Annotated in this window: 46 protein-coding genes and 1 riboswitch (1 of these 47 running past the window's edge); of the genes, 22 read left to right on the top strand and 24 right to left on the bottom strand. The window is 70.9% G+C overall.

From position 1 onward, the window contains the following. Positions 1–2 carry a 2-nt sliver of a helix-turn-helix domain-containing protein gene (locus P696_RS0112045; RefSeq protein ID WP_026412538.1) on the top strand. It extends 985 nt beyond the left edge of the window, so just 2 of its 987 coding nucleotides fall inside the window; its start codon lies beyond the left edge, outside the window; its stop codon straddles the left edge of the window (only 2 of its three bases are visible, at positions 1–2). Between the two features lie 1,047 nt (positions 3–1,049). On the opposite strand, the gene P696_RS52320 is transcribed toward P696_RS0112045, so the two are convergent. Beyond that, the gene (locus P696_RS52320) at positions 1,050–2,186 is read right to left on the bottom strand and encodes a DUF7927 domain-containing protein (RefSeq protein ID WP_051467412.1); all 1,137 of its coding nucleotides are present in this window, start codon (positions 2,184–2,186) and stop codon (positions 1,050–1,052) included. 186 nt (positions 2,187–2,372) lie between these two features. Here P696_RS52320 and P696_RS0112035 point away from each other — a divergent pair, with 186 nt between their 5' ends. The 3 genes from P696_RS0112035 (at position 2,373) to P696_RS0112020 (ending at position 5,413) form a co-directional block, all read left to right on the top strand. Continuing rightward, positions 2,373–3,521, top strand: a complete 1,149-nt coding sequence (locus tag P696_RS0112035) for an NAD(P)/FAD-dependent oxidoreductase (RefSeq protein WP_211245711.1) — start codon at positions 2,373–2,375, stop codon at positions 3,519–3,521. A 19-nt stretch (positions 3,522–3,540) separates the two neighbouring features. Next, a complete protein-coding gene (locus tag P696_RS0112030; RefSeq protein ID WP_026412536.1) occupies positions 3,541–4,437 on the top strand; it encodes an RNA polymerase sigma-70 factor in 897 nt (298 codons plus the stop codon). Positions 4,438–4,876: 439 nt separating this feature from the next. Continuing rightward, entirely contained in the window at positions 4,877–5,413 is a 537-nt protein-coding gene (locus P696_RS0112020; protein WP_034484520.1) for an AAA family ATPase, read from the top strand. Here the strand turns inward: P696_RS0112020 and P696_RS0112015 are convergent. Continuing rightward, complete coding sequence (locus tag P696_RS0112015; RefSeq protein WP_026412534.1) at positions 5,397–6,401, bottom strand: NAD-dependent epimerase/dehydratase family protein; 1,005 nt, start codon at positions 6,399–6,401, stop codon at positions 5,397–5,399. The two genes, P696_RS0112020 and P696_RS0112015, sit on opposite strands and share 17 nt — an antisense overlap. A gap of 233 nt (positions 6,402–6,634) precedes the next feature. Here P696_RS0112015 and P696_RS0112010 point away from each other — a divergent pair, with 233 nt between their 5' ends. After that, the gene (locus tag P696_RS0112010; RefSeq protein ID WP_026412533.1) at positions 6,635–7,441 is read left to right on the top strand and encodes an SAM-dependent methyltransferase; all 807 of its coding nucleotides are present in this window, start codon (positions 6,635–6,637) and stop codon (positions 7,439–7,441) included. Positions 7,442–7,509: 68 nt separating this feature from the next. Here the strand turns inward: P696_RS0112010 and P696_RS0112005 are convergent, their stop codons facing one another. From P696_RS0112005 to P696_RS44930, 3 genes are all read right to left on the bottom strand, one after another. Beyond that, positions 7,510–9,609, bottom strand: coding sequence for a nuclease-related domain-containing DEAD/DEAH box helicase (locus P696_RS0112005; protein ID WP_245627627.1), 2,100 nt, complete (start codon positions 9,607–9,609; stop codon positions 7,510–7,512). A gap of 70 nt (positions 9,610–9,679) precedes the next feature. Beyond that, positions 9,680–11,320, bottom strand: a complete 1,641-nt coding sequence (locus P696_RS54265) for a caspase, EACC1-associated type (RefSeq protein ID WP_051467410.1) — start codon at positions 11,318–11,320, stop codon at positions 9,680–9,682. Next, complete coding sequence (locus tag P696_RS44930; protein WP_157429648.1) at positions 11,317–11,685, bottom strand: effector-associated constant component EACC1; 369 nt, start codon at positions 11,683–11,685, stop codon at positions 11,317–11,319. The genes P696_RS54265 and P696_RS44930 overlap by 4 nt, the downstream gene beginning before the upstream one ends. A 798-nt stretch (positions 11,686–12,483) precedes the next feature. On the opposite strand from P696_RS44930, the gene P696_RS0111990 reads away from it, so the two are divergent. The 4 genes from P696_RS0111990 to P696_RS0111975 are packed head-to-tail and all read left to right on the top strand — an operon-like array spanning position 12,484 to position 19,870. Further along, positions 12,484–14,145: a DUF4407 domain-containing protein gene (locus tag P696_RS0111990; protein WP_026412530.1), complete on the top strand. Its 1,662-nt coding sequence runs from the start codon at positions 12,484–12,486 to the stop codon at positions 14,143–14,145. A gap of 30 nt (positions 14,146–14,175) precedes the next feature. After that, a complete protein-coding gene (locus P696_RS0111985) occupies positions 14,176–16,122 on the top strand; it encodes a hypothetical protein (RefSeq protein ID WP_157429647.1) in 1,947 nt (648 codons plus the stop codon). Further along, positions 16,119–17,360: a hypothetical protein gene (locus tag P696_RS0111980; protein ID WP_026412528.1), complete on the top strand. Its 1,242-nt coding sequence runs from the start codon at positions 16,119–16,121 to the stop codon at positions 17,358–17,360. The genes P696_RS0111985 and P696_RS0111980 overlap by 4 nt, the downstream gene beginning before the upstream one ends. Then, positions 17,357–19,870 carry a hypothetical protein gene (locus tag P696_RS0111975; RefSeq protein ID WP_026412527.1) on the top strand — a complete coding sequence of 838 codons (2,514 nt, stop codon included), beginning with the start codon at positions 17,357–17,359 and terminating at the stop codon, positions 19,868–19,870. Before P696_RS0111980 ends, P696_RS0111975 begins: the two co-directional genes overlap by 4 nt. Positions 19,871–19,873: 3 nt before the next feature. Here the strand turns inward: P696_RS0111975 and P696_RS0111970 are convergent, their stop codons facing one another. Further along, positions 19,874–20,530, bottom strand: a complete 657-nt coding sequence (locus tag P696_RS0111970) for a pyridoxamine 5'-phosphate oxidase family protein (protein ID WP_211245710.1) — start codon at positions 20,528–20,530, stop codon at positions 19,874–19,876. 164 nt (positions 20,531–20,694) lie between these two features. Between P696_RS0111970 and P696_RS0111965 the strand changes: the two genes are divergently transcribed. Both P696_RS0111965 and P696_RS0111960 read left to right on the top strand, forming a co-directional pair. Further along, on the top strand, positions 20,695–21,294 hold the full coding sequence (locus tag P696_RS0111965; RefSeq protein WP_026412525.1) for a class I SAM-dependent methyltransferase: 600 nt from the start codon (positions 20,695–20,697) through the stop codon (positions 21,292–21,294). A gap of 330 nt (positions 21,295–21,624) precedes the next feature. Next, positions 21,625–22,233 (top strand): TenA family protein, encoded by a 609-nt coding sequence (locus P696_RS0111960; RefSeq protein WP_026412524.1) that lies wholly within the window; start codon positions 21,625–21,627, stop codon positions 22,231–22,233. Between the two features lie 8 nt (positions 22,234–22,241). Here P696_RS0111960 and P696_RS44925 read toward each other — a convergent pair whose 3' ends face one another. Beyond that, entirely contained in the window at positions 22,242–23,687 is a 1,446-nt protein-coding gene (locus P696_RS44925) for a sugar transferase (RefSeq protein ID WP_245627626.1), read from the bottom strand. A gap of 233 nt (positions 23,688–23,920) precedes the next feature. Here P696_RS44925 and P696_RS0111950 point away from each other — a divergent pair, with 233 nt between their 5' ends. The 5 genes from P696_RS0111950 (at position 23,921) to P696_RS0111930 (ending at position 28,805) form a co-directional block, all read left to right on the top strand. Beyond that, positions 23,921–24,706, top strand: a complete 786-nt coding sequence (locus tag P696_RS0111950; protein ID WP_245627625.1) for a polysaccharide deacetylase family protein — start codon at positions 23,921–23,923, stop codon at positions 24,704–24,706. A 5-nt stretch (positions 24,707–24,711) separates the two neighbouring features. After that, on the top strand, positions 24,712–25,653 hold the full coding sequence (locus P696_RS0111945) for a glycosyltransferase family 2 protein (RefSeq protein ID WP_026412522.1): 942 nt from the start codon (positions 24,712–24,714) through the stop codon (positions 25,651–25,653). Next, a complete protein-coding gene (locus P696_RS44920; protein WP_245627624.1) occupies positions 25,653–26,762 on the top strand; it encodes a GNAT family N-acetyltransferase in 1,110 nt (369 codons plus the stop codon). The genes P696_RS0111945 and P696_RS44920 overlap by 1 nt, the downstream gene beginning before the upstream one ends. Before the next feature lie 82 nt (positions 26,763–26,844). Further along, on the top strand, positions 26,845–28,152 hold the full coding sequence (locus P696_RS44915; RefSeq protein ID WP_051467401.1) for a glycosyltransferase family 4 protein: 1,308 nt from the start codon (positions 26,845–26,847) through the stop codon (positions 28,150–28,152). After that, the gene (locus P696_RS0111930; RefSeq protein WP_034484518.1) at positions 28,149–28,805 is read left to right on the top strand and encodes a class I SAM-dependent methyltransferase; all 657 of its coding nucleotides are present in this window, start codon (positions 28,149–28,151) and stop codon (positions 28,803–28,805) included. Before P696_RS44915 ends, P696_RS0111930 begins: the two co-directional genes overlap by 4 nt. Here the strand turns inward: P696_RS0111930 and P696_RS0111925 are convergent. Beyond that, entirely contained in the window at positions 28,802–29,674 is an 873-nt protein-coding gene (locus P696_RS0111925; protein ID WP_084337326.1) for a glycosyltransferase family 2 protein, read from the bottom strand. The two genes, P696_RS0111930 and P696_RS0111925, sit on opposite strands and share 4 nt — an antisense overlap. Positions 29,675–29,679: 5 nt before the next feature. Between P696_RS0111925 and P696_RS0111920 the strand changes: the two genes are divergently transcribed. Further along, on the top strand, positions 29,680–30,237 hold the full coding sequence (locus tag P696_RS0111920; RefSeq protein WP_026412519.1) for a dTDP-4-dehydrorhamnose 3,5-epimerase family protein: 558 nt from the start codon (positions 29,680–29,682) through the stop codon (positions 30,235–30,237). Here the strand turns inward: P696_RS0111920 and P696_RS52310 are convergent. Then, positions 30,205–31,140, bottom strand: a complete 936-nt coding sequence (locus P696_RS52310) for a phosphatase PAP2 family protein (protein ID WP_084337324.1) — start codon at positions 31,138–31,140, stop codon at positions 30,205–30,207. The two genes, P696_RS0111920 and P696_RS52310, sit on opposite strands and share 33 nt — an antisense overlap. Before the next feature lie 113 nt (positions 31,141–31,253). On the opposite strand from P696_RS52310, the gene P696_RS0111910 reads away from it, so the two are divergent. Next, on the top strand, positions 31,254–32,288 hold the full coding sequence (locus tag P696_RS0111910; protein WP_026412518.1) for a right-handed parallel beta-helix repeat-containing protein: 1,035 nt from the start codon (positions 31,254–31,256) through the stop codon (positions 32,286–32,288). A 371-nt stretch (positions 32,289–32,659) separates the two neighbouring features. On the opposite strand, the gene P696_RS44905 is transcribed toward P696_RS0111910, so the two are convergent. From P696_RS44905 to P696_RS0111830, 14 genes are all read right to left on the bottom strand, one after another. Further along, positions 32,660–33,982, bottom strand: coding sequence for an O-antigen ligase family protein (locus tag P696_RS44905; protein ID WP_170026424.1), 1,323 nt, complete (start codon positions 33,980–33,982; stop codon positions 32,660–32,662). Positions 33,983–34,940: 958 nt separating this feature from the next. After that, positions 34,941–35,669 (bottom strand): hypothetical protein, encoded by a 729-nt coding sequence (locus P696_RS0111895; RefSeq protein WP_026412516.1) that lies wholly within the window; start codon positions 35,667–35,669, stop codon positions 34,941–34,943. A 10-nt stretch (positions 35,670–35,679) separates the two neighbouring features. Next, a complete protein-coding gene (locus P696_RS0111890; RefSeq protein WP_026412515.1) occupies positions 35,680–36,930 on the bottom strand; it encodes a hypothetical protein in 1,251 nt (416 codons plus the stop codon). Positions 36,931–37,067: 137 nt separating this feature from the next. Then, entirely contained in the window at positions 37,068–37,979 is a 912-nt protein-coding gene (locus P696_RS0111885) for a glycosyltransferase family 2 protein (protein WP_026412514.1), read from the bottom strand. A 5-nt stretch (positions 37,980–37,984) separates the two neighbouring features. After that, positions 37,985–39,496 (bottom strand): lipopolysaccharide biosynthesis protein, encoded by a 1,512-nt coding sequence (locus P696_RS44900; RefSeq protein ID WP_051467395.1) that lies wholly within the window; start codon positions 39,494–39,496, stop codon positions 37,985–37,987. Then, positions 39,493–40,533: a hypothetical protein gene (locus P696_RS0111875; protein ID WP_051467393.1), complete on the bottom strand. Its 1,041-nt coding sequence runs from the start codon at positions 40,531–40,533 to the stop codon at positions 39,493–39,495. Before P696_RS0111875 ends, P696_RS44900 begins: the two co-directional genes overlap by 4 nt. Continuing rightward, positions 40,530–41,801 (bottom strand): DUF4910 domain-containing protein, encoded by a 1,272-nt coding sequence (locus tag P696_RS0111870; RefSeq protein ID WP_026412512.1) that lies wholly within the window; start codon positions 41,799–41,801, stop codon positions 40,530–40,532. Before P696_RS0111870 ends, P696_RS0111875 begins: the two co-directional genes overlap by 4 nt. Continuing rightward, positions 41,798–42,814 (bottom strand): NAD-dependent epimerase/dehydratase family protein, encoded by a 1,017-nt coding sequence (locus tag P696_RS0111865; protein ID WP_026412511.1) that lies wholly within the window; start codon positions 42,812–42,814, stop codon positions 41,798–41,800. Before P696_RS0111865 ends, P696_RS0111870 begins: the two co-directional genes overlap by 4 nt. Positions 42,815–42,823: 9 nt before the next feature. Continuing rightward, positions 42,824–43,465 (bottom strand): PIG-L deacetylase family protein, encoded by a 642-nt coding sequence (locus P696_RS0111860; protein WP_026412510.1) that lies wholly within the window; start codon positions 43,463–43,465, stop codon positions 42,824–42,826. A gap of 384 nt (positions 43,466–43,849) precedes the next feature. Next, a complete protein-coding gene (locus tag P696_RS0111855) occupies positions 43,850–44,623 on the bottom strand; it encodes a glycosyltransferase family protein (RefSeq protein ID WP_026412509.1) in 774 nt (257 codons plus the stop codon). After that, positions 44,620–45,867, bottom strand: coding sequence for a class I SAM-dependent methyltransferase (locus tag P696_RS0111850; protein ID WP_026412508.1), 1,248 nt, complete (start codon positions 45,865–45,867; stop codon positions 44,620–44,622). The genes P696_RS0111855 and P696_RS0111850 overlap by 4 nt, the downstream gene beginning before the upstream one ends. Before the next feature lie 321 nt (positions 45,868–46,188). Beyond that, entirely contained in the window at positions 46,189–48,456 is a 2,268-nt protein-coding gene (locus tag P696_RS0111840) for a heavy metal translocating P-type ATPase (RefSeq protein WP_026412507.1), read from the bottom strand. A 92-nt stretch (positions 48,457–48,548) separates the two neighbouring features. Beyond that, complete coding sequence (locus tag P696_RS0111835) at positions 48,549–49,475, bottom strand: hypothetical protein (RefSeq protein WP_026412506.1); 927 nt, start codon at positions 49,473–49,475, stop codon at positions 48,549–48,551. 89 nt (positions 49,476–49,564) lie between these two features. Beyond that, positions 49,565–49,768: a heavy-metal-associated domain-containing protein gene (locus P696_RS0111830; protein ID WP_026412505.1), complete on the bottom strand. Its 204-nt coding sequence runs from the start codon at positions 49,766–49,768 to the stop codon at positions 49,565–49,567. 409 nt (positions 49,769–50,177) lie between these two features. On the opposite strand from P696_RS0111830, the gene P696_RS0111825 reads away from it, so the two are divergent. Beyond that, positions 50,178–51,041, top strand: coding sequence for an Fpg/Nei family DNA glycosylase (locus P696_RS0111825; RefSeq protein ID WP_026412504.1), 864 nt, complete (start codon positions 50,178–50,180; stop codon positions 51,039–51,041). Positions 51,042–51,499: 458 nt separating this feature from the next. On the opposite strand, the gene P696_RS0111820 is transcribed toward P696_RS0111825, so the two are convergent. Further along, positions 51,500–51,946 carry an SSI family serine proteinase inhibitor gene (locus P696_RS0111820; RefSeq protein WP_245627623.1) on the bottom strand — a complete coding sequence of 149 codons (447 nt, stop codon included), beginning with the start codon at positions 51,944–51,946 and terminating at the stop codon, positions 51,500–51,502. A gap of 218 nt (positions 51,947–52,164) precedes the next feature. On the opposite strand from P696_RS0111820, the gene P696_RS0111815 reads away from it, so the two are divergent. The 3 genes from P696_RS0111815 (at position 52,165) to P696_RS0111800 (ending at position 57,483) form a co-directional block, all read left to right on the top strand. Continuing rightward, on the top strand, positions 52,165–52,500 hold the full coding sequence (locus P696_RS0111815) for a rhodanese-like domain-containing protein (RefSeq protein WP_034484508.1): 336 nt from the start codon (positions 52,165–52,167) through the stop codon (positions 52,498–52,500). Positions 52,501–52,779: 279 nt separating this feature from the next. Then, a riboswitch (TPP riboswitch) is annotated at positions 52,780–52,896 on the top strand. Then, the gene (locus tag P696_RS0111810; protein ID WP_245627622.1) at positions 52,886–54,241 is read left to right on the top strand and encodes a purine-cytosine permease family protein; all 1,356 of its coding nucleotides are present in this window, start codon (positions 52,886–52,888) and stop codon (positions 54,239–54,241) included. (Overlaps the previous riboswitch by 11 nt.) A gap of 1,376 nt (positions 54,242–55,617) precedes the next feature. Then, positions 55,618–57,483 carry a sensor histidine kinase gene (locus tag P696_RS0111800; RefSeq protein WP_026412499.1) on the top strand — a complete coding sequence of 622 codons (1,866 nt, stop codon included), beginning with the start codon at positions 55,618–55,620 and terminating at the stop codon, positions 57,481–57,483. Positions 57,484–57,671 lie beyond the last annotated feature (188 nt).

The raw sequence follows: 57,671 nt of genomic DNA, 5'->3' as shown, positions 1-57,671 counted from the left end.
GATACCCCGCGCGTCTCCCTGAGGATCGCTCGACCAGCGCTCGACCAAGCGCTCGCCGGACGACGGTCAATGCTGGTCACATCAAGCCAGCCCCCAGAACAGGCCGCCTACCAGCGCCGTCAACGGCCCGCAGCCGCGCAGGGCCGAGCCAGCGCCATAGCGGTCCGTGGCCGCGCAGGGCTGGATATACACAGCCCAACGCCACCCAAAACAGCTTCCGCGACCAAGTCGCCCTCGGAGCCCCGCTCACCAGCGCCACCAAGCCGCCCTCAGAAACGCCGCCTACCAGCGCCGGCAACCGCCTGCGGCCGCGAAGGGCTGAGGGCTCACAGTCCCGCGCCTCCCGGACCGGCTTCCGCGACCAAGCCGCCCCTCAAAGCGCCACTCACCAGCACCATTAGCGGACCGCGACCGCAGCCGGGGGGCACAGCCCCGCGCCCCCAGACCGGCTTCCGCGACCAAATCGCGCCTCAAAGCGCCACTCACCAGCACCATTAGCGGACTGCGGCCGCGCAGGCGGGGGTTCACAGCCCCGCACCCCCCAGACCGGCTTCTGCGGTCGAGTCGCGCCTCAGAGTGCTGGTCGCCAGCGTTGTCGGCGGCCGGTGGCTTCGGAGGAGCTGGGTTCGTCCGGCAGCAGGCCGGTCGGCCTGCGGGTCGAAGTGGCTCGCGGATCATGCCGCCCCACCAGCGGCGTTGGCGCGACCTTGATACGCGTCATGCTGGCGGCACCGGCAGCCGCCTGCCCGGAACAGGCTGACCCGGCGCTGGACCCGCGCCAGCCCCCACCTCTGATTCGCAGCCAACCCATCCGAATACCCATCGACTTGTGTGGGTGGGTTGAGCGGCTGCTGGTCCGCTGGTGCGGCTGCGGGCTGACTTCGCTGTGGGAGCGGTCTGGGTTGGTATGGGGCTGGTTGGGGGCTTGGGTGGCTCGGTTGCACGGAGTGGGGCGGTCTGCGCCGAGAGTGCTGGGCGGTCTGCGCTGAGAGTGGTCGGTGGTCTGGGGTGAGAGTGGTGGGTGGTTTGGGGTGGGGTTGTGGGTGGGGTCAGGGGTTGTGGGTGGGGATTACTCGGGTTACCAGGCGGCCTGGTGGGGTGTTCCAGGTGACGATGTTGCGTAGTTTGCCTGGGCGGCGGGCGGTGACGGTGAAGGTGATCTTGGCCTTCTGGCCGGGGGTCAGGTGGCCTGTCCAGGTGAGGTGGGGTCGCCGGTAGGTGAGGCGGCCCTTGGTGGCGGTCGCGTCGGTGTTGTACGCGGCGTGGCGGAGGAGCCTGGTCATGTCGTCCTGGAAGCGGGCGTCCATGAGGGTTCCGCCGTCGTTCTCGGCGGTCAGGGTGTAGCGGACGGTGCCGCCGACGTGGACGGAGGTCTTGTTCACGGTCTTGCGGACCCTCAGGTCGGCCGGTTCGGGGGCCCCGCCGGGGCACTGGGCCTGGACGTCGCCCAGGACCAGGTGGGCGATGGGGCCGGAGTAGATCCGGGCGTTCTGGTCGAACAGCGTTCCGTCGATGGTGATCTCGGCGCGGGCCTCGGCGGTGGTCGGGGTCGTCCGCTGGACGCGGGTCATCCGCACGTCGAGGACGCCGGTCGAGACGCGGTCGTAGCCGAGCTGCGCGCCGGTGACGGGGATGCGCTTCTCGCCGTCGGTGATCGGGATCCCGGCGACCGTCGGCTTGGTGAGGGTGGTCCGGACATGGGGTGGACGGCATCGGGCGTCGGTGCGGAGGGTGGCGATCCGGAGGAGTTCGGGGCCGCGTGGGGTGAGTGACATGCCGACCGCGTTGGTGGCGGTCCAGGCGCCGCCGGACGTGCCACCCGACGGCTTCGCGACTGTGACCAGGGACTTCACGTGATCGGGGTCGTGGGAGTAGTCGGCGCGGCCGGAGGAGTCCCGCGCGTCGGCGGTGCCCAGACGTCCGGTGAAGGCGGGCTGGCCGATCGCCGGGATGCCTTGGACGGTCAGGTTCACGCCGACGCTGGACGCGTGGGGGCCTGAGCGGAGTGCGGCCGGGGTCGCGGTCGGCGGAGGGGGCGCGGCCATGCGCTCCGGGGTGCGTCCAGGTCCGGGGCCGGAGGCGGCGCCGAAGCCGATCGCGGCGGCGCCCATCGCGAGCGTGCCGCCGAAAAGGGCGAGCGGCGGGATCAGGTGGCGGTGCCTCCGCCATCGTCGCGAAAGGATCATGCTGGCATCCAGCCATATCAAGACCCTCTTTGACCTGGGGCGACGCCGTCAGGGGACGGATATGTCCAGGGACGTGACCGACGATCTACCTGATGTGATGCAGGTCACATATGGACCGGTCACGAACGGCGCGATCCATTTGTCCCATGGGCGTCCAACGGGAACGTCCTCAGGGAGATGAGGAAGATGCGCAAGAACATCGTCGTCGTGGGCGCGGGGTACACGGGCATGATGTGCGCCGTCCGGATCGCTCACCGCACCCGCCGCGACAGGGACGTCACGGTCACGCTGGTCAACCCGTCCGACCGGTTCGTGGAGCGGCTGCGCACCCACCAGACCGCCGCCGGCCAGGACCTCGCCGTCCACCGGATCCCGGACCTGCTGGACGGCTCGGGCGTCGTGTTCCGGCAGGGCCGCGTCACCGCCGTCGACGCCGAGAAGCGCCGCATCACCCTTGATGACCAGGGCGTTCTCAAGTACGACACGATCGTGTTCGCGCTCGGCAGCCGCACCGACACGTCCATCGTCCCGGGCGCGGACGAGTACGCGTTCACCCTGGACGAGCCGCAGCGGCTGGCCGCGCGGCTGGCCGAGCCCGGCGTCGCGACCGTCGCCGTCTGCGGAGGCGGACTGACCGGTGTCGAGGCCGCCGCCGAGATCGCCGAGAGCCACCCGGAACTCAAGGTCACGCTGGTCAGTCGGGGCGAGCCCGCCGCGATGACGGGCGACCGGGCGCGCGCCTACCTGGCGAAGGCGTTCGAGCGGCTCGGGGTCTCCGTCCGGAGTGGTGAGGCCGTCGGGAAGGTCCTGGTGGACGGGATCGAGCTCACCGACGGCACAGTCGTCCAGTCGGACGTGACCCTGTGGACAACCGGCGTGCGCGTGCCCGCCATAGCCGCCGCCGCAGGAATCGCCACTGACAAGAGCGGACGCGTGGTCGTGGACGCGGAACTGCGCTCCGTCTCGCATCCGGACGTGTTCGCCATCGGCGACGCCGCCGCCGTCAAGCAGAAGTGGGGCGACATCCACGGGACGTGCCAGAGCGGGATCCCGACCGGTACGCATGCCGCCGACAACATCGTCCGGCTGTTGCATGGGCGCCCCCCGAAGCCGTTCCGGTTCGGATACTTCCACCAGCCGCTCAGCCTCGGACGGCGCGACGGGCTCATCCAGTTCACGCGCGCGGACGACACGCCGCGCCGCGCCATGCTCACCGGGCGCGCGGCCGTCCTCTACAAGGAGACCGTCAGCGGAAGCCCCATCAAGTTCTTCCGGCTGAGCAGGCGCTTCAATGTCTACCCCTACCTCTCCAAGGGTGGCCGGACCACCCGCTGACGGAAGGGCGACCGGCCCGATGACCCTCCAGAAACCGGCGGACGACCCGTTCACCGAGCATCGGCGGCTGCTGTTCGGCACCGCGTACCAGCTGCTGGGCGGCGTCGCCGACGCCGAGGACGTCCTCCAGGACGCGTGGCTCGCCTGGAACAAGGCGGACCGGTCCGGCGTCGCGAACCCCCGCGCCTACCTGGTGCGGACGGTCACCAACCTCGCCCTCAACCGGCTGACCTCCGCGCGCGCGACGCGCGAGTCCTACGTCGGGCCGTGGCTTCCCGAACCGCTGCTGACCGCGCCCGACCGGGCCGCCGAGGAGACCGAGTTGGCCGACACCGTCTCGACGGCGATGCTCGTCGTCCTGGAAACGCTGTCCCCGGTCGAGCGCGCGGTGTTCGTGCTGCGCGAGGTGTTCGGGTTCTCGCACGCCGAGATCGCCGGTTTCGTCGACCGGCCCGAGGCGTCCGTCCGGCAGGTCGCGCACCGCGCCCGTGAGCACGTGCTGGCCCGCCGTCCCCGCTACGACGACGACCCGGAGCGCCGCCGCGCGCTCACCGAGCGGTTCATGGAGGCGGCGTCCGGCGGCGACATCAACGCGGTCATGGAACTGCTCGCACCGGACGTGACCTGCTGGTCGGACGGCGGCGGCAAGATCACCGCGGCGCGCCGTCCGCTGCACGGGCCGGACCACGTCGCGCGCTGGCTGCTCGGCACGCTCACCAAGCCGGTCACCGCGGGCGTCACGCTGGAGGCGGCGACGGTCAACGGCGAGCTGGCCGTGCTCGCGGTGATCGGCGGACAGCCGATCGGCGTCGTCACCTTCGACCTGCTCGACGACCGCATCCAGAACCTCCGCTTCCAGGTCAACCCGGACAAGCTCTCCGGCCTCCGCCGCGACCGACACGACCCCACGGGGTGACCGGCCGACGCTCCGACGCCCCGCGGGGGACCGGCCGACGCCCCGACGGGCTGACCCTCTGACCCGCTGACCCGTTGACCAGCGACGATCGGGCGGATCGGCCCGCTGAGCATAGACGGTCAGGCAGGCTGACCTGCTGACCCGCGACGGTCAGGCGGGCCGACCCGATGGCCAGCGGAGATCGGGCGGGCGGCCCGCTGAGCCGGGGCGATCGGACGGGCTGATCCGCTGAGCTGTGACGGTTGGGCGGAGCGGCCTGTGGTCGCCGGTCGATCGCGACGTCGTTGGTGGGTCTGTGCCGAGGAGGCTCGGACAGTCAGGCGCGCAGGGGCGTGGCGACCGGGGGAGCCCGGTCCGAATCGGGCGTGGCGGCGTGGTCGAGCTTGTGCGGCCGGTTCGGTGGGCGGACCTGGTCGAGCACGCGCGGGAGGATGGGGGGATGGGGAACGTGATCATCCTGGCGGGGCCGCCCGGGGCGGGGAAGACGACCGTGGCCGGGTTGCTCGCCGAACGGTTCGAGCGCAGCGTCCACCTGCGCACCGACGACTTCTGGGCGTACATCAAGCGCGGGCTGGTCATGCCGTATCTGCCCGAGTCGCAGGCGCAGAACGAGACCGTGATGAACGTCGTGGCGGGCGCGGCCTTCGGTTACGCGGCGGGCGGGTACACGGTGGTCTGCGACGGCGTCATGGGCCCGTGGTTCCTGGACAGGTTCACCGCGCACGGAACGCCGTTCCATTACGTGATCCTGCGTCCGGACCTCGAGACCGCCGTCGCGCGCGCAACCGCGCGGGACCCGGACCGGCACCTCACCGATCCGGGCCCCGTCCGCGACATGCACGCCCAGTTCACCGCGCTGGACGGCCACTACGACAAGTACGTCCTCGACTCGTCAGGGCTCAGCGCGGACCAGACCGCGGACGCCGTGTTCGCCGCGGTCCAGGACGGCGGCCACCTCTTCAAGCAGCCCCGCTGAGCAGCGACTCCTCGACCTTCGGGTCCAGGCCCACCGGCGGGCGGTCGGGGCGCTGCGGCGCCTCCCCGCCGACGCTCCGCAGCCAGGCCCAGGTGTCGGCGACGGTCTCCTCGACGGGACGGCAGGTCAGGCCCTCGCCAAGTGCCTTGTCCACGTTCGTCCGGTGCAGGAACTCGTACAACTCGCCCGGCGGAACCCAGATCGGAAGGTCCTGCCACGGCTGGACGCCCGCCGCGAGGATCGGGTCCGGGTCGGCCCAGCGCAGCCGCGCGTCCGAGCCGGTCACCCGGACGCACGTCTCCAGCAGCTCGCGCATCGTCGTGTGCCCGATCCGGCTGGTCACGTTGAACGCGCCGCCGACCTGCCGGGCCGCCGCGTCGAGCGCCCAGCCTGCCAGGTCCCGTGCGTCGATGAGCTGCAGCTTCAGCTCGGACGGCCCGGGGGCGAGCACCTCGCCGCCCCGGGCGATCCGGTTCAGCCACCACGGCAGCCGCCCGATGTTCTCGTACGGGCCGACGATCAACCCCGCGCGCGCGAGCAGTGCCCGGTCGCCGAACGCGCGGACCGCCGCCAGCTCGCCGCCGGCCTTGACCCGCGCGTAGTCCTGAGCCCGGTCGTGGTACTGGTCGTCGTCCGGCGATCCCTCGACCACCGGCGCGTTCTCGTCCGCGCCGACCGCGACCGGGTAGTCGTAGACCGACCGGCTCGACACGTACACATAGGACGCGGCACGCGGGGCCAGCAGCTCCGCCGCGTCCCGCACGGCCGCCGGCGCCCACGACCAGGTGTCGAGGACGACGTCCCATTCACCCTTCTTCAACGCGTCCAGGCCGTCCGGCGTGGTGCGGTCCCCGCGCAGCATCTCCACCCCGTCGGACGCGCCGTGCGTCCCCCGGTTGAAGACCGTGACGTCCCAGCCCCGGGCGACGCCCTCCTCGACGACCGCCCGTCCTACGAATTCCGTCCCGCCAAGAACCAAAAGCCTCATGCCTCCGTGCTATCACCCGCACGTCAGGTCGGTTCAAGGGCTTCCGCTGTGCGCATGACCGCTCAGAGCGAACAACCGACGCCCGACGAACCGTCAACACCCGGACGAATCGTCGAGCCGCCGAAGCGGAAGGCGGATGCTCGCGACGTTCCGCCCGTCCTGGAAGGAATCCCTCGCCCGGCGTGTGGCGGGCGTCCTAGGATCAGCCCGTATCCGCCCGGTGGGGAGAAGCGATGACCGCAGAATGGGTGCCGACCGGAGTCGACACCAGCGTGCCGAGTCCCGCGCGCATCTACGACTACTTCCTCGGCGGCAAGGACAACTACGCCGTCGACCGCACCGCCGCCGAGGCGTTCCTGCGCGCCGCGCCCCAGACGCTCTCCGCCTGCCGGCACAACCGGGCCTTCCTCAGCCGCGCCGTGACGCATCTCGTCCAGAACGCCGGAATCGACCAGTTCATCGACATCGGCACCGGCCTCCCCACGCAGCAGAACGTGCACGAGGTCGCCCAGCAGCACAATCCGGACGCGCGCGTCGTCTACATCGACAACGACCCGATCGTGGCCGTCCACGCGCGCGCCCTCCTCGCCCGGACCAACGGCGTCGCGCTCGTCCAGGCCGACCTGCACGAGCCCGAGGGCATCCTGACGCACCCCGACGTGACGGCGCTGATCGACTTCGACCGGCCCGTCGCCGTCCTGCTCCTCGCCGTGCTGCACTTCTTCCCGGACGCCGACGACCCGCACGGGATCGTCGCCCGCCTCATGTCGGCCACCGCCCCGGGCAGCCACCTGGTCATCTCCCACGGCACGTCCGACCCGGACCCGGACGTCGCCCGCGAGGCCGAGCAGGTCTACGACCGGCATGCCGCCGCGTCCCTGCACACCCGCACCGCCGCCGAGGTCGCCCGCTTCTTCACCGGTACCGATCTCCTCGATCCCGGCCTCGTCTACACCGCCGACTGGCGGCCGTCCCCCGACGCGCCGCCCGCGTCGCCGAGCGAAGCGGGCATGTACGGCGCGATAGCCCGCAAGCCCTAGCCCTCGAGTTCACAAACGCTGGCTCTCTGACCTTCGGACTGTGGCTCTCGAGAACAGATCCTGAGGTCTCAGCGTTCCGGGACGATGGTGCCGAGCCAGAGGACGTCGCGGGCGCGGGTCATGGCGACGAAGGTCTGGCGGCGGGTGAGGGCGGCGCGTTCGTCGGCCGTCGGGTCGCCGCCGGGTGTGGTGGGACGGGCGTTGAAGGCGGGCAGGTAGACGTTCTTGAACTCCAGGCCCTTCGCGCGGAGGTAGGTGCCGATCTTCAGGGCGTCCGCCGGACGGCCGTCGTAGTTGTCGAGGCGGAGGACGGGCAGGCCCGCGCGCGTCAGGAGCCGGTGGTAGTGCTCGACGTCGTTGCGTGAGCGGCAGAGGACGGCGGTGCTCGCGAGCGCGTCCTCCTCCTCCGCGCGCGCGTTGAGCGCCTTGACCAGGTGTTCGTCGTGGTCGGACTCGGAACGCGCGGCGGCGTGGACGACGCGTCCGTCGTGGTAGGTCGTCTCGACCGTGCGGTGGCCGTTGGGGGTGGGGCCGTCCAGGTCGTCGAACGGGTCCTCGGAGACCAGGCGGAGGGCCTCGTCCAGGATCGGGGCGGCGTTGCGGTAGTTGACGCGCAGGACGGCCCCGCGTCCCTTGATCCCGACGCCCGCCTCGCCCAGCCGGAACCCGCCCGGATAGACGGCCTGCTGGCCGTCGCCGATCAGGAGGAGGCCGTTGGGGCCGTCGCCCGCCAGGGCGTGCAGGAGGCGGACGCCGGTGAGGGTGAGGTCCTGCACCTCGTCCACGATCACGGCGGCGTAGGACGGTGTGGCCGGGCGTTCGCGCAGCTCGTCCAGGGCCATGAGCAGGACGTCGTTGAAGTCGTGGACGTCGCGGCGGCGCAGGAGCAGCTCGTACTCCTCGTACAGGAGCCAGACCGCCTCGCGGTGCGCGGGCTGGAGCGGGGTGCGGCGGCCGTAGCGGCTGACCGTCCGGTACTCCTCGAGCGTGGTGAGGCCGCGTCCCTTGATGACGTGGTGGATCTCCTGCTCCCAGTAGTGCGGGAGCGGGTCGACCTCGGTCAGGGCGCTGCCGCGTCCGGCCTGGAGCCAGGCGCGGGAGAAGGCGTCATCGGCCTGACGGCGGTCGAGGTTGACGCGGATCCCGCGGCCCGTGAGGAGGCGTTGAGCCCATCCGTGCAGGCTGGTGAACTCGACCCGGTCGGCCAGGTGCCCGGCCATCCGCTGGAACAGCCGCCCCTGGACGCGCGGCAGGTTGTTCACATACGTGACGTACATGATCGGACCGGTCGTGCGCGTCGCGATGTGCGCGGCGCGGTGCAGCCCCACGACCGTTTTCCCGGTTCCGGCCGGACCGCTGATCCGCGCCGGACCGCTCCAGTCGCGACGCGCGATCGCCACCTGGTCGGGGTGCAGGAACGTCATCCACTGCTCGATCGGCCCGTGCAGGACGGACTCCAGCGCCGCCTTCTCGACCTCCTCGACGTCGAACAGCGACTCCGCCTCGCCCGGATCGGCGCTCGGACGTTCCGGAAGCGCGCTCGTCTCGTATGCCGGGAACCCCTCCCCCAGGTACGCCGCGACCGCCTTCACCATCGGCGCGTTCAGCCGTTTCGGCGCGGCGAGCAGCACGTTGAGGACGTCCTCGCGCCCGACGAGCCGGACGCGGCCGAGCGACTCGTCCAGCCGGTGCCCCGCGAAGACCATCAGCGGCTGGACGGCGACCGGCGACATGCCGAGCGCCGCCGTCCGCTCCTCGACCGCCCGCGCCATCGCCAGCATCTTGGCGACCTCGCCGTCGCGCTCGCGGCCGCCCGCGCTGAGCCGCCCGTTCCCGACGGACGGCGCGTCCCGCCAGTTCTTGACGTCGACGACGAACACCCCGCCGCGTCCGACGAGGATCATGTCGACGTTCGCCGACGCCGTCCCGGGCCAGCGCCGGTCCACCAGCAGCCGCCACCCGTCCGCGGTCAGCGTCAGCAACGTGGCCGCGACCCGCCGCTCCGCCTCCGCCGCGGCCTCCCAGCGCCGTGCCTGCTCCCACGCCTCCCGCGACCGCCGGGCCAGCTCGAGCGCCTCCTCGCGCGCCCGCCGTCCCCGTGCCCCCGCCGACCCGCCAGCCACCACCGCGCACCCCTCGACCACCGTCAGAAAGTCACGACCGTCCACACATAGCAACTCTCACCACTCGGCAACACCCCGCATCCAGGAAATCTCCCTGCCGCGGGAGCTGAGGGCACTAGCGCTTCTGGCGGTAAAGGCCCCGGTGATACCGGATGTACTCAGGGCTGACCTTGTGCCGCGGGTGATCTATGAGTTCACCGACAGGAGCACCCGTGGTCTCGTCGATGACGGTCAGGTCGTCCTCGATGGTGAAGATTCCGAGGTCGAGTTGCACTCTGTGCGTGGGACAGAGGCACAGGACATTCTCTGGGACGTCCGGTCCATGGTGCGGCGGCGAAAGGCTCTTCAAATGCGTGGTCGGGGTGATTTGCAGGCCGTCCGGAGACTGCAGGACGACCCCGCACAGCTGGCACTCGTAGCTGTGCATTCTGCACACGGACGCTGCCACGCGACGGTCTCGGTAGACGTCGAGAGAAACAGGAGCCCAACGCGAAAGGTCGTAACCGGCACGAGCCTCGGGAGATCCCGTGGGGGCGACCGGGGGGGCTTGGTCGTTGGACTTCTCCAGGCGGAACTGAAGAACGCGGAACCCGTCCCGTCCTGGCTTCGCCCAGTAACTCTCCACCGTGTACAGGCCGTCATAGCTGAATCCGATGGGCGGAGAGTACTCAGGATCGCCCGCGGCACCCCGGATCACCCGGACGGGATAACGGCTGGTGATGCTGGCGATGAGCGCCGCATTACCGCTGTCGGCCGGACGCTGATCGGCGACCTGTCGACCGGTGTTGGGATCGCGTCCGCCGTGCCCGGTGTAGATGATGACGTCACCATGGTCTTCATCGTCGACGTAGCCGCCGGAGACCACGATGGACTCGGCACCACCCTTGTGTTTGCTGCCACAGATACCGGCCTGAAGCGCGCGATGCACATAGGCGTCACTGAGTTCACGCCGAGACTGATACAGCTGGCCCGGCTTGACCCCAGGCACCTCGCCATACTCGGACGGCGAGTTAGCGGACCGGCTCGCAACCGCGCGGTTCTTCAGCAGAGGGATACTTCCCGCAGCGTTACGGTCCTGATTCCAGGGGTGAGGCAGCCCCTTCGCATGAAGCTCGCCGTACACACGGTTGAAGATCGCATCAAGGGTCAGGTACTCGTCCCCGTTGGGGATTCCTTCGCGAATGACGGTGATGAGTTCGCTGGTGAACGCGGTGAACTCTTCGCCCTCCGGAGCCATGGCGGTCCGGGTCGCCGGTGCGGAGGCCAGCACATAGGTGCCCTCGATCGGAGTCTGATCCGACGCGTCACTCGCCCCCATCGTGTTGATGGCGGCACCGCTGTAACAACAGTCCAGAATCACCACCCGATAGCGTGCGCGGGCCCGTTTGACGGTCAACCGCAACTGTTCGTACGCAACGGTGCCGTACCCGTGGGTCGCCGGATCCCTTTCCGTGGACGGCAGGGCGAGCAGCAGATTCCCTTGGTGATCGCGGATGCCGTGACCGGCAACGTAGACCAGGAGGACATCGGTTGCCTCGCGCCCGGCCTCGGTCACCGGGTGGACCATCTCTCTGGGGTCCCGCGGGTCCATGACCACCTGGCAGTCCTGCGGTGTCAGCCCCCAGACCTCGGGACGGCTGAGTTCCTCCTGCAGGGCGATCAGGTTCGCAGAAACGCCCGGAAGCGACCCGTAGTGCTCATACTGAGCGGTTCCGATCAGGACGGCCCGAGACGCTTGCGGATCGGGCTGAGTCACGAGCTGGCGCCATCCTGCTGGTCAAGCGCCTCCAGGACCTCCTCCAGAGAGCGTCCCGAAACGGCGATCCGGGTGTCTCCTCGCTGGATGACGACATCCGTGGCCTCGGAGCCGCGCGCCTTGCTCTTGCGGTGGTTGTCCAGCCACGCGGCGATCGCTACGACGAGCGAACTTGCCGAAACAGCGTCGGTAAAGACCACCTGGAGGGTGTCCAGGCCACCACCCATCTCACCCGGCAAGGGAGGGGCGGCCAGCCGGCTCAGCCGAGCGGTTCCGCGGAGTTCCGGCTCGTCCCGCAGCCAGCCCTCCAAGGAGTGCAGCTCAAGTTCATCCTCAGCGCCTTCGATGTGGATGAGTAGCTCCACAAGATCCCCCAATTCCCCTGGATTCGGGATGATTGCAGACTCTCCCGCCCGAGGGAAGGGTCGCGTGAAACGCCTGCTGGCGGACGTCTCTGAGCTGGGGGTTCCGTGGACGTCCAGGCAGTCAGCGTAGACCGAGGCTCGCGTTCCGGACGGCTCTATCAGGGCCAGATAACTCTGTCTCGTGCGCCATGAAGACCCCTGATGAACCCGTGAGTTTTCGCAGGTAAGAGCGAATTATCCGGCCGTCCTCCGGGCTGGCGGGTCCGCGAAGCGGACGGATTTCGGTCATGCATCCGGGAGGCGGGGCGCCGCTTGGCTATGTCGCACAAGTGGTGATGGTCGTCGAAGAAGAACTGGCGGGTAGCGGGCGGGGCCCGCCACGGGGCCAGCCTCGTGATGAGCGAACGGTGACGGCGGGCCAGGCGTGGGCGGGCTGTGGGCAGCGAAGCCGGTCGAGGTGGACAGAGGGAGGGACGATCACGGTCGGGTTACGCTTCGTGACTGTTGGGGGCGTTCGTGGGGGTGCGCCGGAATGGCTCGGGTTAGGCTGACCCCGCTTCTCGATCCGTTCCATCGAGGAATTCCGGGGGTGCGGTGACGCGTCCGAACGACCCGCCCGAACCACGCCACGCTCCGGCCGGACGGCCGGCCTCCTTCGCTCCGGAGGAACGCGAGGCCGAGGAGCGCCTGCGTTCCTCGCGATGGCTCACCCGGAGCTGGTTTCTTCGGGACGCTCCGGAACTATCGACCCGGAAGTGGCGTCTCACAACGGATGACTCTGCGAGACGGACGGGGCCGATGAAGAACGTCCTGGTGTGGCTGTCCGGTGCCGATCCCGACATCCTGCGGCGGGCGACGACCGACCGCGCGAAATACATCGGGATCGGCGGCGCGGTGCTCACGACGGCGTCGCTCGCGTCGGTCTCGATGTTCTTCGCGCTGCGCATGGCGGTCGGCGCGTCGGTGTGGGCGGCCGTGCCGCTCTCGATGCTGTGGTTCCTGGTCATCCTGAACCTGGACCGCTGGCTCGTGGTGTCCCTGACGCGCAGCCAGGGCAAGGTGCTGACCGTCCTGCTGGCGCTGCCGCGGGTCGCGATGGCGCTGCTGTTCGGAGTGATCATCTCGACGCCGCTGGTGCTCCAGATCTTCAACGACGAGGTCGCGGTCGCCGTGGACAAGATCCACGACGAGGACTCCCGGAAGTTCCAGCAGAACCTCGACAACGGCCCGGACTCGCAGCGGATCCGCGTGCTGGAGCAGCAGGAGGCGCAGCTGCTGAGGCAGCGCACCGGCGACGGCCTCGCCAATCCCGAGGACGACGCGGAGATCAAGCAGCTGCGGGCGCAGCTCCCGGCGCTGCAGAAGGAGTTCAACGACTACGACGACAAGGCCGCCTGCGAACTGACCGGCGACCGCTGCAAGGGCACCAGCGGACGGAGCGGCGACGGGCCGCGCTACCAGAAGTTCGTCCGGCGGCGTGACCAGGCGAAAACGCAGATCGACCAGATCAACAAGCGGATCAGCACGAAGTCGGGCGCGCTGAACCAGGCCGCGGCGAAGAACAAGGACGTGCTCGTCGCCCAGGCGCAGCAGAAACTCCCCGGCGTGCAGAGCGAGCTGAAGACGCTGCGCGGCCGGCAGCAGTCCGACCGCGCGGCGTTCGAGAAGAACAACAAGAACAACACCGGGTTGCTCATCCGCCTGAAGGGCCTGGACAGGGCGTCCGAGGGCGAGAGCCAGCTCCAGTCGGCGCGGCTCCTGCTGTTCCTGTTCATCACCGTCCTGGAGTGCCTGCCGATCATCGTCAAGGTGCTGTCGCTGTTCGGCCCGCCCGGCGCGTACGACGAGGCGGTGGAGAAGGTCCGCTCCCGCGACCGGCTGCTGCTGGACGACCAGGTCCGCAAGCAGGAGGGCGTCGGGCTGCGGGAGAACTCCGGGCAGACCGACTTCGCCCGGCGGCTCCAGGAGCGGCGGAACGAGCTGGTCGAGACGTCCGTGGCGGAGATCATCGAGGTGGAGCGGCGGTTGCAGCGGCTCGAACTGGAGCGCTGGGAGCGTGAGCAGCTCCGGCGCTTCTCCGCCGAGTCCAACGGGGCCGGGGCTGGGGCCGGGACGGCTGGGGCTGGGGCCGGGACGGCTGGGGCTGGGCATGGGCATGTGGGGAACGGTCACGTTCCTCCGACGGCTCCTCCCGGCGGGTTGAGCCGGTCCAGGCCGCCGATGCCCAACGGTGCTGGTGGGCCCGCGTTTCCGCCGGCAGGCCCTCCGGTGATCAGGACGGGCACGCAGCCGCCTCCGGCGTGGGGGCAGGACGGGCCGAACGGTGCCGGTGGTCCGACGGGTGACCGGGTTCGTCCCCGTGGGGAGACGCGGCACTACCCGTCCCCGATGGCCGAGCCCGCTCGGCGCGGCATTCTCGGGGGGCTGACGCGTTGGCTGAACCGGCGGGACGGGCGGTGACCCGGATCCGCCAGTCGGGGGAGGCGTCCGGTGGATCCTGACGCGCCACTTCCGTTGGAAGCCGACAAGCTTTTGGAAGAGAACGTTCCGCCGGAGATCGAGGTGCCGTTGCCCTGCCCGGTGTGCGGACTGGTGCCGGACGAGTTCGCGCGTTCCGCGTGCGCGGAGTGCGCCTGGACGCCGTCTGACGACGACGTCCACGGGAGGAAACTCAGCGAGGCGCGGCTTCGTTATGACCTACGTGCGGCGGCGCGCGTGGGTGAGGAGGCGCGGCCGTTCGTGCGCGGCGGCGTCCCTGATGACGGGCAGTGGACGCGCGCGTGCGAAGAGGCCGGGCGGGAGCGGACGCGGCTCCTCGATGAGTCAAGGGCGGCGGCGTCGGCGACGTCTGGCGTCGGCGGGTGGACGCTGCAGTTCGGGCGTCCCGATCTCAACCGCGATCCGTCCACGTGGACGACGCAGTGGGCGTTCGACGAGCTCGTCCGGTACGACGCGCATTCGCCGGTGCTGATCGACGTCGGCGCGGACGGCGTGTCCGTGATGGTCGTCCGTCCGGACGCCGTGGACGGCCCGAGCGACCCGTGGTCGCGCGAGGATCACGCCTGGGAGCGTCTGGTCGGCTCGCATCTCGCGTCCGGAGCGGCCGAGAGGACGTTCCAGCTCGCGGGCGGTCTGCACGATGTCGACCGCGCGCGGCTCACCGAGGCGCTCGACCTCGGGCTCGCGCGGATCGCCGAGCGGCTGCCCGCCGGCGTCACGACCGTCCTGGTCGACTCCGCTCCGGGCTGGGCCGTGCCGGGCTTGACGGTCTCCCGGCTGGAGCTGCTGCGACCGGACGCGCGGGTCGTCCGGATCGGGCGGCCCGCCGTGGACGAGCTGGCCGACGCGGTCGCCCGGCTGCCACTGCGTGCGCCGTACTGGCTGGTCGGGGCGCAGTTCGACGGGCCGTCCGCGCAGCCTGTCCTGGTTCCGCTGTTCCCTGCGGGGAGCACGTCCGGGCAGGAGGCCGTCGTGCGGGTCGCGCGCGGCCCCGGCGGCGCGGACAACGACGTCGTGCTCGCGGTCGTCGCCGCGCCCGAGTTCCCCGCGATGCTGTACGACCCGCGTCCGGTGTCGGTGCTGGCGACCCGGCTGCCGCGCGGTGTGCTGTCGCTGCGCGCCACGCTCGACGGGCCCGGACGCGTCCGCTGGCCGGATCTCCCGGACGTCCGTCCCGATCCGCGTCCGCTCGACCAGCTGTACGCGCACACGCGCGCGTGCCCGGCACCGGCCGCCGCCGTGGACGTGCTGTGCGCGATCGAGCTGGGCGGCCCGCCGGTCCCGGCCGCCGCCCGCCGCGACCTGCTCACCGGAACGCTCGAACTGGTCTCGGCCGACCTGGGGGAGCGCGCCGGAGTGTCGGTGCGCGGCTACCGCGAGCACTCGTTCGAGCTGGGGGAGGAGCGCGACGCCGTCGTCGAGGGCGTGTGGGACGCCGATCCCGACCGCGCCCTGGACGCGTTCGCCGCCCTGGAGCGGCGGATGCAGCCGTACCAGTCCGACGCGGCGCCGCTGGAGGACGCGCTCGCCGAGATCGTCGAGTTCCTGGAGCGGCAGCGGGACGCGCGCGGCTGGCTGAACGAGATGCACCATCCGCCGTACCGGGTCCTGGTCGTGCTGGCGGGCCGTCCGCCGCATCCGCGCGGCCAGGGCCAGGACCCGCTGCGCGAGCTCGCCCAGCCGTGCCCGCGCAAGGACGACTGGCGTGCCGCGGCCGACGCCCTGCACCGGTTCGGCGTGCGGCTGGTCACCGTCCTCGACGGCTCGACCGACCCCGACCGCGAGTACTGGACGGCCCTGGGCGCGCACCGGCGGCTCACCCTGGAGGGCCTGACGCCGCGCGCGCTGGCGGACGCGATGGGGCTCGTCCCGCCGGGCGGCGCGAGCGTCCCGTTCCCGCTGATGGCCCCCGTCCCCGTGGAAGGTGACCCCGCATGACCGAACCCACGACTCCCGCGCCGGAGGCGGCGCCCGGGCCGGAGGCGGGGGAGGCGACACCGCCGCCGGACGCGCCCGCCCCGTCCCCTCCCGTGGAGGAGGTTCGTCCCGGTAAGACCAGCATCGGCATCTGGGGCGCGCCGCAGAGCGGCAAGACGACCTTCCTCGCCGCGCTGCGCATCGCGATGAGCCTGGGCGATCCGGGCTGGCGGCTGGACGGCGCGAACGACGGCTCGACCGCGTTCCTGGCGTCCAGCACCGACCAGCTCAGCGAGCAGCGGGTGTTCCCGCACGCGACGAACTCGTCGGAGAAGCTGTCCTGGCGGCTGCACGGAACGCGGCAGGTCAGGGAGCGGACGAAGTGGTACCGGCCGAACGCGAAGCGGGACGTCCCGATCCGCGTGCACCTTGACTTCGTCGACCCGCCGGGACGGTTGTTCGACAGCCGGGCCGGGGCCGCCGAGGCCGCCTCGTCCGGCGGCTCGGGGTCCGGTTCGTCCGGTGGGCCCCGGTTCGCCACGAGCGCGTCCGGAGGGTCATCGGGCGGGCCGCGGTTCGCGACCGGCGCGCCCGAGCCGTCCCGGCGTGGCGAGGGCGGCGGCCGTGACCGGCGCGAGCTGGTCGAGCACCTCGCCGCGTGCGGCGGGCTCATCCTGCTGCTCGACCCGACCCGCGAGCGCGAGGCCCGCGACTCCTACCAGTTCTTCAACCGGACGATCCTGGAGATCAGCCAGCGCGCGCCGGAGAGCCGGGGCGACCACTACCTGCCGCACCACCTGGCCGTCTGCATCACCAAGTACGACCACCTGTGGGTGCGCGACATCGCGCGGCGCGGCGGCTACGAGTCGGTGACCGACCCCGACTTCCTGTTCCCGGCCGTCCACGCCGAGGTCGCCGAGCGGTTCTTCGAGGAGCTCTGCCGCGCGGACGGCATCGGTAACATCGACGCCATCCGCCGCGAGATCAGACAGCACTTCTCCCCCGACCGCACCCGCTACTTCGTGACGTCCGCCGTGGGCTTCTACATCGACCCGCGGACCGGGAAGTTCGACGACGAGAACTACAGCAACCTCGTCCGCCGCACCCACACGGACGGCTCGACCTCGATGCACCTGCGCGGCAAGGTCCGCCCGATCAACGTGATGGAGCCGATCATGTGGCTGGTGGACCGGCTGGCCCAGGCCCCGTCCGGCGATACCGGCGGGCCGCGGAGCGGGCTGGGCGGGAGCGCCGGATGACGACGGCCCGTCTCTCGGCCGGCTGGGCCGTGCGCGGCAAGACCCCCGGCAGCTACGACGACTACGGGATCCTCGGCACCGGCGGGGGCTTCTTCAACGCGGACGACTTCACCACGATCCTCGACCAGTACACGCTGGGGAACCCGCCGGCGGAGCGCACCGGCGCGGAGGCGCTGCCCTGGATCAGCCTCACCGAGGTCCTCGACGACCGCGGCAGCTACCTGGGCGTCGCCATCCACGACTGGACGGACGGCACCGACGCGGCGGGCCGTCCGATCGTCCGGACGCGTTACGGCTGTTTTCCGTACGAGCAGTTCGTCCACGCGCCGGTTTCCTATGCGAGCCTCGTGCGCGCAGTATCCGGGCTCGGCCCGGACGGCTTCGCACCGGCCGCGCTAGACGTCCCGGCCTATGCGCCCGAAGACATCGCCCGGGACATCGAGGATCACGACTGGCTCGGACGTGCCGCAGTGGCAGCGGCGTTGCTCCTTGAAGGTCCTGTCACCATCACTGGGGCGGACGGCCTGGACCACACCGTCCGGCTTCGTTTCCTCGACGCGGTGGCCGCACTGCTCCCCTATGGCTGGCGTCCTGGGCTGACCGCTGCGACCTGGCTGCGTGGGGACAACTCCAACATCCGCCTGACGTTCGCGTACCACTCACGTCCGGGCAGTTTCGAACTCGACTGGCGCGTCTCGGAGCCGCAGACTCCCACGGACGCGGCCCTCGCCTACGCGTACGCGCACGAGCTGCGCCGCTCGATCGAGCATCGCAGCCTGCTGGAGGTGCTGCACCACCTCTCCTCCAGGTCCGAGTACTTGGTGAACGCGGAACCGAGCCGGGCCTACAACATCCTGGTCGATCTGGACCGTCCTGCCCTTGTCCTCGAGCGCGTGCGGAAGAACGAGTGCGAGGTGTCCGAGGTGGCTGCTCTGCTGGAGAGCGGTCGCTACAAGGAACTCCCCCGCAGGTCCGACCATGAGCTTCTCCTAGCGGCTTTGATCCGCCTTGGTGGGGGACTGGACGCGGTTCAGAACGTCTGGCAAGAGCTGGGCGTGAGCGTTCCGAGTGAACCGTGGCGTGCCCTCACCAATGAGGTCTTGCGGCGCGTCCGGAACGCACCGGCCGAGGATGCGAATCCTTACGTCCGCCTAGCGGATGCGCTCGGTCACACGGACAAGCTGCTGGCCGACGTGGTCGGGACGTCCCGCGATCCGCGACTGGGCCTCGCCCCGGTGCAGACCACGGCCAAGCTCATAGAGCGCTGGACGGACCCGCGCACGGCGGATCGTCCTGCGATGCTTCGCGCCCTGCGCGGCCAATCCACCCTCATCTGCGCGCTGGTCGCCGACCTGGACCAGGCGGGCGTCCACGACGAGGACGCCTGGCTCGATCTCCTCGCCGGAGTCGCACCGCACGACCTGCTGTACCCCTTCCACGCGCTGCGCACCCCCGACACGACCGTGTCGCTGTCCGAGATCGCCGCGTTCGCCCGGCACGGCGCGGACTGCGTGGCGCTGCTCGTCTCCTCGGCGGCCCGCCGCGAACGGCTCGACCGGCTCGCCGCCGTCCTGATCCGCTGGCTGACCGGCCTGCCCTCGTCCGAGCGCAGGAGCTGGCTGGACCGGCTGGGCGACGTCCGCCCGACCCGTGGCGCGGACGCCGCCGTCCTCGACCTCCTGCGGATGACCGCCGACGAGGCGCCCGTCCACCTGGAGATCCCCGACCGGTACGCCTACGCCGCCACCTTCCGGACCCTCGTCGCGGACGAGTCGCTCCGCCGCTTCACCGTGACCGTCCAGCACGCGCTGCTCGAGCACCTCGCGGACCTCCAGTGGGCCCGCGATCCCGACCAGGTGGCGCTGGTCGTGGCCCTGGCCGGGGCCCTGTGCGCGGTCGACGGGCCGAACCGGGCCGCCGTCGTCGAAGCCGTGGTGCGCGGACGCGCCGTCAACCCCGGCATGGCCGACTGGCCCGCCTACCAGCGCTGGTGGGAGGACGCCGCCAAGCGCCACCCGAACGTCGCGGCCGACGAGTACCGGACCGTCCTGCACGCCCTCCCGGGCGACACGCCGTTCCGCGACGTGGGCCGCCTGATCGCCGAGGCGACCGCCACCGGCATGCGGCCCATGCCGATCCTGCGCGCCATCGACGGCTCCGCGTGGCCGCTCACCGGCCCCAACCTCCTGGCCGCCGCGCTCGAGGCCCGGATGATCGCCGTCCACCTCTACGGCCACTCGTTCAAGGACGCCGACGATGCCGCCCACCTGCTGGTCAAGACCGCGCACGACGCCGCCGCGAACCTCGGCCGTGAACTCCGCGAGGCCGTCGGCGCCCGCCTGCCCAGCGAACTCGACTTCCAACTGGACCTCGTCGAGACGACCTCCACGGCCCCGTCGGACGAACTCGACCTCACCGAGAAGACCCGCCAGACCCTGGAGGAAACCGAGGCCCGTATCCGCTCCTACCAGGGACGACGCGGAATCCTGGGCCGCCGCAAGAACGGCTGACCGTCAGCCCGCCTCCGTGTCGGACAGGCGGACGAGGTGCTCGGGAGGCTCGATCCCCGCCGGAAGCGCGGGATCGGCCACCAGCGCGCCCCACCGGGACTCCAGCGGCAGAACACCCGCCCAGAGGCCCAGCTCCGCGTCCGGACTGTCGGAATCGTCCGGCGGTCCGACGCGGATCTTCACGGACGCCTCGTCCAGCGACAACGCGAGCAGCGTCGTGGCCGCCAGCTCCTTCTTGTTGGGCCGCCGCGCGTAGTCCCACTGCCCGGGCGACGAGTGCTCGGTGAGGATCCGCAGCCCCTCGATCTTCTCCTCGGGATCGGTGACCGCGCGCGGGACGCCGAAGATCATCGCGCTGCGGTAGTTGACCCCGTGCTCGAACAGCGACCGCGCCAGCACGAGCCCGTCCACATGCGTCACGGTCACGCAGATCTCGTCCGTGGCCCCGGCGACCAGACTCCGGCTCGCCACCGACCCGTGGAAGTACAACGTCCCCGCGTCGCACCCGTACACCGTCGGCACGACCAGCGGCGTCCCGTCCACCACGACACCCACATGGCACACGAACCCCGCCGCCAGGATCGCGTCGAGATCCCCCCGCTCCCGGCTCCCCTGCGCCCGCAACCGCCGATGCCGCGTCCGCTCATTCTCAGGCAACAACGAACCCATGAACCGCCTCCAAAACATCAAGAACCCTCGCGATCATGCCCTGCGACCGGTGTCCAAGGCGAGATCGCCCGCCAGGGCGCTCTCCACCCCACGGCAGGACGATCGTGGCCGGTGGTGGCCAGCGGGGGTGGAGGTGAGTGTCTAGGCTGGCTCGGGTGGATGCGCGGGGTTGGGACGAGCGGTATTCGGGACGGGATCTGGTGTGGTCGTCAGGGCCCAACCGGTTCGTGGCCGAGGAGTGCGCGGGGCTGGTGCCCGGGCGGGCGCTGGACGTGGCGTGCGGCGAGGGGCGGAACGCGCTCTGGCTCGCCGAGCTGGGGTGGACGGTCACCGGGGTCGACTTCTCGGCGGTCGCCATCGCGCGGGCGCGCGACCTGGCCGAGGCCAAGGGGGTCTCGGTCGAGCTACTGGTGGAGGACGTCACGGCGTGGGAGCCGCCCAGCGGCGCGTTCGACCTGGTGGTGATCGCCTACCTGCAGCTACCGGACATCGGGGGCGTGCTGGCGCGGGCGTCCGAGGCGCTGGCGCCCGGCGGCGTGCTGATGTTCGTCGGGCATGATCGGACGAATCTGACCGAGGGTGTCGGCGGGCCACAGGATCCGGCGGTTCTGCACACTCCGTCCGACGTGACGGCGGCGCTGCCGGGGTTGACGGTGCAGCGGGCCGAGCGGGTACGGCGTCCCGTGGAGGTGGACGGCGAGGAGCGGTTCGCGGTGGACACGCTGGTCAGGGCCGTCCGGCCGCCCTGTAACTGAGCCCTTGGGCGGGGCCCGCGGCGGTGTGGCCCAGGTTACGGCGGATTGCCGGGAATGCCTGGCGGGGGCGTGCCGTTACATCACACGTGGCCGATGTGCCTGGTGTCCCCGGGCCTCATCTATCGCCTTCACGGAATACCGTTCGGCTGGAGCCGTGTTGAGCCTTTCGCCGAGAGGCGACCCACACATCGGTCAGACGTGGCGGAGCCCCGCCGGAACCCTGGTTCCGGCGGGGCTTCGTGCTGTTCGGGTGCGGTTTGGGCCGGGCCGTGCGGTTGGGCCGGGCTTGGTGCTGTCTTGGCGGTAAGGCGTTGATGGCAGACTCGTGGGATGGGTCTTGCTTCGCACCTGGAGGAACTCGGCCTGCCGTGGGTCGAGCGGCAGCTCGCGCATCCGACCGTTCAGGGCATCGGCCGCGGTGATCTCGACGAGGCCGTCTTCCGGTCCTGGTTGGAGCAGGACTACATGTTCCTGCTCGACTACGTCCGGGTCTTCTCGCGGCTCGCGTGGCAGGCGCCGTCCGCGCACCTCGGGGATCTGGTCGATCTCGCGCACGCGACCTTCCACGAGGAGCTGAGCCTGCACCGGGGGCTGTCCTCGGAGTTCGGCGCCGACCTCGACGGAGCGAAGAAGGGCGGGCCGTGCGCCGCGTACACCGAGTTTCTGCTGGAGTCAGCGGCTGATTACGGTCAGGGGCTGGCCGCTTTGTATCCGTGCATGTGGGGGTATTCGACGCTGGGGGCGCGGCTCGCCGAGAACCCTCCGTCCGAGCCCCGGTACCGGCGCTGGGTGGACACCTACGCCGACCCCGGGTTCGCCGAGCTGACGCGCCGCATCGCCCAGATGATCGACGAGGCCGCGCCGGAGCCGGCCCAGGCCGAGGCGTTCTTCCTGGAAGGCATGCGGCATGAGCTGGCCTTCTGGGACGTCCCGCTGTAACCGGCCGGTCAGTAGGCGCCGTTGCCGCTGACGACGGCGCGGACGGTCCGCCAGAGGATCTGCAGGTCGAGCAGCAGCGACCAGTTCTCCACGTACTGCAGGTCCAGCCGGACGGCCTCGTCCCAGGAGAGGTCGGACCGTCCGCTGACCTGCCAGAGTCCGGTGAGACCGGGCTTGACGGCGAGCCGCCGGTAGACGTCCTGGCCGTAGCGCTCGACCTCCTCGGGCAGCGGCGGACGCGGCCCGACCAGGGACATCTCACCGCGCACCACGTTGAACAGCTGCGGAAGCTCGTCGATGGAGTAGCGCCGCAGGACGCGTCCGATCCGGGTGACGCGGGGGTCGCGCTTCAGCTTGAACAGCACCGAGCCGTTCTCGACGCGTGCGCTCAGCTCGACGCGCCGGCGTTCGGCGTCGGTGACCATCGTCCGGAATTTGATCATCCGGAAACGGCGTCCAGCGCGTCCGATTCTCGTCTGCTGGAAGAACGCCGGGCCGGGGTCGGTGGTCCGGACGGCGACCGCGACGGCCAGCAGCAGCGGCGCGACCGCGATCAGCAGCAGAGCGGCCGTGATCCGGTCGAAGGCGGCCTTCGCCGCGCGCGCCGGGCCGGTCAGCTCGGGGTGGTCGACGTGCAGCAGGGAGAACCCGGCGACCGGACGGATGGTGAGGCGCGGGCCCGCCACGTCCAGGAGTGCGGGTGAGACGAAAAGGTCCGTCCGAAACTTCTCCAGCCGCCAGGCGAGCCGGCGCAGCCGGACCCCGTTCAACTCGACGCAGGGGAGCACGGCGACGGCGTCGGCGTGGCAGCGTTCGACCACTTCGGGGACGTCCTCGAAGCCGCCGAGCACCATGACGTCCTCGACCGTCAGGCCGGGGGGTTCGGGGGCGCAGACGCCGACGACCTGCATGCCGTGGTGGGGGTGCAGGGACAGTTCGCGGACGAGGTCGGCGACGCCGTCGTGGTAGCCGACGGCGACGACGCGACGCATGCAGTCACCGTGCTCGCGGGCGCGGTGGAGGCGGCTGCGCGCGGTGCGGCGGGCGGTCACGTCCAGGGCCACGAGCAGCGGCAATGCGAGGAGCACATATCCGCGCGCGACTTCCGCCTTGGTCGCGTATGACAGGATCGCGACAGCTGCGGTAAGAGTGATACCCGCATTCAGTACCTTCCGATATTCGGCCGCGCCGCTGCCCAGAAATCGGTGGTCGTAGCAGCCCGCGAACGAGAGCCAGGGCACCCAGACCAGCGGGAGCCCGATCGCGAGCAGGATGTCGGGCCATCGGCCGCTCTCGTCCCAGCCGGAGAAACGCAGCGCGAAACCGGCGACCCCGGCGGTGGCCGCACACGCCAGGTCCAGCACGACCAGCAGATGAACATACCTGGCGAACCAGGTGGCGCGTGTGGCGACCCGGCCGCCCGTGCCGGAGTTAACGCCGTCTATTACGGTCACTTGTGGTGCCCCCGAAAACAACGTCTTTGCCCTGAAAAGCCATTCAGACGGATGTGCGCGTGTTGCACGGTCACCGAGTGCCGCCGCAGAGCTGACTTCGGCCATTGATAACCCCGATGCGGGCATGCGGCAAAGCGGAAGGCAGTGGCCGTATGTGGTCAGAGCGAAATTGCAGGAAATTGTGAACCTCGTAGCTATTGTCTGTCGCGTCGGGGTGACAGAAGGGCATCGGGGTGGGCGGGAACATCGGTGTGGGCGGGGCCGGTCACGGCCTCGACGAGGGCGGCGGCCTCGGGTCGCGCGAGGTGGGACGGGCCGGGGCGGGCCTGGGCGAAACCGGCCTGGGCGACGGCGGGCGCGTCATCAACCTCACGGCGCACGGCATCGGGCCGCGGCCGGGGCGGGCGCTCGATCCGGGCGAGGACGGGACGTGGGTCGACGTCGGCCGCTTCGAGCGCGTGCTCGACGCGGTGGCCGAGCGTCCGGACGTCCGGCTGACCTTCGACGACGGCAACGCGTCCGACGTCGACACCGCCCTTCCGCGACTGCTCGCACGCGGCCTGACCGCCGAGTTCTTCGTGCTGGCCGGACGGCTCGGCGAACCGGGGCGGCTCACCGTCGACGGCGTCCGCGAGCTGGTCAAGGCCGGGATGAGGGTCGGCTCCCACGGTTGGGCGCACCGCGACTGGCGGCGGCTCACCGCCGCGCAGGCGAACGAGGAGCTCGTGCGCGCGCACCGCGTCCTGGCGGACATCACCGGCGAACCGGTCAGCCGCGTCGCCATCCCGTTCGGCTCCTATGACCGGCACGTCCTGCGCCGCCTGCGCCGGGCCTCGGTGACGCGCGCGTACACGAGCGACGGCGGTCCGGCCCGTCCGGACGCCTGGCTTCAGGCGCGCACGAGCCTCCGGCACGACCTCGACGACGCCTGGGTCGACCGCGTCCTGGCACCGCCAGGGCCCGCGATCCGGCTCCGCCGCAACACCGCCCGCCTCATCAAGCGCACCCGCGGAAGGTGACCGAAATGTCGCATTCCAACCCCGCAGGCTCCGCCACGCCGTCCCGGGTCGCCGTCGTGGTGGTGACCTACAACAGCGCGAGCGTGCTGCGCGGATGCCTGGACTCGATCGCTCCCGGGGCGGACGGCGCGGAGCTGCGGGCCGTGGTCGTGGTCGACAACGCCTCGCGGGACGAGTCGGTCCGCATCGCGAAGGGCACGGCGGCGACGCTGCCGCTGCAGGTGATCGAGACCGGCCGGAACGGCGGATACTCGGCGGCGATCAACACCGGAACGGCCGTCCTCGACCTTGACGACCTGGACGCGGTGTTCGTCATGAATCCCGACTGCCGGCTCCAGCCCGGAGCCCTCGCCACACTGGCCGGAGCGCTCGCCGCGGATCCGGAGCGGCGCGGCATCGCGGTCCCACGCCTGTCCCACCCGGACGGGACGCTCCAGGGTTCGCTGTTCCGGCGACCGAGCGTCGCGCGCGTGTGGATGGACGCACTGCTCGGCGGCCCCCGCTCCCGTTGGGGCGAGAAGGTCATCGACCCAGACGCCTACACGCGCGCGCACGAGGTGGCATGGGCAACGGGCGCGGCACAGCTTCTGGCGGTGGAGACGATCCGCCGAGCCGGTCCCTGGGACGAGTCGTTCCTGCTCTACAGCGAAGAGACCGAGTTTGCGCTTCGGGCCGCTGACCTTGGGCTGTGCACCTGGTACGAGCCTGCCGCCGGGGTTGTGCACCTGGGCGGGGAGTCCGACACCAGCCCGATGCTGTATTCGCTGCTCACCGTCAACCGGGTGCGTCTCTTTAGGCGGCGGCGGGGGACGCTTGCCGCCGTCCCGTTCTTCCTGGGTATCGCCTTGGGCGAGCTGTTGCGCGCGCTCGCGGGGCGTCGTACGTCGCGTGCCGCGCTGGCCGCGCTTCTGCTGCCGTCCCATCGAATCCGGGAGCTGAAGGCCTGATGGCTTCAGACCCCCGGTCCGACGTGCGACTGCGCCTTGTCGGGCTCGATGCCCTCGGTGCGGCCGAGCTGGCCGCGTGGCAGTCGTTGCGGGCGGCGGACGCTCGGTACGACAGCCCGTACTTTCACCCCGGTTTCGCAGCCGCCGTGCACGCCTCGGGACGGCCGGTCACGGTAGCGGTGGCAAGTGAGGGTGAGCGGATCACCGGGATCTTCGCCCTGCATCGTGACGGCGCGGTCGCGCGGCCGGTCGGATGGCCCGGGGCCGACTTCCAGGGGCCGATTTCGGCCGCCGGCGTGCCGTTTCCGGTCCGGTCCCTGGTGTCGGGAACGAGCGTCCGAACGCTGGAGTTCGACCACCTTCTGGACGGCCTGCCCGAGTTCGAGCCGTCGGTCGAGTCGCGGCGGCCGTCCCCGTTTCTCGACGTCAGCGGCGGTCTGGACGGCTATCTCGGCCGCGCGTCCCGCAGCGGCCGGGACAACATGGGCCAGGCCCGACGCCGCACCCGCAAGGCCGCGCGGACGCTCGGGCCCGTGACCTTCGAGGCCGACACGGTCGATCCCGGCGCGCTCGACGAGCTGATCAAGCTGAAGCGCGGCCAGTACGCGGCGACCAACGCCCGGGACTTCTTCGCCGACCCGTCCCGCCGTGACCTGCTGCATCACCTGCTGCACACGCGCGCGGCCGATTTCGGCGGCGTGCTGTCGGTGGTACGAGCCGGACCAGAACTGCTCGCTGCTCATTTCGGTCTCCGCTCCGGGGGCGTTCTGCACTGGTGGTTCCCGGTGTACGACCCGGCGCACTCGGCGCTCGCACCGGGCTGGATCCTGCTGCGCGAGCTCGTCGCCGCCGCTCCGGAGCTCGGCATCACCCGCATTGACCTGGGACGCGGCGAGGACGAGTACAAGCGCCGCGCCAAGACCGGCGAGACGCAGGTGTGCCAGGGCGCGGTGCTGCGCGGCCCGGTCGCGCGCGCCGTCCGACGCGTCCGGAACAACGCCGTGGGAACGGCCCGAAACACGTTGCGCGACACCCGGTTGGCTCCCGCTCTCCGCCGGGCCCGCCGCGCGATGGAGACCGCCCGTCAGTCCGAGGACGGTCCCCGATGATCCCGCCAGCCACCCACCCCGCACTCGGTCCCTGCCCCGCCCGGCGCCAGGGGGCGCCGGCTCATCCCTGGATGCGTGAGCTTTGGCTGTTCACGGCGACAAGAGCGGCGAGCGCCCGACCCGGCGGGCCCCCGCCCGGCGGCGCGCCCTGATCCTCGTGGAGAACCTGTCCGTCCCGTTCGACCGGCGGGTCTGGCAGGAGAGCACGGTGTTGCGCGACGCGGGCTGGGAGGTGCATGTCATCTGCCCGCAGGGTGCGAAGAACGACACCGAACGCGAGGCGTTCATCGACGGTGTCGCCATCCACCGCTATCCACTGGCCGCGGCGAGCGGCGGGCCGCGCGGCTACCTCGCCGAGTACTCCACGGCCCTGTGGCACACGGCCCGGATCGCGCGGCGGCTCGTCCGGGAGGGCGGCCCGTTCCATGTCGTGCACGCCTGCAACCCGCCCGACCTGCTGTTCCTCGTGGCGCGGATGCTGCGGAGACATGGCACGCGGTTCGTGTTCGACCAGCATGACCTGGTGCCGGAGCTGTACCTGTCCCGGTTCGGGCGCGGCGAGGACTTCCTCTACCGCTGCGTCCGCCGGGTAGAGCGCGCGACCTACGACACCGCCGACGTCGTCATCGTCACTAACGAGAGCTACCGGGAGATCGCCCTGGAGCGCGGCGGAAAGCGTCCCGAGGACGTCTTCGTCGTGCGCAGCGCCCCGGCGACGGACCGATTCCGGCCCGTCCCGCGACAGGACGAGCTGAAGCGCGGCAAGGACCACCTGCTCGTGTACCTGGGCGTCATGGGCCCGCAGGACGGCGTGGACTATGCGCTGCGTTCCCTCGTCAAGTTGCGTGACGAACTCGGGCGGAACGACTGGCACGCCGCGTTCCTTGGTGATGGCGACATGTTCGAGCCCCTTGTCCAGATGGTTCGTGACCTCGGCCTAGAGGATCGGGTCGAGTTCACCGGGCGCGTCCTGGACGACCGCCTGCTGCCCTACCTGTCCACCGCTGACGTGTGCTTGGCGCCCGATCCGTACAGCCCGCTCAACGACCGCTCAACGATGAACAAGGTCATGGAGTACATGGCCATGTCTCGTCCCACGGTCTCGTTCGATCTGCACGAGTCGCGCGTGTCCGCTGGGGAAGCGGCAGTGTTCGCGCCGTGCGACGACGAATCCGCGTTCGCCAAGCTCATCGCACAACTCCTGGACGATCCGGCAGAACGCGCGCGCATGGGTGAGCTGGGCCACCAGCGTGTGGCCGGGCCGCTCTCATGGGATCACTCCCAGAAAGCCTTGTTGGCGGCCTACGATGCGGCGTGCGCTCCGGAACGAATGCGCCGCACCTCCCTGATCCGACGCATCGGACGCCGCACAGACAAGGAGGGGTCGTGAAACAGACGTTGCGCAGCCGCTTCGTCGAAGGACCCGACTCTCTTGGCGCGAAAGCCCGGCGGCGGCGTTGGGAGATGTTCCGCCAGGCGTTCCCCGGCTTGGAATCGATGTCGGTGATCGACCTTGGCGGAACCTACGAGTTCTGGGATCGCGCGCCTGCGCGCCCGGCCCGGCTGCACATCGTGAACCTCCTGGAGAAGCAGCCGGACGGCCTCCCGGACGGCGTGACCGCCGAGACCGGCGATGCCTGCGACCTGCGCGAAGACCTGCTCGGACGTGATTTCGACCTCGTCGTGTCCAACTCGGTGATCGAGCACGTCGGCGGGATCGCCCAGCGCGAGCGCTTCGCGCGCGCGGTCCGGAACCTGGCGCCCCGGCACTGGGTGCAGACGCCGTACCGGTACTTCCCGGTCGAGCCGCACTGGGTGTGCCCCGGGTTCCAGTTCCTTCCGCTCAGCGCGCGTGCGCGTCTGGCCGAACGCTGGCCGCTCGTGAAGGTGAAGCCCGAAGGACGCGAGGCCGCCATCGCGGACGCCCTGGGTGTCGAACTCCTCGGGCGGACGGAGATGGGTTTCCTGTTCCCCGAGTCGGACATCCTCGGCGAGAGGTTCGCGGGGCTCGTGAAGTCGCTGATCGCTGTGAAACGAGGTTAGGAATGGCGACTGCTGGCGTCGGTCCCCCAGCTGACGGGACGGTCTCGCCGCACCCGGGCCAGGGCTTTGTCCAACGCCAGCACCGCAAGGTAGCAGGCGGCCTCGACGGCCCCGACCCTCCGCGCGCGCACGAGGACGAGGAGGTCCGAGGGCCGCAGCGGGTTCGCGGTCACCGGGCGTCCGAGCTCGGTGAGCTGCCGGTTCCCCAGCCGGACCCGGACCCGCCGGCGCAGATGCGCCCGGACGGTCCGAGCAGGTCGCACCACGGAGGTCACCTCGGTGACGACCACGCGCTCGTCCTGGTCGAAGGTGGCGTGGACCCAGCCGTCGTCGGCGAGCAGACCGTCCGGCAGCGGGAACACGCGCGCGTGCGCGTCCTCGGTCAGCACGTACACGCCCGTCCCGGCGAGGCCCCTGGACGGCGCTATGAGCGCCTCGTGCACGCGGTGGACGCGCCGGGCGACCGCGCCGGTACCGGACAGGTCCAGCACGGGACGCGGCGCGCAGGCCAGCACTCCTGGGCGCCTGGCGGCCTCCGCGAGCGCGCGAACGCCCACGGCGGAGAGCAGGATGTCGGCGTCGGCATAGACCCGGGGGAAGACGCGAGCGGCGGCATCGCCGAGCCGCAGCGCGTTGGCCTTGCCAGGCGTCGCCGTCTCCACGACCCGGACGCCCGCGTCCCGCGCCACCCCGGCGGTGCGGTCGGTGCACGCGTTGGCGACCACCACGACGTCGAACTCCCCGGGCGCGGCCCCGTCCAGGAGCCGGGCGAGCAGGGCCGCGAGTCCGGCCTCCTCGTTGTGCGCGGGGATGACGACGCTGACAACCGGCCCTTCGGCGCCGGCAACCGGCCCTTCGGTGAGGTCCACGACATATGAGAGTAGAGCGAACGAAGCTGGACGGGCTGCTGCTGTTCGTGCCCGAGCCGCACCGCGACGACCGCGGCCTGTTCACCCGGACTTTCGACGCCACCGTCGCGTCCGCGCACGGGCTGGACGCCGCCGCCTTCCTCCAGGACAGTCAGTCCAGGTCACGCTACGGAACCGTGCGCGGCCTGCACGGACGTTCCGGTCGCGGGGAGGCCAAGCTCGTGCGCTGCGCGCGAGGTGCGGTGCTCGACGTCGTCGTGGACGCCCGTCCCGGGTCGTCCACCTTCGGCCAGCATGTGACCGTCCGCTTGGACGACGAGACCTTCACGACGATGCACGTGCCGCCGGGCATGCTGCACGGTTTCCAGTCCCTCACCGCCCTGTCGGACGTCTGCTACCGCATCGACCGGGAGCACGACCCGTCCGAGGACCTGTCCGTCCGCTACGACGACCCGGACCTGGGGATCCCCTGGCCGCTCCCCGTGGCCGCGATCAGCGACCGCGATCTGGCCGCTGGTTCCTGGTCCGCCCTACGCGCCCGGCTCACTCGCCAGGCGCTCTGATACCGACTGGGCCTCCCGGTCGTTGAATGTCCTCGTGCGCGCGCGTCTGGCCGGGCCCAGACCACGCAGAAGGAGGAACGTCGTCAGCGTGGCCGTGCCCGCCGCCGCGATGGCCAGGGCACGGCCCGCCACGACCGCGCTGGGCGGGGCCAGGTCGGGATCACCGGTCAGATCCAGCGCCGCCGCGGCCTTGTGACCTGCGAAAACGGCGATCGTCGCGGACGCCGTCACAACAATTCCGAGAATGCCCCCAACGATCCGCCCCCCGTCGCTCGTTTGGGTTAGTGGGACGAGGAGACCGCGGCGACGGAGGAGGCCGACCGTGACAGAGACACCGATCATGACGATCAGCGCGCTGCCCACGGTGTCGCTCGGGCGATGCCAGCCGGCCGTCACCGTCGCCGCGCCGATCCCGGCCGAGCCGAGCAGCACCGGCAGGGCCGTCCACGACCGCCACCGCACCGGAACGGCCAGCAGCAGCCCGCAGAGCACGGCCGTCGCTACCGCCGTGTGCCCGCTCGGGAACGACCGGTCCTCACGGCGGAAGCCGTGGGCGAGCAGGATCGGCCGCGGCAGCACCGCCTGGAGCAGCTCGGTCGTCGTCACGGTCGCGAAGATCATCAGAACGGCGGCGATCGCGATCGCGCGTCCGCCCGCCCGGTGGCCGATCCAGCCGACCAGGCCCGACGCCAGTGCCAGCGAGCCGATCGAGATCGTGTCCAGCACCGTCACCACGGCCGACTCGCGATCCGGCCAGGACGCCCGCAGCACCGCGTCCTCGAACCGCTGCCCCGGCACCGTCCACACCGCGAGCGCGTACACCGCGACCAGCAGCACACCGCACACGGCGGCGACGCCCATGGGAACCACGCCGGCCCGGCCACCCAACCCCCGAGACGCCATGCCCACCAACGTAACCAGGCCCGACGTGCGGCCGGGCGAACCTGCTGGCCACAATCAGCCGTCAGCGGGGGAACCACCCCACCCGTCCCCGCGCTGTGCTCACAATGCGACCTATGACCGAGTCGTTCGGCAGGAGCCGGGCCCTGACGGTCGCGACGGCGGCGGGGCTCCTCGCCCTGGGCCTCGCCGCCTGCCAGGGCAAGGACGAGATCGCGCAACCTCCGACAGGGGCGGCCTCCAGCCCCGTGCCGGGCACGTCCTCCGCCCGGCCCAGCGCCCCACCCACGCCCACGGCACTCCCCACGGCCGGCTCACCCCCGAGCACGAAGCCCACCGGGAACGGCCGCTGCCCGGCCTACCCGACCCCGGACTGCACGGGCGCCCCGCACTCGCTGGCCGCCCCGCGCAAGGTCAAGCTGAACGTGGACAACGACGCCCTGCTGATCGACAAGCCCGGCACCGTCCTGGACGGCGTCCATGTCCCGGGCAACCTGGTCATCGCCGCCGACAACGTGACGATCCGCAACAGCGTGATCGACGGCCGCGTCACCAACGACTACAAGGACGCCAACCACCCGTTCACGATCACCGACTCCACCGTGGGCCGCCCCGACCGCTGCGTCAGCGAGGACGCCGTCGGAACCGCCCGCTACCGCGCGTCCGGGCTGCTCGTCCGCGGCTTCAGCCACGGCTTCAAGGTCTCCGGCGACGCGGCGAAGGGCGGCAACGTCGAGATCATCGACTCCTACGTCAAGAACTGCTCCAACGGCGCCGACCACGCCGACGGCATCCAGGTCTGGGGCGTCCGCGACGCGCGCCACCTGGTCGTCCGGCACAACACCTTCGACCAGCGCGGCGTCTCCGACTTCACCGCCCCGCTGTTCCTCGCCGACAGCGCCGGCGGAACCATCAACGACGTCACGGTCGAGAACAACCTCGTCGCCGGAGGCACCTACAGCATCCAGCTCAAGCACGTGGCGGGCCGCTTGGTCGTCCGCGACAACCGCATGGTCGACAGGTCCTGGTCCTACGCCCCGGTCGAATCCTGGTGCCACGCCATCCAGACCTGGACCGGCAACACCATCGTCACCATCGACGCCAACTACAAGATCACCGCCACCCTCCGCCCCCTCCCCTGCACCGAATAACCCCAGCCGCCCCCTCACCAAACCGAGCAACCGACGCCCCAAACGCACAAGCTTCCAAACCAGAACCCGCTCCACTGCATCCCAGAGGCGAAGCAAGCCCAGCAGACCACCACCAGGCACCCCACCGCCAAAGCAGCCAGCCGCAGACGCAGACGGCAGGCAGACGCACAACGCGGCGCGCAAGGTCAGGGCCGGAAGACAAGCACAGACCGCGGAACACGCCACGCACGGAACACGTGGGGACCGGAACGCGGCGCGCGCGGAGCAGAGCCGAGCGTGGAGCAGAGCCGTGGGTGGAGAGGAGCCGGGGGTGGAGAGGAGCCGGGGGTGGATGGCGGGATTGAGGGTGACGGGATGAGGAACTGACTGGTCTAGCGGGTTTGGGTGACTCTGGCGCGGAAGGCTCGGGCGGCCCTGGTTTTGCTTGCGCGGACGCGCCAGGGGATGGTCGTCGGGGGTTCCTGTTCGCGGGTGATGCGGAGCAGGGCGCCCGCGGCGCCGACCATGAGGAAGGTGAGGCCGGTGATGGTCGCGAACGAGAGGAGGTCGAAGGTGACGGCGCCGACGAGCGGCGCCGAGAGAGAGGCGGTGACCGACAGGGCGAGGTCGCGGGTGTCGTGGTCGGAGAACGCCTTGCCGCGGGCGCGGATGGAGGAGTAGATCCCGCCGAGGAACAGCAGGACCAGCGCCGTCGTGCCGAGCAGGCCGGTCTCGACCATCGACATGATGTATTGGTTGTCGAACGCGTTGTAGACGGGAAAATGCCAGGTCCCGTCGCCGCGTCCGAAGATCGGATGCTTGGAGATCTCCATCGCGGCCTGCCCGTAGCGGTGCTGGCGCGCGGTGATGCTCGTGTCGGCCTGTGCGTTGGCGAAGAGGTTGTAGATCGCCCTGACCAGTCCGCCGGCGACCATCAGAACGGCGGTCGAGCAGGCCGCGACCACCACGAGCGCGCGCGTGCGCATCCGCGGCGGCCAGCCCGCGAGCAGCACGAACCCGACCGCGAGCAGGGTCAGGACACCCGACCGCGACACCGAGAACAGCATCCCGGACAGCAACAGCGTCGCCGACCCCCACCACGGCCACGAGGGCTCCCCGGCGCGCCGGGCGCGCAGCGCGTAGTGGATCGCGAGCGGCAGCACCATCGTGCAGACGATCCCGAACTCGATCGGGTGGCCTGTCGTCGCCGCCACCCGCAACTGTCCACCGCGCGGGATGATCGTCGGGTTGTCGTCGCTGGTGTACCGCAGCAACGGCACGACCATGTACTTGGTCAGGTCGAACATGAACAGGTACTGCAGCGCGCCGACGAACGCCGCCGCCGTGCCCCCCGCCACCACCCACTTCAGGAGCAGGTTCAGCCGGTCGAGCGTCCGGACGCCGTCGCACACCGCGAGCGTCACCCCGGCGAACGCCACCGCGAGCACCAGCGAGTGGTCGAGCAGATTCCGCTCGTCCGCGGGCAGGTAGCTGCTGTTCGCCGCGCCGTAACAGGCGAACATCGCCGCCACGTAGAACGACGCGACCGTCCGAGCCGCCGCTCGTCCCTTGGCCACCCCTGAACTCGCCACGAACTGCGCGGCCAGCCACGTCAACCCCATGCCGAGCGCGACCAGGTCGGCGGGCGTGAGCGAGATCCCCGTCCCCCGCACCACCAGCCGCGCCGGGACGACCAGCGTCGCGAGCGCGAACATCACCCCAAGCGTCGCTCCGTCCGCCCGAGCCGCCACTCCTGGCTTGCGGACGCTCCTCCGGCCTCCCTGTCCAGGCCCCAGACGGGCCCGTCCGATGCCCCCAGCACCTCGTGCAATCCCGCCCTGAGCAAGCGCTCTACGTTCCGGCTCGTCCACACCGAGGACAGAACGCGCACGTCCCTGCGCCTGCCCTCCCCGAACCGAGCCCTCGCCCCCACGCATAGCCCCGCCTCGTCCAAGCCCTCCGCGCGCCCGCGCACTCGCCCCCGACGCACTACGCCCACGCCCCAGCACAGCCCCGCCCGAGCCAGCCCCCCCATCCACCCCCAGGCCGAAGTCCTCCCGCCCCAACACGCCCCCGCCCTGAACGTCACCCCTGGCCACATCCCCAGGTCGGGCATCGCCACCCGCCACATGCCCACCCCGCGCACCGCCAGGCCGCATCCCTCCAAGCTGCGCACTCCCACCCCGCACCCGCCCGAGCTGCGTCCCCCCGCCCCGCACCCTGTCGGGCACACCCTCAGGGCGGGCATCGCCGAACGTCGTATCACCGTCCTGTGGATTCCTGCTCTGGGTGTGCCTGCCTCGCGCATCGTCTTCCCGTACGTCGCGGCCCTGGGAGTCGCGGCGTTGCGCGTCGCAGCCTTGCGCATCCGCGCTCTGCCGATCTGCGGCCTGCGCATCGCGGCCTTGGGCGTCGCTGCCAGGGGTGTCGCTGGCCTGGGCATCGGGGCCTTGGGTGTCTTCGCTCTGCGTGTTGTTGCGTTGCGGGGGCGTGTGCTGGGGGTGGCCGGTCGACGGGTCGCTGTTGTGCGCATTGTGGGCTTGGGGGGTGCTGAGCTGGGCAGCGCTGGTTTGGGTGGGTTCTTGGCTGTTCTTGGCCTGGGGTGGGGGCGGTTGGCTTTGGGGGGAGGGGAGGAGGGGGGCCGGCTGGTGGGGGTGGGGTCGTTGGGCACGGTTAGTGCCCTCCGGCGGGTTCGGGTTCTGGGGTGGGGCGGCGGCGGGGTGGGGACGGGGCGGGGCCGGCGGCCTCTCGGCGGCGACGGCGGTGTTGGGCGTAGCTCTCGCCGCCGTAGGCGAGGGTGAGGGAGACGATGACGGAGAAGGCCATGAAGGCCACCGCGGCGCGTTTCTTGCCCTTGCGCTGGACGACGGGGGTCGTCGGCGGGACGGCGCTGCTGATCGTGATGAACGTGGCCGGGGGAGCGCCCAGGGAGTGCTGGCGCTCGTTCAGGACGCGCTGGGCCTCCTGGACGAGCTTGGTGTTGGTGTCGAACGCGGCGGACTGGGACGTGCTGTCCACCTGGATGTAGATGAACGGGCTGCCGTTGTCGAGCAGCTCGGGGTTGTTGCTGCCGTTGCCCACCTGGACCTGCGTCGCGCCGCCCGGGGTCGCGCCGATCCGCTGCCCGATCTCGGGCGACCCGAGAATCTGGATCAGGATCGCGGCGGTCTCGCTCAGCCCCCGCTCGTAGATCAGCAGCGGGTTCCGGTTGGGTTGTTTGCGCTGGTCAACGGTGATGTCGCCGCCGTTCTTCGGGCTGGACAGCACGAGCACCGACGTCGAGACCCAGTGCGACGGCGTCAGCGCGAACACCGCGCTCGCCATCGCGAGCGACAGCACGAACGCCGGGACGGTCAGGTACCAGCGCCGGAACAGCACCAGCAGCGTGCTCCAGAAATCCATCGCGCCGCGCTCACCTCACCCGCGGGGCGGGCGCGTCCTCGGACTCCTCGCCCGTCTCCCGCTCCCGCGCCGCCGCCTCGGCGCCGAGGATCTCGAACGCCGCCGGGCCCTGCCGCGCCTTCGTCCCGCGATCGCCCCGGTGCCCGCGATCCGCCTGCGCCACGCTGTCGTCCTCGAACGCGTCGTCAAGCTCACGGACGCGCTCGTCACCGTGCGCCGGTTCGCTCCAGTGCGCGCGCAGTTGCCCTTGTTCACGGGAACGGACGTCCTCGCCGGGCTGGTCGCCGCCATCGGGACGCTCATCGGTCTGCTCATGCGCGCGCGGGCGCTTCGCGTCGTGCGGACGCTCATTCTCGTGTGAAGCAGGGACGGGCAGGTCGCGGACGGTTTCGGTGGGGTCGCCCGTAAGGGGAAGACCGTAGTCGTTCGGCGCGGGCGGGGACGAACCGTTCGGCGACTGCGGGACGGCCGGAACCTGTTGGGACGAGGAGTCTCCCTCCAGGTGCGTGCGGGCAACCGGCGAGGGTGTGAGGGCGGAACGGCGGGCCGGACGGAGGGAAACGGAATCCGTGGTGGTGCCGTAGTAGAAGTCGTACGGGGTTTCGGCGGCGGCCTCGCGGAGGGCCCGGCGGCGGGCACCGAGGTAGGCGATGCCGAAGCCCAGGCCGACGACGGCCACGAAGGCGGCGCCGGAGAACTCCAACTTCTGGGTCTTCTGCGCGACCGGGGACGACGCCGGGACGACCTCGGTGAGCATCAGATAGGTCTGTTTCGGCGCGCCCAGAGTGCGCTGGCGGTTGACCAGATCATCGCGCAGGTGCTGTTCGGCGTTGTGGACGACGCCGGTGACCTCGTCCTCGCGCGTGCTCGTGACCTGGACGAAGATGAACGGGCCGGTCTGGCTCGCGGTCATGACCTTGCCGTTGCTGGTGCCGTCGTTGATGACGACCTTGGTGGCCCCGCCCTTCGCGACGCCCATCTTCGCGAGCGCGTCGTCCGTCCCGGCGGCCTGGATGAGGATCGCGGCGGTCGTCTTCAGGCCGTCGTTGAACTGGAGCAGCGGGTTGGTCGTCCAGCCGGGGCGGTTCGGGTCCTCCAGGCCGCCCGCGGACGGGGTGGTGAGCACGAGCAGGCTGGACGAGACGTAGGTGACCGGCGTCAGGACGAACACGAGAGCCCCGACGCCGAGGCCGAGCACGACGACGGGTGGCCCGATCAGCCGGTTCCGGGCTATGCCCAGGATCGTCTTCCAGAAACCCATGTATGCCCCCGGTGGGCCCTCGTCAGGACGAGGGCGGTGGTCGGCTTCGCCGCGTCTCCATGCCCCGGCAATTGATGACGCTGTCATCGTGCATCCGGGTGGCCCGGTTTTCATCGGTCCAGGTGTCGCCATGGCCACTATCGGCCTGTGGAAAACCCCAGATCACCGCGTATCGCGCCGGTCGCGAGCCGGGCCATTTTCCGCGCTCTGTGTCCGGCGACACGGCGTTCCCGGCGGGCCCAGGTCGCGCGGACCGCCGCTCGCGCGCGGCGGCGCTGCTCGTCCGTCAGTTCCGGGGTGTTTCCGGGATCGTCCACCCACCGGTGGATCTCCAGGCATTCCAGGGTCGTCGCGCAGTGCGCCTGCCAGGACGGGACGCCAAGGCGACGGGCGAGAACGCCCGGTTTCTCGGTCTTCCAATGGCGGTGCGCGAGCACCTCGGACACGTGTCCCCAGGGTCCGGCGAGGGCGAGTTTCGTGGCCATCACCTCGTCCTCTCGGAGCATGTTCCGGCGCGGCAGGGCCACCAATACGTCCCGGCGGAAAAGGCCGTAGAGCGGGTCGATGAGGAGATGGCTCGAGTTGAGCAGCCGCAGCATCGCCTTGAAGCGCACGAGCGGGTCGTCCGACGCGAGCCCGCGTTCGGTGAAAGGGGACGTGCTGACGACGCCCTCGTCGCTCGTGTAGGACGTCTGGGACGTGACGAGCACCAGCCGCCCGTCCTCGCCGAAGACCTCCAGCGACCGGGACACCAGGGTCGGTTCCAGCACGTCGTCGTCGCTGACCCAGCGGAAGTACTCCCCCGAGGCCAGCCGGCTCGCGCTCATGAAGTTCGGCAGGATGCCGATGTTCTCCGGGTGCCGGTGGTACCTGACACGCGGGTCGCGGGCGGCGAGCGCGCGGCAGCGGTCGCCGGTGTCGTCGTCGGACGCGTTGTCGCAGATCAGGAACTCCAGGTCCGGGTGGTCCTGGCCGAGCACGGACCGGGCGACCCGGTCGATCCGCTCCCCGGCGTTGCGCACGGGCAGCGCGATGGTCACCAGCGGCATGACGGTCAGCCCTCCTTGGACATGGCGGGGATCGGTAGTCGGTGCGCGACGCGCAGGAACGCGTTCTTCGGGACGGCGAGCAGCAGGTAGACCAGGAGCCCGAGGCCACCGGCGACGACGAGCCGCACCACCGCGACCTGCCCGAACGCCGCCGTGACCGCGTGGTCGGCGCCGAGGACGGCGACCGCCATGAGGGCGGCGGCCGCGGCCGGACGGGCGATCGCGGGCGCCGCCGGGCCGAGCCGGACGCCCGCCCGGTGCAGCGCGGCGAGCGCGAGCGGCAGCGCGACGCCCACGCCGACCAGCGCGTGCGCGACGCCGACGCCGCGGATCCCGTCCCACCGCACCCCGGCGAGCAGGGCCGGGACGAGCACGACGACCCAGGCGAGGTTCAGCCACATCGTCGCGCGGGTCCGTCCGGCCGCGGTGAGCACGTCGAAGGTCAGCGACGTGACCATCCGGACGGCCATCAGCACGGCGAGGAACCCGAGGACGACCGCGCCGGGCGTCCACCGCGCGCCGTACAGGAAGGTCAGGAGCGGTTTCGCGAGCGTCGCGAGCAGCACGGCCGCCGGGAACACGAACGCCAGGAGCAGCGGCAGGCCGCGGCGGACGCCGTCGGACAGCGAGTCCGGGTCGTCCCGTTCGGCGAGCCGCGAGAACGTGGCCGTGGACACGTACCGGATCGCCTGCCCGATCAGCGTCGGCACCCAGCTCGAGACGTTGAACGCGATCATGTAGTAGCCGATCGCGACCGTCCCGAGGACGTGCCCGACGATCACGTAGTCCGCGTTGAGCAGCACGGACTCGATGCCGAGGGACGCGGCGAGCGGCAGCCCGAAGCGCAGCAGCCGCCGCGCGACGGCCCGGTCGAAGCCGAACGTCGCGGGGACGTCCGCCCACTTCATGATGAGCGCGCCCGCGACGACGGAGGAGACGACCTGTCCCCACACGAAGCTGTAGGGCCCGTAGTCCGCGAGTGCCAGGACGACCGCGACGGGCGCCTGACACACGAGCCCTACAAGGTTCGCCTTGACGAGGGTGTCCTGCCTGAACGCGCGCATGAGGGAGCCGCTGCGGACGGCCGTGATCCCGTCCACCACGACAACCAGGCACAGCAAACGGATCGGCCCAGTCGCGGCCTCGCTGTCAGCCAGATCCGCGTAGTACGGCGCCGCGAACCAGCACGCCACATACACGAGCGCACTGGAAACGAATGCGAGGACGGCCGCCGTGGGCGCCATCTCCTCCAGCTTCCCCCGCCACTGCACGACCGCCGCGATGATGCCCGCGTCGTTCACGTGGATGAGGAACGCCCATGCGGCTAGGGCGATGGCGAAAACCCCGAAGTCCCTGGGCGCGAGCAACCGCGCGAGCACGAGGTTGAGCGCGAACGAACCGGCTTTCGTCCCGACCGTCCCCAGCAGGCTCCAGCTCAGCCCCCGCCGCGTCTTAGCGCCCAGCGACCCCTCAGCAGCCTCGCCGTCATCGACGACGGCCCCAGCGTCATCGCTCAAGGCGCGTCCTGGACGCGTTCCAGCCAGATCTCCCGCCAGAAGGGGACGAACTCGCGCGGGCAGTTGAAGTTGTAGGCCCCCTCACAAACCAACCCCTCGAGGATGATGCAGGGGGTCCTCATGGTGAGGAGACGTCCGGTGCGCTCGTCCAGGACCTTCTCCACTCGCGCGCGCACGCGAGCCGTCTTGCCGCAGTGGCGGGCCATCTCGTTCTCGAAGCCCATGCCGCGGTTGAGCAGGTCCTTGTTGAGCGTCTTGATGATCTCGTCACGCGACTTGATGCGGACGAGCTCACCCGGCTTGAGATCGAGGGTCTCCACAGGAGTGCGACCGTCGACGGCTCCCTCGAAGAGGGCCCAGCGCAGGCCCTTGTTGATGAGCAATGGCTTCGGCAGACGCGCGCGCGTGATGTCCTGGTAGCGGTTGTATCCGCCGATGAGGAACGCCCTGACGGACTCGCCGATCGTGTTGTTGCCGGTGCGGACGTCGTCCACGAACTGGCCGACGTTCTTCACACCGACGCGCTCCGGCGCGGCGCGCAGCAGCTCGGTGGCCTGGCACGAGTAGCGGACCCCGCCGTCCACGTCCGGTTCCTTGCGCGTGTTGACCTCGAGCAAGGGAAGCAGCTTGCGCACGCCCTCGTCCTGTTCGGCTGGCACCGGCTCCTCGGGCATCGGCTCCGCGGTGGCGCCGGGTTCGACGCGCTTGAGCCAGGCATCCTTCCAATAGAGCGAGCACGCGGTCTGGCAGCCGCCGTGGGACGACCCGTCACAGCGCGCCTCGGCGAGGTGGACGGCGCTCTCCATACGCCGCATGCCGGAACGGCTGATCGTGTCGCAGAGCTTGTGCGCGACCTTGTGGACGGTCATCCGGCGCCCGCAGTACGCCAGCATCTCCGGCATGAACGGCAGGCCGTCCAGTTCGCCCCGCTCGTCGAGCGTCGCGAGGATCTCTTCGGCGCCGCGCACCTCGACGACGTCGCCCGCCTTCAAGCCGGCCTTCCGCCCGGCGTCGGGCCCGGTCCTGAGCTCGGTCATGGTTCCAGCTCCTTGAGGAGTCCGGCGTCGCGCAGGGCGTCGGCGGCGTCGGCGACGATGGCGAACGGCAGATCGGATCGGTCGGCGATGTCGAGGAGGCTGTGCAGCCCGTCGGACTGGTTCAGCACCCACAGCATCGCCATCTGGGCTTGCTCGGTGTCGCTGCGTCCCCCGAGGGCCCCGTACAGGCCACGGCGTCCCAACTGGGGTTCGCCAAAGGGACTGAGGTTCAGGTAAGTCCGGTCGCGCTCCAGTACCTGGACGGCCTGCCAGAGCGTTTCGAGGGTGTCGCTCATGGCCGCGCGGGAGACGAACGAGGGATTGTCCCCGGACGTGTGGTACTCGGGATACCGCGCGTACGGAGTCCGCGTAAGGGAGCCCACCGGCAGGTCGAATCCGGGGGAGCAGTACTGGCGCTCGTCGTACCCGTAGGGGGAGAAGTCGAGAACCGTATGCGGACGCCCGCGCAGCACTTGCTCGAAGGCCCGGTCTATGGACGCGTCGCCGCGCCGACTCCGCTTGTAATGAATCTGGCCTTCGTCTCCTGCGCACGCGAGGGTCAGCCCATGCGCGATGGCGTCCACACGTGACCGGTTTCGTGCCAGCCACGTAATCGCCCCGATGGTTCCCGGCGCGAAGATGAAGCGGAAGGTGTGGCGCGGCGTGTGAAGTCGCTGTGCCAATGCGACCGCCACCGCGATCCCCGCCAGGTTGTCGTTCGCTAGGGACGGGTGGCAGACGTGGCAGGAAACCAGCACTTCCCTATCGCTGCTTCCTGGAATGACGGCCTCGCCATAGGTGAGGTGACCGTCCTCCAGGGTGGAGTCGATGAAGACCTCGAACGGGCCGTCCCCCATGGACGCGCGGGTCTCCTCACTCAGACAGAAACCCCACGTCTCGGCGTAGTAGCTCGTCCTGTAGGGGACCAGCGACGGCTGGTCGGGCAGCGTGTGAAGGTGCGGCGCCAGCTCGTCCATCGTCATCGTCTCGTGCACGCGCGTGCTGTAACCGACAACGTGGAGGTTCAGGGCCTGGAAGTCGACGACGCGCTCCCCTGTCGCGACGTCCTTGATGTAGGCGTCGCGGATGTTCCACTCGCGGGGGACCGTCCAGTCGAGCACGTCCGTCCCGGTCGGAACCTCGTGCGCGCGCAGGGACGGCAGGTGCTCCCCCACGATGTCGAGCGTGCGCCGGACGCCGTCCCCGGTGATGCTCCGGCAGAGCGGGTACAGCCGCTCCACCAGAGCATGCATCTCGTCCGGTGTCATGACCTGAAGTTCTCGTCGAGCGTGCCCGCCTCACGGCGGTCGGCCAGGCGCGCGAGGCGCGTGAAGCGGCGGTCGAACACCTCCTGTGTCAGCCCGTGCTCGCGGTACTTCGAGGCCAGTTCCCTAGCGCCGTCCGCGACGGACCAGGCGCAGTCGAACCCGGGAAGCGCTTCTCGTATGCGCGCGAAGTCCACCCTGTAGGAACGCGGGTCCCCTCCCGTCTCCCCCGTGATGACCAGCTCGGCATCAGGAACGGCCTCGTGCACGTGTTCCGCGATCTCCGCGACCTGAAGGTTGTTCCGTTCGGTCCCCACGTTGAACGCCTTCGCATGGATCGCCTCACGCGGCGCGTCCAGGACGGCGGCGAACGCGGTGGCGATATCGCGCGCGTGCACGAGCGGACGCCATGGAGTGCCGTCCGACAGCACCTTCACCACCCCGGACAGCAGCGCGTGCCCGACGAGGTTGTTCAGCACGATGTCGGCGCGCAGCCGCGGCGAGAACCCGAACGCGGTCGCGTTGCGCAGCGAGACGGGGGAGAAGTCGTCGTCGGCGAGCCCGAAAATGTCGTCCTCGACCCGTACCTTGGACTCGGCGTACGGGGTGACGGGGCGGAGCGGGGCGTCTTCGTCCACCAGCGAGTCGCCGCTCGCGCCGTACACCGAGCACGTCGAGGCGTACAGGAAGCGCCGCACCCCGGCCTCGCGGGCCAGCCCGGCGAGCCGGGACGCGGCGTGGTGGTTGATGTCGTAGGTGATCTCCGGGCGCAGCGACCCCAGGGGATCGTTCGACAGCGCCGCCAGGTGCACCACCGCGTCGAACCCGGCGAGGGCCTCGGCCCGGACGTCCCGGAGGTCGACGGCCAGCGTGGGCGGGTCGTCCGGGGCCGGCCCGAGCACGCAGTCGGCGAACAGCCCGGAATCGAGGCCGGTGACCTCGTGCCCGGCCGCTGTCAGCACGGGCGCCATGACCGTGCCGAGATATCCCTGATGGCCGGTGAGCAGGACGCGCACGGCAGCTCCTCAGAATCGGAGGGTGAGTTTGCTGGTGTGAAAGCCCTCGGCGTAGCGGACGCCCGCCTGCACCCCGCGCACGCGCGCGAGGCCGCGGAACGTCTCCTCGTCGAACCAGGAACGATCGTGTTGGGAGGGGTAGGAGCGGTGCAGCAGGTCGATCTTCTCGGCGACCACGGCCTCGTCCAGCGGCACGAACACCTCGGGCTGCTGGAGGTCCGACTCCCACTTGAGGATCTCGTAGCCGAGCGTCATGTGGTCGCGGAAGACCGTCGGGACGAGCTTGGCGAGGCCGCGGTGGTCCTGGTGGGCGTCGGTCGCGGACGGCGCGAGGATCAGGTCCGGCTCGCAGCCGCGCCGCACCTCCTCCAGGGCCTCCTTCGTGCGCTCCCAGTACGCGGGGAGCCGGCCGTCCGGCATGTCGAGGACGGCCACCTCCAGCCGCGCCTTCGGGCAGAACGCGTCCAGCGCCTCCCGCTCCTCGGCCTCGCGCACCGTCCCGGCGCCCGACAGGATGAGCGCCCGCACGCTCAGCCCGGGGTTGGCCCGGCACAGCTGCAGCAGCGTCCCGCCCGCCCCGATCGGCACGTCGTCGCAGTGCGCTCCGAGCAGCAGGATCTCCGAGCAGTGGCCCGGCGTCAGTCTGATCATCGTCTCCTCGTCCCGGTCACCGCCGCCACCCCCCGGCCGCGGCCGCGTCCGACCGGCCGTGCCCCGCCCCGGGCCCGTCCGGCACCTCCGCCCCGCGCCTCACCCGAGCCGCGAAGCCCCACACACAGCCCCGCGCCTCACCCGAGACGCCAGGCCCCACACCACCTCGCACCTCGCTCGAGACGCGAGGCCCCACAGCACCCCACGCCTCGCCCGAGACGCGGGGTCTCACAGCACCCCACGGCCCGTCTGAGCCGCGGTTCCCTCCGCCCGTCCAGGCTCGTCGCGAGCCGGAGGGCCGTCCCGTCGCGCCGAAGCGCCCTTCCAACGTGCGCCGAAACGCCTCTCCAACGTGCGGCGACAGCGAGGCCGCAGCGGGCCGCGTCACCGTTCCCAGACCGCCCAGGGGCGCTCGCCGCGCCGGTACGCCTCGTCCAGCGCGAGGCGCTCCTTCACGGTGTCGGTCGGACGCCAGTACCCCCGGTAGGGGTAGGTGAGCAGCCCGCCGGTCTTGGCGAGGGCCGCGCAGCCGTCCGCGACGAGGTCGCCGCCCTCGGGGATGTGGTCGAAGACCTCCTGGCGGAGGACGAAGTAGCCTCCGTTGATCCACACCGGCATCTCGGTGACCGGGACGATGCCGGACGCGCGCCCGTCCGCGCCGAGCTCGACGCAGTGGAACGAGTCGGTCGGCGGCACCACCATCATCGACGCGCCCGCGTCCGACGCGGCGAACCGGTCGATCATGTCCGGCAGCGGGGCGTCGGACAGCACGTCGGCGTAGTTGGCGAGGAACATCTCGTCCCCGTCCAGATGGGGCCGGACGCGCCGGAGCCGCTCGCCGATCGGCGACTCGGCCCCGGTGTCCACGAACGTGATCTGCCAGTCGGAGATGTCGGTGGACAGCAGCTCGACGCGCCCGTCGCGCAGGCGGAAGTCGTTGGAGTGCGTCTCCGAGTAGTGGAGGAAGAAGTCCTTGATGTGGTGTGGCGCGTGGCCGAGGCACAGGATGAACTCGGTGTGCCCGTGGTGCGCGTAGTACCGCATGACGTGCCACAACAGCGGACGCGGCCCGACCAGCTGCATCGGCTTGGGGACGTCGCCGGGCGTGCCGGTGCGCATGCGCATGCCGAGGCCCCCGCAGAACAGGACGACCTTCACGCCTCGACCTCCCCGACCTGCACGACGTCCAGTTCGGGGATGGGGAAGACCAGCCGTCCGCCCCAGGCGTTCACATAGGCGAGCTGCTCGGAAAGCTCGTCCCGGAGGTTCCACGGTAGGACGAGCACGTAGTCCGGACGGTCCTCCGCGATCCGCTCAGGCGGAAGTATCGGAATCCGCGTCCCGGGAGTGAACCGTCCGTGCTTGTACGGATTCCGGTCGACCGTGTAGGCGAGCAGGTCGGAACGAATGCCGCAGTGGTTCAGCAAGGTGTTGCCCTTGCCCGGAGCCCCGTACCCGACGACCGTCTTGCCTTCATCAGCCGCCGCTATGAGGAACTTCAGCAGATCGCGCCGCACCTTGGCGACGCGCTCCGCGAACGCCTCATAGCCCTCGTCACTGTGCAGGCCCTGTTCGCGTTCCTTCTGCAGCAGCTCGTGCACGCGCGCACTGGGCTCACCGCCCGGACGGGCCCACAGGCGAATCGAACCGCCGTGCGTGGGCAGCAGCTCGACGTCCACCAGGACCAGTCCGCCACTCGCGAGCGCGCGCTGCGCGGACGCGACCGTGTAGTACTGGAAATGCTCGTGGTAGATCGTGTCGTACTGGCCGAGTTCCATGAGCGTCGCGAGGTACTGGACCTCGATCGACACCCATCCGTCGTCCGCGACGAGCGCGCGAAGCCCCTTGGTGAACCCGACGACATCCGGAATGTGCGCGTAGACGTTGTTCGCCACGACGAGATCGGCGGGTCCGTGCTCGTTCCTGACCCGTTGCCCGGACTCCTCGGTCAGGAACTCCGTCAGCGTTGGAACGCCCTTCTCCCGGGCCGCCTCGCCCACATTCGCGGACGGTTCGATTCCGAGGCACCGGACGCCCTTTTCGACCACGTGCCGGAGGAGGTATCCGTCATTGCTGGCGACCTCCACCACGAAGCGCGGCGCGACCCGTTCGACGGCCGCGTCCACGAAGTCCTTCGCGTGCCGCACCCACGAGTCGGAGTAGGACGAGAAGTACGCGTACTCGGTGAACGTCTCCTCGGGCGTGATCAGCGGCGGGAGCTGCGCCAGCCGGCACTCCCGGCACACCCGCAGGTGCAGCGGGTAGGTCATCTCCGGCGCGTCCAGCCGGTCCACGGTGAGGAACAGCTCGCACGGCGGCGTTGCCCCGAGGTCGACGACGCTCGCCAGGTCCTTCGCGCCGCACAGACGGCACTCGCCCACACCACTGCTCGGATCGTTCACAGCCACCCCCCGCGCCACCCCCGCGCGACCGCTCTCCCGGCCCGCTCCGGCGCCTCGTCCCCGACGAACGACCCCAGCATGACCAGCGATCTTTCGTTCTCAACGGGTCTGACCACAAGCGGCCACAGATAGTGACCAAGGCCGGAATAAGGCGACCTACGGGTTGATCGGATGCCTATCCGGAATTGCCCCAGAACGGCATCCCCGCCCCCTCCGAACCGCACGGATCAACCGTCCGGAGAACACAACGAAGAAGGCCCGGCCCCGAAGGGCCGGACCTCCTTGTGCGCGCCCGGTGTCAGGCGCTCGGGGAACCCGTTGTCACGCGTTCCCGGTGAGTGCGCGGAACCGCCGGAGGCGGAGGCTGTTGCTCACCACGAAGACCGACGAGAAGGCCATGGCGCCGCCCGCGATCATCGGGTTGAGCAGGCCGGTCGCCGCGAGCGGCAGGGCGGCCACGTTGTAGGCGAAGGCCCAGAACAGGTTGCCCTTGATGGTGGCGAGCGTCTTGCGGGAGAGCCGGATCGCGTCGGCCGCCGACCGCAGGTCGCCGCGGACCAGGGTCAGGTCGGACGCCTCGATCGCCGCGTCCGTGCCGGTTCCCATCGCCAGGCCCAGGTCGGCCTGGGCGAGGGCGGCGGCGTCGTTGACACCGTCCCCGACCATCGCGACCGTCCGGCCCTCGGCCTGCAGCTTCTTGACCACGTCCACCTTGTCGGCGGGCATGACCTCGGCGATCACCTCGTCGATGCCGACCTGGTCGGCGACCGTCCGGGCCACCGCCTCGTTGTCACCGGTCAGCAGCACCGGCCGCAGGCCCAGCGCCCGCAGCTGCGTGATCGCCTCGGCGGAGGTCGGCTTGATCTGGTCCGCGACCGTCAGGACCGCGCGGGCCTTGCCGTCCCAGCCGACCGCCACGGCGGTCTCGCCGCGCTCGGCCGCCTCGGACATCGCCTTCTCCAGCTCGGGGGTCAGGTGCTGCTCCCATTCCGCGAGGAGCTTCGGCCGGCCGACGAGCACGCCGTGCCCGTCCACCACACCCTGGACGCCCAGACCCTCGATGTTGCCGAAGTCGTCCACCTTGGGCAGGTCGCCGACCTTCTCGGTCGCGCCCTTGGCGATCGCCTGGGCGATCGGGTGCTCCGACGCGTCCTCCAGCGCCCCGGCCAGCCGCAGGACCTGCTTCTCGTCGGTCTCGGCGGCGGAGTCGACGACGACCTTGACGAGCGCCATCCGGCCGCTGGTCACGGTGCCGGTCTTGTCCAGGACGACGGTGTCCACCTTGCGGGTCGACTCGAGGACCTCCGGGCCCTTGATCAGGATGCCCATCTGGGCGCCCCGGCCCGTCCCGACCATCAGCGCGGTCGGAGTGGCCAGGCCCAGAGCGCACGGGCAGGCGATGATCAGGACGGCCACCGCGGCGGTGAACGCGGCGGCGACGCCGTCGCCCGTGCCGAGCCAGAAGCCGAGCGTGGCGATGGAGAGCGCGATCACGATCGGGACGAACACCCCGGAGAGCCGGTCCGCGAGGCGCTGCACCTGGGCCTTGCCGGTCTGCGCGTCCTCGACCAGCTTGGCCATCTGCGCGAGCTGGGTGTCGGAGCCGACCCGGCTGGCGCGGACGAGCAGCCGTCCGCCCGCGTTCACCGTGGCGCCGACCACCGCGTCGCCGGGCGAGACCTCCACCGGCACCGACTCGCCGGTGAGCAGGGAGGCGTCCACGGCGGACGTGCCCTCCTCGACGACACCGTCGGTGGCGATCTTCTCGCCGGGCCGGACGACGAACACGTCGCCGACGTTGAGCTGGTCGATCGGGATGCGCTGCTCGGCGCCGCCGCGGATCACCGCGACGTCCTTGGCGCCCAGCTCGAGCAGGGTGCGCAGGGCGGCCCCGGCGCGCCGCTTGGAGCGCGCCTCGAAGTACCGTCCGGCCAGGATGAAGGCGATGACGCCGGCCGCCGCCTCCAGGTAGATGTTGGACGAGCCGTCCGAGCGGGTCATCGAGAACTCGAAGCCGTGCTTCATGCCCGGCGTGCCCGCGTTCCCGAGGAACAGCGCCCACAGCGACCAGCCGAACGCGGCGAGCGTGCCCACGCTGACCAGCGTGTCCATCGTCGCGGCGCCGTGCCGCAGGTTCGTCCAGGCGGCCCGGTGGAACGGCCAGCCCGCGTAGACGACCACGGGCGCGGCCAGGACCAGCGACATCCACTGCCAGTTCTTGAACTGCAGGGCCGGGACCATCGCCATCGCGATCACCGGGACCGACAGCACCAGCGCCGTGATCAGGCGCTGCCGCAGCGGCTTCAGCTCGTCCGCGGGCTCGGCGTCCGCGTCCGCACCGGAGTCGGAGCCCTTCGGCGGCTTCGGAAGCTCGGCGGTGTAGCCGGTCTTCACGACGGTGGCGATCAGGTCATCGGCGGTCACCCCCTCGGGGAACTGAACCGTGGCCTTCTCGGTCGCATAGTTGACGGTGGCGGTGACACCGTCCATCCGGTTGAGCTTCTTCTCGATGCGGGCGGCGCAGGAAGCGCAGGTCATCCCGCCGATCGCCAGCTCGATGTGGCCTGAGGGAGGGGCTGTGGTGGCCATCGCTGCTCCTTTCGCGGTTCCGGCGCGTCCGCGCTTCCGCTGCTACGCGTCTTGGGGGGTGAGGTCTGTTGGTCGGGCGTTAGGGGTACGGGCTATTTCGCGACGGCGGTGAACTCGGCCGTGCGGACGGTTCCCTCGTGGCTGAAGTCCAGGTAGAGGCGGTAGGTGCCGGCGCTCGGGACGTCGGCGTCGAAGGTGATGTCCGGGCCGGGCTTGGTCTTGCCGTCACCGGGCTCGCCCTCGGGGTGGACGTGCAGGTAGGCGAGGTCGCCGCTGCGCAGCGCGACCAGGTGCCCGTACGCCTCGAGGTAGGGGTCCAGGTTGGTGACCTGCTGACCGTCCTTGCTGACGGTCAGGGTCAGCGGGCTCGGCTGGCCCGGCTTCAGCTCGCCCTTCAGCGTGACCTCGTAACCGTCGACCTTGGCGGTCAGCTCCGGCTGCGGGACGGCCTTGGGCTGGAAGTCGCCCGGGGCGAAGACGTCGGTGCCGAGGGTGAGCTGCTTCTCGGCGCCCACCGGCTGCACGTCGGTGAAGAAGCGGTACGCACCCGCGTCCGTCAGCGTGATCGGGACGGACCAGACTCCGCCGCCGACCGCGGTCGGGTGCAGGTGCTGGAAGCCCGAGAGGTCCCGGCGGGCCAGGATCAGGTGCAGGTCCTTGCCGTGCAGCGGGGTGTAGCGGGTGACCGGCTTGCCGTCCGGCCCGTTCACGGTGAACCGGAAGTCGGTCTTCTGGCCCGGGGTGACGGTGGTCGTCTGCGGGGCCAGCGTGTAGCCGCCGTCCGTGACCAGGAGCCCCCCGGGGGTACCCCCGCCGCCTCCGTGTCCGCCGTGCGCGCCGCCCTGTCCGCCGTGTCCGCCGTGCTCGCCGCTCATCTCGTCCCCGCTTTCAGTGTTCATGTGGTGTCCCGTCTCCGCTTTCGCGCCCACGGATCCGGTCACCGTTCCGATCCCCAGCGCGCCGCCGAAGACGGCCGCCAGGCCCAGCACGTACGCGCCGACTCTCGTCGTCGTCCTCATCGTCATCCGTCCTTTCGGCCCGTCCCGGCGGCGGCCGGTGCCGCGGCGTCCCTCACTCGGACGGCCGCCGCGGCACCGATCTCACCGGGTCAGGCGACCTCGTATCCGGCCTCGTCGATGGCGGCACGGAACGCGGCGTCGTCCAGCGGCGCCTCGCTGGTGACGGTGACCTTGCCGCTCGCCAGCTCCACCTGGACGTCGCTGACGCCGCTGATCGAGCCGACCTCCTGCTTGACCGAGCCGACGCAGTGGCCGCAGGTCATTCCGGTGACGGTGTAGGTGGCGGTGCTCATGTCCCTGACTCCTCGGTGCTCGTTTTCGCTGTCCTCGAGGTACCCCCTGGGGGTATCTCGTGGCCCTTATGCTGCCACAGGGTCACACCTATCGCAACCCCTACCCCCTAGGGGTTATTGCGAGACCTGCATCACATTGCTGGGATATCTGGTGATACGTCCCGCCGTCCCGCGCCGCCCGGACGGCCTGCCCGGTGGGCCTCAGAGGGTCCCCGGACGGCCCCTGGCGGGCCGGTTATCCACATGCCCCGCGCCCCGGCCGCCGCGCGCGGTCGTCGGAACGGGGGCATTTGCCAAGGTATATCCGGCGCGAACGTCCCTCGCGCCGAGGTTACCGACGCCGTGCACAGGGTTTTCCACAGCTTTCCACAGCGCTGTGGACGACGGCCGTCCTCGGATACTGTGAAGCATGCCCGAGCTTCCCGAGGTCGAGTCGCTCGCCGCGTTCCTGCGGGAACGCGCGGTCGGCCACGCCGTCGCACGCGTCGATGTTCTCGCCATCTCCGCGCTCAAGACCTACGACCCGCCGGTCACCTCCCTCGGCGGGCTCACGATCACCGGCGTCGCCCGGCACGGCAAGTTCCTCGACATCGACGCGGACGGGCTGCACCTGGTCGTCCATCTGGCCCGCGCCGGGTGGCTGCGCTGGCGTGACGAGGTGCCCGTCAAGCCCGTCCGTCCCGGCGGCAAGAACCCGCTCGCCCTGCGCGTCCACCTGGACGACGGCTCGGGCTTCGACCTCACCGAGGCCGGAACCAAGAAGGGCCTGGCCGTCTACGTCGTGCGCGACGCGTCCGACGTGGAGGGCGTCGCCTCACTCGGCCCCGACCCGCTCGCCGCGTCCTTCACGGTCGACACGCTGGCCGGCATCGTCCGGGGCAAACGCACCCAGATCAAGGGCCTGCTCCGCGACCAGAAGATCGTCGCGGGCATCGGCAACGCCTACTCCGACGAGGTCCTGCACGTCGCGAAGATGTCGCCCTTCAAGATCGCCGGTTCCCTCACCGACGAGGAGATCCAGACCCTCTACGACGCCGTCATCGACACCCTTCGCGACGCCGTCGCCCGCTCCGAGGGCCTCGCCGCGCAGGATCTCAAGGCCGAGAAGAAGACCGGCCTCCGCGTCCACGGCCGCACCGGCGAGAAGTGCCCCGTCTGCGGCGACGTCATCCGCGAGGTCTCGTTCGCCGACTCGTCCCTGCAGTACTGCCCGACCTGCCAGACCGGCGGCAAGCCCCTGGCCGACCGCCGCCTCTCCCGCCTCCTCAAGTAGCCCCCTCCGCGCGGTGCGGCCGCGAGCTTCGGGGACGCCTGAGGCCGAACGTGAGCCGACCGCGCCCCGATCCCATGCTGGGAGCGGACGCGGCCGGGGGTTGGCGGGGTGGGTAGGGAGCATGTTCAACAGACGCGCCGCCACGTCCCCGGACAGGCCGAGCCGTCAGGTAGACCGGCAAGGCCGTCCTCCAGGCAGGGCCGTCCGGCGGGCCCGCCAGCGGCCGGGCTGTTAGGCGGACTGGCAGGGCCGTCCGGCGGGCCCGCCAGCAAGCGGGCCATCCGGCAGGCAGGACCATCCGGCGTGCGCAGGGCTGTCCAGCGTGGCCCGCCAGTGGACGGGCCAGGCCGTCCGGCGGGTCCCGGCGGCGGAAGGGCCAGGCCGTCAGGTGGGCGGACGGGGCCATCAGGCGGAGCGGTCAGCGAACGGGCGGGGCCGTCAGCAGGCGGGCGGGGTCGTCAGCGGACGGGTGGGACGCCTCCGAAGAGGGGGGCGACCTTGCTCCAGCGGGCCAGCTGGCAGCCGTCCGTCCGGGTGAACTTGGTGTCGATCGCCTGGCCGTGCCAGGTGCCCTTGACCGTGGCGACCTCCGGACCGCCGTAGATCTTGGTGCACATCATGTCCGGCGGGACGGGCTTGAAGGCGTCCGGGGCCTTGGCCAGGGCCGTGCACGCCTGAGCAGCCTTCGGGAGGTCGCCGCCCGTGGGATCGCAGGTCAGGGTCCAGGTCTTGGCGGGAGCCTGGGCGGACGCCCGGACACTGACGGTCAGGTGGTTCGCGGAGGAGCCGCTGGGCGCGACCTGGTCCTTCGGCGGGGTCACCGACGTCCCCGACTTGGCGTGTTCGGAACCGCAGGCGGCGGCCGACATCACCAGAGCCAGGGCGGCCGGTGTGAAAAGGAGCATCCGATACCGCATAGACGATTCGACGTTACAGCCGTCCGGACGGTTCCCTGCGATTCCGGCCGCCGCGGTGCGCGACGTCCGGGACGCAGGGGTGAGTCTGCGTGTGGCGGACGGGCGGCGGGACATGGAAGGTCCTGGAGCATGATGGGATTCGTGCTCGGATCTGTAGGTTGCGAACGTCCCCGACCCACGCGGCGGGGGCCTTTTGGGAGGTTCGGATGAACTTCGGGAACGACGTCCCGGCCGTGGACGCTGCCGAGGTACCGGAAGACGCGTACCTGCTGGACGTCCGGGAACAGTACGAATGGGACGCCGGGCACGCTCCCGACGCGGTCCACATCCCGATGGGCGAGCTGAGCGACCGCGCCGTCGAGATCCCCCGCGACCGCGAGATCTACGTCGTGTGCCGGTCCGGGATGCGGTCCGCGCAGGTCACCGTCGCCCTCAACCAGGCCGGCTGGATCGCCAAGAACGTCACCGGCGGCATGAAGCGCTGGCTGGAGGCAGGCCGCCCCATGGACGGCCACACCGACGCACCCCCACACATCGCCTAACCCCGCACTCCCCCTGCCCGCCCCGCGCCGACACGAGGAGGCCGCCCCGTCGAGCGGGCGGGGGACACTCTCCCCTGCGCGGACCTCCGCCGAGCGAATCGAACCCTCCGCATCTCCGTGGCTTCACGAGCGCTGCGCCTATGCGGGTTGGGGGAGTTGGGTGAGGACGAGGGCCGGGCTCGGCGGGGCATGTGGTCGGGCTTGCCAGGGCCGCGAAAAAAGGCGGATCCCTGGGCGTTCCACTCCCTGGAACGTTCGATGTACCATTTGCCCGTCTTAACGGAACACCGCGGGAGCTCGGGCCAACCGGGCTGAGAGGGCGGCAGAACGCGGCGCCGCCGACCGCATGAACCTGTCCGGGTAATGCCGGCGTAGGGAGCGTGCAGTGTCCGCTGTGCAACCGAAGTCCGTCGACGCCCCGCGCGACGAGGCCCCGTACACCCTCGACCAGCCCGCGCCCAGGGTGCTGGGCTTCTGGGACCAGTCGGCGTTCTGGGCCAACCTCGGCGTCAGCCTCCTCGCGTTCTCCGGCGCGTACACCGTGCTCGCGCCGACCGAGGACGGCAAGCCGACCATCTCGATCATGGCGGGCATCACCGCGATGATCGTCGGAACGGTGATCGGCGGCCTGATGCTGGGCCTGGCCGCCGTCCCCGGCGCGCGCACCGGCCAGCCCGCGATGGTGCTCCTGCGCGGACTGTTCGGGGCCCGGCCGTCCTACCTGCCGACCCTGCTGAACGTCGCGCAGCTGATCGGCTGGGGCACCTTCGAACTGATCACCATCGCGGGCGCGGCCCAGGCCCTCTACGACGGCGTGCCGCGCTGGGTCTACGTGGTCGCCGCCGGTGTGATCACGACCGTCCTGACGATCTGGCCGCTCGGATCCGTCCGGATGCTGCGCCGCTACGTGACGGTCGCGGTCTGCGTCGCGCTGGTCTACTTCTACGTCCAGCTGCTGCGTGAGCCGCTGCCCGACCTGAACCGGGGCTCCTGGAACGGGTTCTGGATCGGCGCGGACGCGGCGCTCGCGGTGTCGATCTCGTGGGTCCCGGTCGCCGCCGACTACACCCGCCACTCCCGGACGCAGCGCGCCGCCTTCGGCGCGGCCACGGTCGGTTACTCGATCACGCAGATCATCGCCTACGTGCTCGGCCTGTTCGCGTTGGCCCTGGTCGCGGGCGACTCGTCCCGGATCTACGACCCGTTCCTGCACGTCACGCTGGGCGCGCTGATCTTCGCGATCTTCGTCCTGCGTGAGGCCGACCAGTCCTTCGCGAACGTCTACTCCACGGCCGTGTCGATCCAGAACCTCGTCCCACGCGCCGACCGCCGCGTCCTGTCGGTCGCGCTGGGCGTCCTGATCACGGTTCTCGCGCTGGCCCTGGACATCAACGACTACGCCGGATTCCTGTCACTGATCGGTTCGGTCTTCGTCCCCATGCTGGGCGTCCTGGCCGCCGACTTCTTCCTCGGCAGCGGCCGACGCGGCTGGAACACCGCCCGCTCCGCCCCCGCCCGCTGGAACATGATCGTCGCCTGGCTCGCCGGCATCGTCGTCTACCAGCTCATCAACCCCGGCACCGTCGCCCACTGGACCGACCTCTGGCAGGACGTCCAGAAGGCCCTCCACTTCACCCCCGCCTCCTGGATGAGCGCCTCCCTCTTCTCCTTCCTGGTCGCCGCAGGCGCCGCCCTCCTCCTGGCCCCCCTGACCCGCCCCAAGCCCGAAACCCCCGCCTAACCCCACCCCACGCCCAACACCCGCAACGCGCAGAACCCAACGCAAAGCCCCTTGAACAAGGCCCCAGCCTGCGCCGTGAGACCCGCACCCAGGGCACCCAACGCTGCGCGGCCCGCACCGTGGCGCGGGCCGCAGCGCAGGCCGAGACAAGAAGCTCAAGCCTGCGCGCGGAGCCCGATCCCACATCTGGGGCCCGCTGCAACGCGCCCCTGCCGCAGGTCCGTGACGAACAACCCCGCAGCGAACCGCCGCAAGGCGCGAAGCCAAAGCAAGGCGAGGCGCACAGCCGACGCGCGGCGCGGCGCCACCTGGCGCGGCCTGGCCTGACGTGACGCAACGCGGCGTGGCGCGGCGCTGCCTGGCGCGGCGCGGCGCTGCCTGACGCGGCGCTGCCTGGCGCGGCGCGATGCGGCGTGACGCGATGCGGTGCGGCGTGACGCGGCGCGACGTGTCGCGATGCGACGTGGCGCGGCCTGGCGCGGTGCGGCCTGACGCGGCCTGGCCTGACGCGGCGCAACGCGGCGTGGCGCGGCACGGCCTGGCGCGGCGCAACGCGGCGTGGCGCGGCATGGCCTGGCGCGGCGAGGCGTGGAGGCGAGGCGTGGCATGGCGCGGCGAGGCGAGGCGAGGCGCGGCGAGGCGCGGCAACGTGTGGAGCCGAGGCGTGGCGTGGCCTGGGGCTGAAGCGAGGCGGGAGGCGCGGCGGTCGGTAGCGCGCCTGCGGTCTGCGGCGGACCGCTGCGATCGGCGACGGACGGCGGCGAAAACAGCCGTGACACCGCGGACGCCACCGGCAGACCGGGTCGGCGGCCTGAGGCCAGGAGCGCGTGCGGCGTTCTGCGCGGACTCGTGTGAGATCCACGCTTGGGGGACGCCCACCACCAGCCGGTCGTAGGGCGCCTCCAGCGTCCCGTCCGCTCCCTGCTCCGATTTGGCGGCCGCGGCCGGACGGACCTGGACCACATGGCGCACGGCGGAGATGCCGACGACGTAGGCGGGGAGCGGCGCGTCCGGCCGGACGGTCAGGACAGGCGCTCGAGGACCATCGCCATGCCCTTGCCGACGGCGATAGGCGCCACCGGCGGCGGGTGGTGGTAGGGCCCGCGCCGGCGGCGGACGGGGCCGGTGGACTAGGACGGGGAAGCTAAGCCCGTTGCCACAAGTGCTCTGAGCTGCGGATTCGGCGGTTATCCACAGATCGCTGGTTGGCTTTCCTCGGTGCCTGGCGGGACGGAGACTGGATGTTGTGCGGGGGAATGGACGGGGCCTGTGTGAGGGAAGGGGGTGATGGTTTTCGAAGTGGGAGAGCGGTGCGGTGAGACCTTTCAGGGGCGGTTGCCCGGCAGGACGAGGTGATGCGATGGCAGCATGAGGGCGTGCAGCTCCAGGTTCACGATCCGATCGCGCGCGCCGTCATCGAGTGCGCCGCCGACGCGATCGTCGCCGTGGACCACGAGCACCGTGTGACGGTGTGGAATCCGGCGGCCGAGCGCATGTTCGGCTGGACGGCGGCCGAGATGATGGGGCGGGTCCCCCCGATCGTGCCGGACGAGCTGACCGCCGAGCACAACGCGGTGCAGGAGCGGCTGCTCACGCGGCGTGCCGGGGAGGGCGACACCGGCCGGATCTCGATCGCCACGCGCCGGTTCTGCCGGAACGGGACGCTGATCGACGTCCGGATCGACACGAGCCTGCTCCGGGACGCGCACGGCGATCCACTCGGCTGGGTCGGCGTCTACCACCCGGTGGAGGAGGACGAGGTCGCGCAGCATCACATGGCCGAGCGGGCCCGGCTGGTCCGGCGACTGAACGACATCGTCGCCGACCTGAACGCCGAGCTCGACCTGGCCGTGGTGCTCGACCGGATCACCGCGGCGCTGATCGAGCTGACCGGCGCCGACGCGGCCGGGTTCGTCCGGATCGAGGGCGAGCGGCTGCGGCTGGTCAGCCTGACCGGGCTGCCCGAACGGATGCGCGGCGCGACCGCCGACCTGCGGTCCAGTCTGGTCGGGGAGCTGCTGCGGACGGGCAAGACGGTCAAGCTCGCCGGTGGTGAGCGACGGCTCGGCGACCTGATCTGGTCGGAGCTGCCCGGCCTGCACACGATCACGCTCGGCCTGTCGTACCTGCAGAACCGGCCGTACGGCGCGCTGTACGCGCTGTTCTCCGGCCGTCGGCCGGGCCACACCGAGCTGGAACTGCTGGAGCTGCTCGCCGGGCACGCCGGAGTCGCCGTCGGGAATGCCGTCGCCTTCGCCGAGGCCGTCCGGCAGCGTGCGCACGAGCGGGCGGTGATCGACGCCAGCGCGGACGGGATCGCCGTGCTCGACCGGGACGGCCTGGTCTGCCAGTGGAACCCGGCGGCGACCCGCCTCACCGGTGTCCCGACCGAGCAGGCGCTCGGCGGCCCGTTGCCGTTCGACGCGCCCGCGCCCGGGAGCATCCGCACGCTGCGACTGCCGTCCGGAGTGTGGCTGGAGGTGCTGGCCGCCGAGGTCGCCGAGACCGACGAGCTGGTCGTGGACTTCCGCGACGTGTCCGAGGCCAAGGCGCTGGAGGAGGCGAAGGACCTGTTCCTCGCGACCACCAGCCACGAGCTGCGCACCCCGATCACGGTCGTGCGCGGCTTCGCCAGCACGCTCGTCAACCGCTGGGACGAACTCCCTGACCCCGACCGCCGCGCCGCCGTCGCCACGATCGCCGACCGCGCCGAGTCCCTGGCCCGCCTCGTCGAACACCTGCTGCTCGGCTCCCGCGCCGGCGCGGACGAGCTCGCCGTCACCATCGACGCCTTCGACCTCGCGCACGTCATCACCGGCGTCGTCGCAGGGTTCCGCTCCCTGTCCCCGCTGCACCGTGTGGAGTTGGAACTCGACCCCGAGCTGCCGTCCTGCCAGGGTGACGCGCTCGCCACCGACATCGTCCTCGGCCAGCTCCTCGAGAACGCCTTCAAGTACTCCCCGGACGGCGGCGTCGTCCGCGTCCGCGCCCGCGCCGAAGGCCGCAACCTGATCGTGACCGTCACCGACGAGGGCATCGGCATCGCCCCCGGCGACCACGAACGGATCTTCGAGCGCTTCGTCCAAGGCGAAGCCGGCGACCGCCGCCGTTTCGGCGGCATCGGCCTCGGTCTCTACATCGTCAAACGCCTCACCGAGGCCCAGCACGGCACCATCACCGCCCACCCCGCCACCCACGGCCCCGGCACCTGCATGCGCCTGACCCTCAACCGCACTCCCTAACCCCCGGATCCGGTTTGGAGAGCGGCTACACCCACGACTTCACCAAGGAGGACGCGCCGCAGTCCTTCATCTACGACGCCGCACAGAACTACGCGGCACCGCGCACCGCGCTACTCGGCACCGCGCACCGCGCTACTCGGCACCGCGCACCGCGCTACTCGGCACCGCGCACCGCGCTACTCGGCACC

It is taken from the genome of Actinomadura oligospora ATCC 43269, from assembly GCF_000518265.1.
In the GTDB taxonomy this organism is placed as follows: domain Bacteria; phylum Actinomycetota; class Actinomycetes; order Streptosporangiales; family Streptosporangiaceae; genus Spirillospora; species Spirillospora oligospora.
This window is presented reverse-complemented; position numbering and strand designations above follow the sequence as displayed.

What these genes read in the sequence shown, in the direction of transcription:
- P696_RS0112030 (WP_026412536.1), top strand. Translation starts at nt 3,541, where the DNA reads ATGACCCTCCAGAAACCGGCGGACGACCCGTTCACCGAGCATCGGCGG.
- P696_RS0112015 (WP_026412534.1), bottom strand. Translation starts at nt 6,401, where the DNA reads ATGAGGCTTTTGGTTCTTGGCGGGACGGAATTCGTAGGACGGGCGGTC.
- P696_RS0111875 (WP_051467393.1), bottom strand. Translation starts at nt 40,533, where the DNA reads ATGACCGAGCTCAGGACCGGGCCCGACGCCGGGCGGAAGGCCGGCTTG.
- P696_RS0111975 (WP_026412527.1), top strand. Translation starts at nt 17,357, where the DNA reads ATGACGACGGCCCGTCTCTCGGCCGGCTGGGCCGTGCGCGGCAAGACC.
- P696_RS0111870 (WP_026412512.1), bottom strand. Translation starts at nt 41,801, where the DNA reads ATGACACCGGACGAGATGCATGCTCTGGTGGAGCGGCTGTACCCGCTC.
- P696_RS44920 (WP_245627624.1), top strand. Translation starts at nt 25,653, where the DNA reads ATGGCTTCAGACCCCCGGTCCGACGTGCGACTGCGCCTTGTCGGGCTC.
- P696_RS0111895 (WP_026412516.1), bottom strand. Translation starts at nt 35,669, where the DNA reads ATGGATTTCTGGAGCACGCTGCTGGTGCTGTTCCGGCGCTGGTACCTG.
- P696_RS0111830 (WP_026412505.1), bottom strand. Translation starts at nt 49,768, where the DNA reads ATGAGCACCGCCACCTACACCGTCACCGGAATGACCTGCGGCCACTGC.
- P696_RS0111960 (WP_026412524.1), top strand. Translation starts at nt 21,625, where the DNA reads ATGGGTCTTGCTTCGCACCTGGAGGAACTCGGCCTGCCGTGGGTCGAG.
- P696_RS0112020 (WP_034484520.1), top strand. Translation starts at nt 4,877, where the DNA reads ATGGGGAACGTGATCATCCTGGCGGGGCCGCCCGGGGCGGGGAAGACG.
- P696_RS0111910 (WP_026412518.1), top strand. Translation starts at nt 31,254, where the DNA reads ATGACCGAGTCGTTCGGCAGGAGCCGGGCCCTGACGGTCGCGACGGCG.
- P696_RS44905 (WP_170026424.1), bottom strand. Translation starts at nt 33,982, where the DNA reads ATGTTCGCGCTCGCGACGCTGGTCGTCCCGGCGCGGCTGGTGGTGCGG.
- P696_RS0111945 (WP_026412522.1), top strand. Translation starts at nt 24,712, where the DNA reads ATGTCGCATTCCAACCCCGCAGGCTCCGCCACGCCGTCCCGGGTCGCC.
- P696_RS0112010 (WP_026412533.1), top strand. Translation starts at nt 6,635, where the DNA reads ATGACCGCAGAATGGGTGCCGACCGGAGTCGACACCAGCGTGCCGAGT.
- P696_RS52320 (WP_051467412.1), bottom strand. Translation starts at nt 2,186, where the DNA reads ATGATCCTTTCGCGACGATGGCGGAGGCACCGCCACCTGATCCCGCCG.
- P696_RS0111860 (WP_026412510.1), bottom strand. Translation starts at nt 43,465, where the DNA reads ATGATCAGACTGACGCCGGGCCACTGCTCGGAGATCCTGCTGCTCGGA.
- P696_RS0111920 (WP_026412519.1), top strand. Translation starts at nt 29,680, where the DNA reads ATGAGAGTAGAGCGAACGAAGCTGGACGGGCTGCTGCTGTTCGTGCCC.
- P696_RS52310 (WP_084337324.1), bottom strand. Translation starts at nt 31,140, where the DNA reads ATGGCGTCTCGGGGGTTGGGTGGCCGGGCCGGCGTGGTTCCCATGGGC.
- P696_RS0111820 (WP_245627623.1), bottom strand. Translation starts at nt 51,946, where the DNA reads ATGCTCCTTTTCACACCGGCCGCCCTGGCTCTGGTGATGTCGGCCGCC.
- P696_RS0111980 (WP_026412528.1), top strand. Translation starts at nt 16,119, where the DNA reads ATGACCGAACCCACGACTCCCGCGCCGGAGGCGGCGCCCGGGCCGGAG.
- P696_RS0111840 (WP_026412507.1), bottom strand. Translation starts at nt 48,456, where the DNA reads ATGGCCACCACAGCCCCTCCCTCAGGCCACATCGAGCTGGCGATCGGC.
- P696_RS0111890 (WP_026412515.1), bottom strand. Translation starts at nt 36,930, where the DNA reads ATGGGTTTCTGGAAGACGATCCTGGGCATAGCCCGGAACCGGCTGATC.
- P696_RS0111990 (WP_026412530.1), top strand. Translation starts at nt 12,484, where the DNA reads ATGAAGAACGTCCTGGTGTGGCTGTCCGGTGCCGATCCCGACATCCTG.
- P696_RS0112035 (WP_211245711.1), top strand. Translation starts at nt 2,373, where the DNA reads ATGCGCAAGAACATCGTCGTCGTGGGCGCGGGGTACACGGGCATGATG.
- P696_RS0111825 (WP_026412504.1), top strand. Translation starts at nt 50,178, where the DNA reads ATGCCCGAGCTTCCCGAGGTCGAGTCGCTCGCCGCGTTCCTGCGGGAA.
- P696_RS0111835 (WP_026412506.1), bottom strand. Translation starts at nt 49,475, where the DNA reads ATGAGGACGACGACGAGAGTCGGCGCGTACGTGCTGGGCCTGGCGGCC.
- P696_RS0111815 (WP_034484508.1), top strand. Translation starts at nt 52,165, where the DNA reads ATGAACTTCGGGAACGACGTCCCGGCCGTGGACGCTGCCGAGGTACCG.
- P696_RS0111885 (WP_026412514.1), bottom strand. Translation starts at nt 37,979, where the DNA reads ATGCCGCTGGTGACCATCGCGCTGCCCGTGCGCAACGCCGGGGAGCGG.